Source organism: Streptomyces sp. NPDC043746, from assembly GCF_056436485.1.
Genome location: NZ_JBWKCM010000003.1, coordinates 359,693 through 407,542 on the forward strand (window position 1 = coordinate 359,693; position 47,850 = coordinate 407,542).

The 47,850-nt window shown below is 71.1% G+C and carries 43 protein-coding genes, 2 tRNA genes, 1 pseudogene and 1 riboswitch; of the genes and pseudogenes, 22 read left to right on the forward strand and 24 right to left on the reverse strand.

The genetic code is table 11. The features are described 5' to 3' along the window. Nucleotides 1-133: 133 nt before the first annotated feature. Entirely contained in the window at nt 134-1,432 is a 1,299-nt protein-coding gene (locus AC0682_RS05450) for a sugar ABC transporter substrate-binding protein (RefSeq protein ID WP_478531052.1), read from the reverse strand. 279 nt (nt 1,433-1,711) lie between these two features. Here AC0682_RS05450 and AC0682_RS05455 point away from each other — a divergent pair, with 279 nt between their 5' ends. The 10 genes from AC0682_RS05455 (at nt 1,712) to AC0682_RS05500 (ending at nt 13,141) form a co-directional block, all read left to right on the forward strand. Beyond that, nucleotides 1,712-2,476, forward strand: coding sequence for a GntR family transcriptional regulator (locus AC0682_RS05455; RefSeq protein WP_093691401.1), 765 nt, complete (start codon nt 1,712-1,714; stop codon nt 2,474-2,476). 273 nt (nt 2,477-2,749) lie between these two features. Then, the gene (locus AC0682_RS05460) at nt 2,750-4,975 is read left to right on the forward strand and encodes a carbon starvation CstA family protein (RefSeq protein ID WP_478531054.1); all 2,226 of its coding nucleotides are present in this window, start codon (nt 2,750-2,752) and stop codon (nt 4,973-4,975) included. Continuing rightward, nucleotides 4,972-5,175 carry a YbdD/YjiX family protein gene (locus tag AC0682_RS05465; RefSeq protein ID WP_478531055.1) on the forward strand — a complete coding sequence of 68 codons (204 nt, stop codon included), beginning with the start codon at nt 4,972-4,974 and terminating at the stop codon, nt 5,173-5,175. The genes AC0682_RS05460 and AC0682_RS05465 overlap by 4 nt, the downstream gene beginning before the upstream one ends. 171 nt (nt 5,176-5,346) lie before the next feature. Then, nucleotides 5,347-6,021, forward strand: coding sequence for a hypothetical protein (locus tag AC0682_RS05470; RefSeq protein ID WP_478531057.1), 675 nt, complete (start codon nt 5,347-5,349; stop codon nt 6,019-6,021). Next, nucleotides 6,021-6,530 carry a GNAT family N-acetyltransferase gene (locus AC0682_RS05475; RefSeq protein WP_478531058.1) on the forward strand — a complete coding sequence of 170 codons (510 nt, stop codon included), beginning with the start codon at nt 6,021-6,023 and terminating at the stop codon, nt 6,528-6,530. Before AC0682_RS05470 ends, AC0682_RS05475 begins: the two co-directional genes overlap by 1 nt. A 64-nt stretch (nt 6,531-6,594) precedes the next feature. Continuing rightward, nucleotides 6,595-6,716, forward strand: a riboswitch (cobalamin riboswitch). Between the two features lie 134 nt (nt 6,717-6,850). Then, on the forward strand, nt 6,851-9,265 hold the full coding sequence (locus AC0682_RS05480) for a ribonucleoside-diphosphate reductase subunit alpha (RefSeq protein ID WP_478531059.1): 2,415 nt from the start codon (nt 6,851-6,853) through the stop codon (nt 9,263-9,265). Then, nucleotides 9,265-10,284 carry a ribonucleotide-diphosphate reductase subunit beta gene (locus tag AC0682_RS05485; protein ID WP_478531060.1) on the forward strand — a complete coding sequence of 340 codons (1,020 nt, stop codon included), beginning with the start codon at nt 9,265-9,267 and terminating at the stop codon, nt 10,282-10,284. The genes AC0682_RS05480 and AC0682_RS05485 overlap by 1 nt, the downstream gene beginning before the upstream one ends. Nucleotides 10,285-10,505: 221 nt before the next feature. Next, nucleotides 10,506-11,477: an ABC transporter ATP-binding protein gene (locus AC0682_RS05490; protein WP_478531062.1), complete on the forward strand. Its 972-nt coding sequence runs from the start codon at nt 10,506-10,508 to the stop codon at nt 11,475-11,477. Beyond that, nucleotides 11,474-12,334 carry an ABC transporter permease gene (locus AC0682_RS05495; protein WP_478531064.1) on the forward strand — a complete coding sequence of 287 codons (861 nt, stop codon included), beginning with the start codon at nt 11,474-11,476 and terminating at the stop codon, nt 12,332-12,334. Before AC0682_RS05490 ends, AC0682_RS05495 begins: the two co-directional genes overlap by 4 nt. A gap of 6 nt (nt 12,335-12,340) precedes the next feature. Then, nucleotides 12,341-13,141 (forward strand): ABC transporter permease, encoded by an 801-nt coding sequence (locus tag AC0682_RS05500; protein ID WP_478531066.1) that lies wholly within the window; start codon nt 12,341-12,343, stop codon nt 13,139-13,141. A 74-nt stretch (nt 13,142-13,215) separates the two neighbouring features. On the opposite strand, the pseudogene AC0682_RS05505 reads toward AC0682_RS05500, so the two are convergent. The 9 genes and pseudogenes from AC0682_RS05505 to AC0682_RS05545 all read right to left on the reverse strand — a co-directional run bounded on the left by AC0682_RS05505 (nt 13,216) and on the right by AC0682_RS05545 (nt 20,504). Further along, nucleotides 13,216-13,420: pseudogene (locus tag AC0682_RS05505) on the reverse strand (DUF397 domain-containing protein). 79 nt (nt 13,421-13,499) lie between these two features. After that, nucleotides 13,500-14,261, reverse strand: a complete 762-nt coding sequence (locus AC0682_RS05510) for a GntR family transcriptional regulator (protein ID WP_478531068.1) — start codon at nt 14,259-14,261, stop codon at nt 13,500-13,502. A gap of 445 nt (nt 14,262-14,706) precedes the next feature. Beyond that, on the reverse strand, nt 14,707-15,444 hold the full coding sequence (locus AC0682_RS05515; protein WP_478531069.1) for a D-Ala-D-Ala carboxypeptidase family metallohydrolase: 738 nt from the start codon (nt 15,442-15,444) through the stop codon (nt 14,707-14,709). Nucleotides 15,445-15,609: 165 nt separating this feature from the next. Then, entirely contained in the window at nt 15,610-16,248 is a 639-nt protein-coding gene (gene def, locus AC0682_RS05520; protein ID WP_478531070.1) for a peptide deformylase, read from the reverse strand. A gap of 121 nt (nt 16,249-16,369) precedes the next feature. Beyond that, the gene (locus AC0682_RS05525) at nt 16,370-17,365 is read right to left on the reverse strand and encodes a tetratricopeptide repeat protein (RefSeq protein WP_028416297.1); all 996 of its coding nucleotides are present in this window, start codon (nt 17,363-17,365) and stop codon (nt 16,370-16,372) included. A gap of 345 nt (nt 17,366-17,710) precedes the next feature. Next, nucleotides 17,711-18,031 carry a mycothiol system anti-sigma-R factor gene (rsrA, locus tag AC0682_RS05530; protein WP_254811712.1) on the reverse strand — a complete coding sequence of 107 codons (321 nt, stop codon included), beginning with the start codon at nt 18,029-18,031 and terminating at the stop codon, nt 17,711-17,713. Beyond that, entirely contained in the window at nt 18,028-18,684 is a 657-nt protein-coding gene (locus AC0682_RS05535) for a sigma-70 family RNA polymerase sigma factor (protein WP_018489107.1), read from the reverse strand. Before AC0682_RS05535 ends, rsrA begins: the two co-directional genes overlap by 4 nt. Nucleotides 18,685-19,017: 333 nt before the next feature. Beyond that, nucleotides 19,018-19,665 carry an alpha/beta hydrolase family protein gene (locus AC0682_RS05540; RefSeq protein ID WP_254811713.1) on the reverse strand — a complete coding sequence of 216 codons (648 nt, stop codon included), beginning with the start codon at nt 19,663-19,665 and terminating at the stop codon, nt 19,018-19,020. A 23-nt stretch (nt 19,666-19,688) separates the two neighbouring features. Then, entirely contained in the window at nt 19,689-20,504 is an 816-nt protein-coding gene (locus AC0682_RS05545; protein WP_254811714.1) for an SOS response-associated peptidase, read from the reverse strand. 53 nt (nt 20,505-20,557) lie between these two features. Here AC0682_RS05545 and AC0682_RS05550 point away from each other — a divergent pair, with 53 nt between their 5' ends. From AC0682_RS05550 to AC0682_RS05565, 4 genes are all read left to right on the forward strand, one after another. Further along, nucleotides 20,558-21,271 (forward strand): M50 family metallopeptidase, encoded by a 714-nt coding sequence (locus tag AC0682_RS05550; RefSeq protein ID WP_254811715.1) that lies wholly within the window; start codon nt 20,558-20,560, stop codon nt 21,269-21,271. 148 nt (nt 21,272-21,419) lie between these two features. After that, on the forward strand, nt 21,420-22,772 hold the full coding sequence (gene aroA, locus AC0682_RS05555; protein WP_478531072.1) for a 3-phosphoshikimate 1-carboxyvinyltransferase: 1,353 nt from the start codon (nt 21,420-21,422) through the stop codon (nt 22,770-22,772). A 3-nt stretch (nt 22,773-22,775) separates the two neighbouring features. Next, entirely contained in the window at nt 22,776-23,792 is a 1,017-nt protein-coding gene (gene rsgA, locus AC0682_RS05560) for a ribosome small subunit-dependent GTPase A (RefSeq protein ID WP_478531073.1), read from the forward strand. A gap of 134 nt (nt 23,793-23,926) precedes the next feature. Next, entirely contained in the window at nt 23,927-24,250 is a 324-nt protein-coding gene (locus AC0682_RS05565; protein WP_478531074.1) for a DMT family transporter, read from the forward strand. Here AC0682_RS05565 and AC0682_RS05570 read toward each other — a convergent pair. Continuing rightward, entirely contained in the window at nt 24,142-24,735 is a 594-nt protein-coding gene (locus AC0682_RS05570) for a TetR/AcrR family transcriptional regulator (RefSeq protein WP_478531076.1), read from the reverse strand. The genes AC0682_RS05565 and AC0682_RS05570 overlap by 109 nt on opposite strands. 164 nt (nt 24,736-24,899) lie before the next feature. On the opposite strand from AC0682_RS05570, the gene hisN reads away from it, so the two are divergent. Together hisN and AC0682_RS05580 are read left to right on the forward strand one after the other, a co-directional pair. Next, entirely contained in the window at nt 24,900-25,700 is an 801-nt protein-coding gene (hisN, locus tag AC0682_RS05575; RefSeq protein ID WP_478531077.1) for a histidinol-phosphatase, read from the forward strand. Nucleotides 25,701-25,876: 176 nt separating this feature from the next. Continuing rightward, a complete protein-coding gene (locus AC0682_RS05580; RefSeq protein WP_478531079.1) occupies nt 25,877-26,284 on the forward strand; it encodes a CBS domain-containing protein in 408 nt (135 codons plus the stop codon). Between the two features lie 169 nt (nt 26,285-26,453). Here the strand turns inward: AC0682_RS05580 and AC0682_RS05585 are convergent, their stop codons facing one another. Then, complete coding sequence (locus AC0682_RS05585; RefSeq protein WP_478531080.1) at nt 26,454-27,905, reverse strand: catalase; 1,452 nt, start codon at nt 27,903-27,905, stop codon at nt 26,454-26,456. 165 nt (nt 27,906-28,070) lie between these two features. On the opposite strand from AC0682_RS05585, the gene AC0682_RS05590 reads away from it, so the two are divergent. After that, nucleotides 28,071-28,490 carry a Fur family transcriptional regulator gene (locus AC0682_RS05590; RefSeq protein WP_478531082.1) on the forward strand — a complete coding sequence of 140 codons (420 nt, stop codon included), beginning with the start codon at nt 28,071-28,073 and terminating at the stop codon, nt 28,488-28,490. Nucleotides 28,491-28,605: 115 nt separating this feature from the next. Here AC0682_RS05590 and AC0682_RS05595 read toward each other — a convergent pair. The 4 genes from AC0682_RS05595 to AC0682_RS05610 form a co-directional block, all read right to left on the reverse strand. Then, nucleotides 28,606-28,679: transfer RNA gene (locus AC0682_RS05595), tRNA-Met, on the reverse strand. Nucleotides 28,680-28,782: 103 nt separating this feature from the next. Next, the gene (locus AC0682_RS05600; RefSeq protein ID WP_478531083.1) at nt 28,783-30,978 is read right to left on the reverse strand and encodes a tetratricopeptide repeat protein; all 2,196 of its coding nucleotides are present in this window, start codon (nt 30,976-30,978) and stop codon (nt 28,783-28,785) included. A gap of 210 nt (nt 30,979-31,188) precedes the next feature. Continuing rightward, a tRNA-Met gene (locus AC0682_RS05605) sits at nt 31,189-31,262 on the reverse strand. Nucleotides 31,263-31,304: 42 nt separating this feature from the next. Continuing rightward, nucleotides 31,305-34,307 (reverse strand): UPF0182 family membrane protein, encoded by a 3,003-nt coding sequence (locus tag AC0682_RS05610; protein WP_254813191.1) that lies wholly within the window; start codon nt 34,305-34,307, stop codon nt 31,305-31,307. A gap of 137 nt (nt 34,308-34,444) precedes the next feature. Between AC0682_RS05610 and AC0682_RS05615 the strand changes: the two genes are divergently transcribed. Next, entirely contained in the window at nt 34,445-35,005 is a 561-nt protein-coding gene (locus tag AC0682_RS05615; RefSeq protein ID WP_254811717.1) for a PPA1309 family protein, read from the forward strand. 102 nt (nt 35,006-35,107) lie between these two features. On the opposite strand, the gene AC0682_RS05620 is transcribed toward AC0682_RS05615, so the two are convergent. The 3 genes from AC0682_RS05620 to AC0682_RS05630 all read right to left on the reverse strand — a co-directional run bounded on the left by AC0682_RS05620 (nt 35,108) and on the right by AC0682_RS05630 (nt 38,335). Then, complete coding sequence (locus AC0682_RS05620; RefSeq protein ID WP_478531084.1) at nt 35,108-36,211, reverse strand: YlbL family protein; 1,104 nt, start codon at nt 36,209-36,211, stop codon at nt 35,108-35,110. Between the two features lie 400 nt (nt 36,212-36,611). Further along, nucleotides 36,612-37,073, reverse strand: a complete 462-nt coding sequence (locus tag AC0682_RS05625) for a molybdenum cofactor biosynthesis protein MoaE (RefSeq protein WP_254811719.1) — start codon at nt 37,071-37,073, stop codon at nt 36,612-36,614. A 113-nt stretch (nt 37,074-37,186) separates the two neighbouring features. Then, the gene (locus AC0682_RS05630; protein ID WP_478531086.1) at nt 37,187-38,335 is read right to left on the reverse strand and encodes an SDR family oxidoreductase; all 1,149 of its coding nucleotides are present in this window, start codon (nt 38,333-38,335) and stop codon (nt 37,187-37,189) included. Nucleotides 38,336-38,525: 190 nt separating this feature from the next. Between AC0682_RS05630 and AC0682_RS05635 the strand changes: the two genes are divergently transcribed. Both AC0682_RS05635 and AC0682_RS05640 read left to right on the forward strand, forming a co-directional pair. Next, nucleotides 38,526-39,983, forward strand: coding sequence for a zinc-dependent metalloprotease (locus AC0682_RS05635; protein WP_254811721.1), 1,458 nt, complete (start codon nt 38,526-38,528; stop codon nt 39,981-39,983). After that, nucleotides 39,980-40,534, forward strand: a complete 555-nt coding sequence (locus tag AC0682_RS05640) for an NUDIX hydrolase (protein WP_254811722.1) — start codon at nt 39,980-39,982, stop codon at nt 40,532-40,534. The genes AC0682_RS05635 and AC0682_RS05640 overlap by 4 nt, the downstream gene beginning before the upstream one ends. 64 nt (nt 40,535-40,598) lie before the next feature. On the opposite strand, the gene AC0682_RS05645 is transcribed toward AC0682_RS05640, so the two are convergent. The 4 genes from AC0682_RS05645 to AC0682_RS05660 all read right to left on the reverse strand — a co-directional run bounded on the left by AC0682_RS05645 (nt 40,599) and on the right by AC0682_RS05660 (nt 44,436). Beyond that, entirely contained in the window at nt 40,599-41,354 is a 756-nt protein-coding gene (locus AC0682_RS05645; RefSeq protein ID WP_478531087.1) for an AIM24 family protein, read from the reverse strand. 14 nt (nt 41,355-41,368) lie between these two features. Then, nucleotides 41,369-42,049 (reverse strand): AIM24 family protein, encoded by a 681-nt coding sequence (locus AC0682_RS05650; protein WP_254811724.1) that lies wholly within the window; start codon nt 42,047-42,049, stop codon nt 41,369-41,371. Nucleotides 42,050-42,060: 11 nt separating this feature from the next. Continuing rightward, a complete protein-coding gene (locus tag AC0682_RS05655) occupies nt 42,061-43,692 on the reverse strand; it encodes a TerD family protein (protein WP_478531088.1) in 1,632 nt (543 codons plus the stop codon). 120 nt (nt 43,693-43,812) lie between these two features. Continuing rightward, nucleotides 43,813-44,436, reverse strand: a complete 624-nt coding sequence (locus AC0682_RS05660; RefSeq protein WP_478531089.1) for a M48 metallopeptidase family protein — start codon at nt 44,434-44,436, stop codon at nt 43,813-43,815. A 300-nt stretch (nt 44,437-44,736) separates the two neighbouring features. Between AC0682_RS05660 and AC0682_RS05665 the strand changes: the two genes are divergently transcribed. Further along, nucleotides 44,737-45,885, forward strand: coding sequence for a ThiF family adenylyltransferase (locus AC0682_RS05665; RefSeq protein ID WP_478531106.1), 1,149 nt, complete (start codon nt 44,737-44,739; stop codon nt 45,883-45,885). Between the two features lie 63 nt (nt 45,886-45,948). After that, nucleotides 45,949-47,442 (forward strand): ABC1 kinase family protein, encoded by a 1,494-nt coding sequence (locus AC0682_RS05670; RefSeq protein ID WP_478531091.1) that lies wholly within the window; start codon nt 45,949-45,951, stop codon nt 47,440-47,442. A gap of 3 nt (nt 47,443-47,445) precedes the next feature. On the opposite strand, the gene AC0682_RS05675 is transcribed toward AC0682_RS05670, so the two are convergent. Next, a complete protein-coding gene (locus AC0682_RS05675) occupies nt 47,446-47,649 on the reverse strand; it encodes a hypothetical protein (protein ID WP_478531092.1) in 204 nt (67 codons plus the stop codon). Between the last annotated feature and the right edge of the window lie 201 nt (nt 47,650-47,850).

Genomic DNA, 47,850 nt, shown 5'->3' on the forward strand with positions numbered 1-47,850 from the left:
GGCATAGGAGACAGAAGTGTGGTTGCCCTTATGCCGCTGCCTGAGGGCTACCCCCAGCACTCGCGCCGGACACCCAGGAAAAGAGCCCGCCCCCCCCCCCCCCCCCCCCCCCCCCCGCCTGGCGACCGGAAGGTCAGGCCTTCTTGTTGATCAGGGAGTTGATCTTGTCGTCGGCCTTCTTGGTGGCGTCGGCGACGGAGGAGCCCTTGACGATCTCCAGGAGCATGTTCTGGAGGACCTCCTCCTTCTCCACGGAGGCCCAGCCCGGCGCGATCGGCGTGAACCAGGCGTCCGGCACCGCGTTGGCGATGGCGGCCGTCTCCGGCTTCGACTTCAGCGGCTCAAGCTGCTTCTCGTTGTTCGGGAGGACGTTCTTCGAGGCGAGGACCTCGCCGCCCTTCGTGTTGGTGAAGAGGGCGATCCACTCCTGGCCGAGGTCCTGGATCTTGGACTTGGAGATCGTCGCGAGGTCCGAGCCGCCGATGAAGGACGGGAGGGCCTTGCCCTCGGGGCCGGGGATACCGGCCGTGGCGATCTTGCCCTCGAGCTTCGGGTTGCCGTTGTCGCCGCCCGTGACGCTGCCGGCCTCCCAGGCCTGGCCGTAGATGACCGCGGCCTTCTCGTTGGCCATGACGTTGGCGTGGTCCTGCTCGTCCTTCGTCACGTCGGCCTTGTTGTACTTCTTGACCAGGTTGACGTAGTGCTCGATGCCCTTCTGCGCCTCGGGCGTCGACAGAGCGGACTTCCACTCCTTGGAGCCCTCGTCGTAGTTGGCTATCTGGCCACCGTAGGCGGCGACGTAGGACATCGCGGCGTACCAGTAGCGGCCCGGGAAGTAGAGCGAGGAGGCGCGCTTGTCCGTCTTCTCCAGCTCGGCGGCGACCTTGTCCATCGCGGCGAGGAACTCGTCCTCGGTCTGCGGGAGGACGTCACTGCCGGTGCCGGCCTTCAGCATGTCCTGGTTGTAGACGGCCAGACGAGCACTGGCGTAGTAAGGAACGCAGTACGTCTTGCCTTCGAAGGTGCAGGTGTCCTTCAGACCCTTGATCCAGGTGTCCGAGTTCTCGTACTTGCCGGGGTCGATTTCCCCGAGCGCACCATTCAGGATGTACTGCATGGTCTCGGTGTTGCCGAGTTCGACAACGTCCGGGAATTTGTCGCCACCGAGAGAGGTGTCCAGCTTCTTGACCTTGTCGGCCCATCCCTGGTACTGAATGTTGACCTTGACGCCCGGGTACTTCTTGTTGAACTCGGCGTTGGTGTCCTTGACCAGCTCGGGCCAGGTGGACTGGGCCTCGCCCATGAGCCAGACGGTCAGGGTCTCCTTGCGGTCCTTCGGGTCCTGCGACGACCCCTTGTCGTCGGAACCACACGCCGCGACCGAAACCAACATGCCCGCGACACCGATCGCCGCGATGAGCTTGCGCTTCACGTCAAACCCTCCTCAGGGATGCTGCAACCCCACCCACCGCGAAGACATTCGACGAGTTCTGCTGGGGCTGGACCTGGTCTTTAATGGTTTAGACCAGTACCGGGAGCTTGGCCTAGACCTTTAGGGGTGTCAAGGGTGTATAAGAAGTGCACTCGCGTCCGTTATAGGACCGACACCTAAGGGAGGGCGACGACCCGTGACCGGACCGTGCCACCATGTGAGCCGCGACAGACGGAGGAGCCGGTGACGGCAGCAACGCAAGCGTCGGAAAGGCGGGCCATGGGTGCCGACGGGGGCAGTTCGGGGAGCGAGACCGGCAACGGTGCGCGCACCGCACGCGTACCGAAGTACTACCGGCTCAAGCGGCATCTCCTCGACATGACCGATACCTTGCCGCCCGGTACCCCGGTGCCGCCCGAGCGCACCCTGGCGGCCGAGTTCGACACCTCGCGCACCACCGTGCGCCAGGCCCTCCAGGAGCTGGTCGTCGAGGGCCGCCTGGAGCGCATCCAGGGCAAGGGGACCTTCGTCGCAAAGCCGAAGGTCTCCCAGGCGCTCCAGCTGACCTCGTACACCGAGGACATGCGCGCCCAGGGCCTGGAGCCGACGTCCCAGCTGCTCGACATCGGCTATGTCACGGCGGACGACACGCTCGCCGGGCTGCTGGACATCTCGACGGGCGGCCGGGTGCTGCGCATCGAGCGGCTCCGGCTCGCCAGCGGGGAGCCGATGGCGATCGAGACCACTCACCTTTCGGCCAAACGCTTCCCGGCGCTGCGCCGTTCGCTGGTGAAGTACACCTCGCTCTACACCGCGCTCGCCGAGGTGTACGACGTCCGCCTCGCCGAGGCCGAGGAGACCATCGAGACCTCACTCGCCACCCCGCGCGAGGCCGGTCTGCTGGGGACGGACGTGGGGCTGCCGATGCTGATGCTCTCCCGCCATTCCATCGATGGCCAGGGCGAACCGGTGGAATGGGTGCGCTCGGTCTACCGGGGCGACCGGTACAAGTTCGTGGCCCGTCTGAAGCGGCCGACGGACTGAGCGCACCCGGCGCACGCGCCGCGGGCGCAGCGCGAGACCGGGCGGTGGCCCCGGGGATCCCCTCCCCCGGGGCCACCGCCCGTTTTCGGTCGGACCCGGCTCCCGCGGCACCGGGTGAACCGATCCTCCCTCCCGTCCGTGTCCTTACCGCGGAACATCGGTGAAGACATCGGTGAGGTGCGACCGGTATGCGGACAAGGGTTCCCGCGAGCGGTCGCAGCACCTAGATTTCGCGCACGTTACGCCAGTGATCACGCGAGGGGACGGATCGATATGCCGGAATCGCCCACACCAGCACCACCGGTTCCACAGGCGCCGGGACGGCGGTCGCCGACCCCGAAGTCCATCGTCGTCTGGAGCCTGGTCGCCGTCGTCGGCGCCATCGGCTGGGCCACCCTCGCGCTCTCGCGGGGTGAGGAGGTCTCCGCCGCCTGGATGCTGGCGGCGGCGCTCGGCTCGTACGCCATCGCGTACCGCTTCTACTCCCGGTTCATCGCCAACCGGGTCCTGAAGGCGGACAAGAACCGGGCGACCCCGGCCGAACTGCAGGACAACGGTGTCGACTTCCACCCCACCGACCGACGTGTCCTCTTCGGCCACCACTTCGCCGCCATCGCCGGGGCCGGTCCGCTGGTCGGCCCGGTGCTCGCGGCCCAGATGGGGTATCTGCCGGGCACGATCTGGCTCGTCGTCGGCGTCATCTTCGCCGGTGCCGTCCAGGACATGGTGACGCTGTTCTTCTCCACCCGCCGCAACGGCCGTTCGCTGGGCCAGATGGCGCGCGACGAGATAGGGCCGGTCGGCGGGATCGCCGCCCTGGTCGCCGTCTTCATCATCATGATCATCCTGCTCGCGGTCCTCGCGCTGGTCATCGTGAACGCGCTCGCCCACTCCCCGTGGGGCGTCTTCTCCATCGGCATGACGATCCCGATCGCCCTCTTCATGGGCGTGTACCTGCGCATCCTGCGGCCCGGCAAGGTCAGTGAGGTCTCCCTCATCGGCGTCGCACTGCTGCTCCTCGCGATCGTCGCGGGCGGCTGGGTGGCCGAGTCCTCGTGGGCGGAGTTCTTCACCCTGGAGCCGGGCACGCTGGTCGTCTGGATGGTCGCGTACGGGTTCCTCGCCTCCGTGCTCCCGGTCTGGCTGCTGCTGGCCCCGCGCGACTACCTCTCCACCTTCATGAAGGTCGGCACGATCGCGCTGCTCGCCCTCGGCGTGGTGATCGCGCTGCCGACGCTGAAGATGCCCGCGGTCACCGACTTCGCCACCAACGGACAGGGGCCGGTCTTCGCCGGCTCGATGTTCCCGTTCGTCTTCATCACCATCGCCTGCGGGGCGCTCTCCGGCTTCCACTCCCTGGTCTCCTCCGGCACCACGCCGAAGATGGTCCAGAAGGAGACGCAGATCCGGATGATCGGCTACGGCGCCATGCTGACCGAGTCGTTCGTGGCGATCATGGCCATGATCGCGGCCTGCATCATCGACCCGGGGCTGTACTTCGCCATCAACGCGCCCGTCGGTGTGATCGGTGACAGCGTCCAGTCCGCCTCCGAGGCCGTGGCCAACTTCGGCTTCACCATCACCCCGGACGCCCTGGCGCAGGCCGCCAAGGACGTCGAGGAAGCCAGCCTGCTCTCCCGGACCGGTGGCGCGCCCACGTTCGCGCTCGGCATGGCGGAGATCTTCTCCGCGGTGATCGGCGGAACGGCGATGAAGGCGTTCTGGTACCACTTCGCGATCATGTTCGAGGCGCTCTTCATCCTCACCACCGTGGACGCCGGCACCCGGGTCGGGCGCTTCATGCTCCAGGACATGCTGGGCAACGCCTACAAGCCGTTCCGCGAGGTCAGCTGGAAGCCGGGCGTCTGGTTCGCCAGCGCCGTCGTGGTCGGCGGCTGGGGCTACTTCCTCTGGGTCGGCGTGCACGACCCGCTGGGCGGCATCAACCAGCTGTTCCCGCTCTTCGGCATCGCCAACCAGCTGCTGGCCGCCGTGGCACTGGCGGTCTGCACCACCCTGCTGGTCAAGTCGGGCCGCCTGAAGTGGGCCTGGGTCACCGCCGTCCCGCTCGCCTGGGACGTGGCCGTCACCCTCACCGCGAGCTGGCAGAAGATCTTCTCCTCCGACGTGAAGATCGGCTTCTTCGCCCAGCGCGACAAGTACCAGGCGGGGATCGACGCGGGCGAGGTGCTGGCGCCCGCCAAGTCCATGGACGACATGCGGACCATCGTCACCAACTCCACCGTCGACGGGGTGCTCTGCGCGCTCTTCGCCCTCCTCATCCTCATCGTCCTCGTGGACGCCGGCCGGGTCTGCTACCGGGCCATCCGCGATCCGGAGAGCGTCAGGCTCCACGAGACGCCGTACGTGCGGTCGAAGTTCGTCGCCCCGGCCTCGCTCTTCGCCACCAAGGAGGAGAAGGCCGAACTGGCGGAGGCCGGAGTCGGCCCCGAGGGCGGCCTCCGCAAGGAGCCGGCCGGGACGGGGAGCCGGACATGACGGTCGCGGACGTACGGCGGATGGCGGGACGGATCCGCTTCTACGTCCGGGAGCTGACCGGCGAAGCCGCGTACGACCGCTATGTGGCGCACGCCAGGGCCCACGATCCCGACACACCCGTGATGAGCCGCCGGGCCTTCGAGCGCAGCCGTACGGACGCCCGCGAGGCGGACCCCCGCGAGGGCTTCCGCTGCTGCTGACCGCCACCGGTCGATCAGGCTGCCGGCCACCACCGGCCGGTGCTGCTCGGCCGATCGGGGCCGTCGCACCCCTTCCAGGGGCGCGGCGGCCCCCTTTCGCGCCTTGGGACGAGCCCGGCCGCCCTCGGTTTCCCGGTGCGCGGGGCCCCGGCCGTACGAAAGGATGTGCCCATGACATCGCGCTCCCGGTCCCCCCGGCTCCGGCCCCTCCTCCTGGCCGTGACACTGGCCCTGGCGGCGGTGACGGGGTGCGGCACCGCGTCGGCCCCCGGCTCGGAGTCGTCGGCGGACCGGAGTCCATCGGCCGGACCGGCGCCCGACCGGGCGGAGCTGGAGGCGCGGGCCGGCGCCGCGCAGCTCGTCACGGAGCATGTCTGGGTGACCGAGGCCGCGGGCTACACCGTGGCGCGTCAGTCGGTCGGGGTGCTCGGTGACGACGGGTTCGGCAGCTCCTACACCTCGCCGGACGGCGGGGTGCTCCAGCTGTCGGTGGAACGCCGCCCGCACGCCGTGGCCGACTGCACGGAGGCCTCCGCGCCCGACGGGGGTCAGGAGCCCCTGGTGACGTGCGAGCGGGACGGCGAACACCGTTACCGCGCCACGGAGTCGGGCCACGCGTACGCCCGGGAACAGGGCGACCTGGTGATCACGGTGAGCGGGGCTCGCGAGCAGGTGGACCGGGCGACGCTGCGGTCGGCGGCGCGTGCCGCCCACCGCGCCGACGACCACGAGCTGGACCGGCTGCTGCCGCCCGGGGGCGGCTCCGGACCACAGCCCGTCGAGCGGGGCGACCTGCCGCCGGTGGGCGACGGCGCCCCGAACAACGGGGTGGGGGCGAGCGGCTGATGGATCTGACAGTCAGGGTGGCGGAGCCCGCCGAGTACACCGTGCTCGGCGAGATCATCGCCGAGGCCTATCTCGGCGATGATCTGCTGGACGGCCCTCAGGACCCCTACCTCCTCAGACTGCGGGCGGTGGAGCAGCGGGCGGCCGAGGCCGAGGTGCTCGTGGCGCTCGACGCGGACGGGGTGGTGCTCGGGGGTGTCACGTATGCCGCTCCCGGCACTCCTTGGCGCGATATCGCCGGTCCGGACGAGGCCGAGTTCCGGATGCTGGCCGTGGCCCGCGCGGGGCGGGGACGGGGCGTGGGAGAGGCTCTCGTACGGGCGTGCGTCGAGCGGGCCCGGTCCGCCGAAGGCGTCCGGGGGCTGGTGCTGTCGACGCAGCCGGCCATGCTCCCGGCCCATAGGATCTACCGTCGGCTCGGCTTTCTGCGGACCCCTGAGCGGGACTGGCAGCCGGTGCCGGGCATGCGCCTCATGACCTTCAGGCTGGAGCTGGAGGCGGCCTCCTGAAGGGCACACCGAATCGACGCGACACAACATGTGGGGGCCGCATCATCTGGCGGCCCCCACATGTATGCTCGACCTCGCTGTCGCCGCAGGGGAATCCGGTGTGAATCCGGAACTGTCCCGCAACGGTGTGATCAGTGTGCTTTGCACACCCCAAGTCCGAAGACCTGTCGACAGTGCGTCCGGCTCGACCGAACCGGACGCCAGACGTCCGGGCCTCGCGGATGGGCCGGTGGACGCCGTAGCAGTGCTGCCTCGTCAGGCATCGCGCTGCCCGGTTTCCCCGCTCGCCGCCGGCCCCCAGCCGAGCGAGGGAAAGCCCAGTGACCATCGCGCCCGCCGATCCGGTTTCAGCCACCGAATCCGCTGCCTCCACCGCGTCCGGAGCAGGCACGACCGACGGACCCGGGACCGCCCTGCTGCGGACCCTGACCGACCTCACCGTCGATCTGCCCGACACCGACCCCGGACGGGTCGCCGCCTCCGCGCTCCGCGGGCGCAACGCCCGCTCCGACGAGGCCGAGCTGCGCATGCTGGCCACCGAGGCGGCGGCAGGCCTGATCTCCGAGGACCCGGCGTACTCCAAGCTCGCCGCCCGGCTGCTGACCCGGACGATCGCCGACGAGGCCGCGGGCCAGGGCGCCACGTCCTTCTCCGCCTCGGTCGCCGTCGGCCACCGCGAGGGCCTGATCGCGGACCGCACCGCCGCCTTCGTGGAGCTGCACGCCGAGGCGCTGGACGCGCTGGTGGAGCGGACGCTGGCCGAGGGCGCGGACGACCGCTTCGGCTACTTCGGTCTCCGTACGCTGCACAGCCGCTACCTGCTGCGGCACCCGATCACCCGTCAGGTCATCGAGACGCCCCAGCACTTCATGCTGCGCGTGGCCTCGGGGCTGGCCGAGGACGAGTCGGTCCGGGCGCTGGACGAGGTCGCCGCGCTCTACGGGCTGATGAGCAAGCTGGACTACCTCCCCTCCTCCCCCACGCTCTTCAACTCCGGCACCCGGCACCCGCAGATGTCCTCCTGCTATCTGCTGGACTCCCCCAAGGACGAGCTGGACTCGATCTACGACCGCTACCACCAGGTGGCACGCCTCTCGAAGCACGCCGGCGGTATCGGCCTCTCCTACTCCCGTATCCGCGCCCGTGGTTCGCTGATCCGGGGCACCAACGGGCACTCCAACGGCATCGTGCCGTTCCTCAAGACGCTGGACGCCTCCGTGGCCGCGGTGAACCAGGGCGGTCGGCGCAAGGGCGCGGCGGCGGTCTACCTGGAGACCTGGCACGCGGACATCGAGGAGTTCCTGGAGCTGCGCGACAACACGGGTGAGGACCAGCGGCGTACGCACAACCTCAACCTGGCGCACTGGATCCCGGACGAGTTCATGCGCCGCGTCGACGCGGACACCGAGTGGTCGCTGTTCTCGCCCGCCGACGTGCCCGAGCTGGTCGACCTGTGGGGCGACGAGTTCGACGCGGCCTACCGCGCGGCCGAGGCCAGGGGGCTGGCCCGCAAGACGATGCCGGCGCGCGAGCTGTACGGCCGGATGATGCGGACCCTCGCGCAGACCGGCCAGGGGTGGATGACGTTCAAGGACGCCTCCAACCGGACCGCGAACCAGACCGCCGAGCCGGGCCGGGTCGTGCACTCCTCGAACCTGTGCACGGAGATCCTGGAGGTCACCGACGACGGCGAGACGGCCGTCTGCAATCTGGGCTCGGTCAACCTGGGCGCGTTCGTCGCCGACGGCTCGATCGACTGGGAGCGCCTGGACGCCACCGTCCGTACGGCAGTGACCTTCCTCGACCGGGTGGTGGACATCAACTTCTACCCGACCGAGCAGGCCGGGAACTCCAACTCCCGCTGGCGGCCGGTCGGCCTGGGCGCGATGGGCCTCCAGGACGTGTTCTTCCAGCTGCGCCTGCCGTTCGACTCCCCGCAGGCCCGCGCGCTCTCCACGAAGATCTCCGAGCGCATCATGCTCGCCGCGTACGAGGCCTCCTGCGACCTGGCCGAACGCTCGGGCCCGCTGCCCGCGTGGTCGAAGACGCGTGCCGCGCGCGGTGTGCTGCACCCCGACCACTACGACACCGAGCTGAACTGGCCGGAGCGCTGGGACGCCCTGCGCGCCCGGGTCGCGAAGACCGGTATGCGCAACTCGCTGCTGCTCGCCATCGCGCCGACCGCCACGATCGCCTCGATCGCCGGTGTGTACGAGTGCATCGAGCCGCAGGTCTCCAACCTGTTCAAGCGCGAGACGCTCAGCGGTGAGTTCCTCCAGGTCAACGCCTACCTCGTGGACGAGCTGAAGAAGCTCGGCGTCTGGGACGCCCGCACCCGTGAGGCGCTGCGCGAGGCCAGCGGATCGGTCCAGGGCTTCGCGTGGATCCCCGAGGACGTGCGGGCGCTGTACCGCACGGCGTGGGAGATCCCGCAGCGCGGTCTGATCGACATGGCGGCGGCCCGTACGCCGTTCCTCGACCAGAGCCAGTCGCTCAACCTGTTCCTGGAGACGCCGACGATCGGCAAGCTCTCCTCGATGTACGCGTACGCCTGGAAGCAGGGGCTGAAGACGACGTACTACCTCCGCTCGCGCCCGGCGACCCGGATCGCCCGTGCCGCGTCCGGCCAGGCGGCGGCCGCCGCCCCCATCCCCGTACAGCAGGCGACGGCTCCCGACGCGGACGCCATCGCCTGCTCCCTCGAAAACCCCGAGTCCTGCGAGGCCTGCCAGTAATGAGCACCACGAACAGCGAGAAGAACCTGCTCGACCCGGGCTTCGAGCTGACCCTGCGCCCCATGCGCTACCCGGACTTCTACGAGCGCTACCGGGACGCGATCAAGAACACCTGGACCGTGGAGGAGGTCGACCTCCACTCGGACGTGGCCGACCTCGCCAAGCTGTCGCCGGGTGAGCAGCACATGATCGGCCGCCTGGTCGCCTTCTTCGCGACCGGCGACTCGATCGTGGCGAACAACCTGGTGCTGACGCTCTACAAGCACATCAACTCCCCCGAGGCGCGGCTGTACCTGTCGCGGCAGCTCTTCGAGGAGGCCGTGCACGTCCAGTTCTATCTGACGCTGCTGGACACCTACCTGCCCGACCCGGACGACCGTGCGGCGGCGTTCGCGGCGGTGGAGAACATCCCCTCGATCCGCGAGAAGGCGCAGTTCTGCTTCAAGTGGATGGACTCGGTCGAGAAGATCGACCAGCTGGAGACGAAGGCCGACCGCCGCCGCTTCCTGCTGAACCTGATCTGCTTCGCGGCCTGCATCGAGGGGCTGTTCTTCTACGGCGCCTTCGCGTATGTGTACTGGTTCCGCTCGCGCGGCCTGCTGCACGGCCTCGCCACGGGCACCAACTGGGTCTTCCGTGACGAGACCATGCACATGAACTTCGCCTTCGAGGTCGTGGACACCGTCCGCAAGGAGGAGCCCGAGCTCTTCGACGACGCGCTCCAGCAGCAGGTCACCGACATGCTGAAGGAGGCCGTCGAGGCGGAGCTCCAGTTCGGCCGCGACCTGTGCGGCGAAGGCCTGCCCGGCATGAACACCGAGTCGATGCGCCAGTACCTGGAGTGCGTCGCCGACCAGCGCCTGGCCCGCCTGGGCTTCCCGACGGTCTACGGCTCGGAGAACCCGTTCTCCTTCATGGAGCTCCAGGGCGTCCAGGAGCTGACGAACTTCTTCGAGCGCCGCCCGTCCGCCTACCAGGTGGCGGTGGAGGGCTCGGTCGGGTTCGACGACGACTTCTAGGCCCGCTCCGGACCTCGTTCCGGACCGCCGGACCCGCTTCCGGACTGCGGAGAACAAAGGGGCCCCACCGTGCTGCCGTGCACGGTGGGGCTTCCGCGTTCCCCCACGGCAGGACGGAGACCGGCCGGACGGAAAATGATTGGACTAGACCAAACCTCCGCGTGCACACTCTCAGCTCGACTTCGCCCCCACAGGGCCGGCTCGCTCCAGGAGAGGCGCACATGGCCGTCATCGAAGTGGCAGACCTCGTCAAGGAGTTCAGCCGACCCAAACGGCAGGAGGGCGCCTTCGCGGGCATCCGCACGCTCCTGACCCGTGAGCGGACCGTCAAACGTGCCGTCGACGGCGTCGACTTCACGGTCCAGCAGGGCGAGATGGTCGGCTATCTCGGCCCCAACGGCGCGGGGAAGTCCACCACCATCAAGATGCTCACCGGCATCCTCGTCCCCACGTCCGGCACGGTCACGGTCGCCGGTGCCACGCCCTGGCGGGACCGGTCCCGCAACGCCCGCCGGATAGGCGTGGTCTTCGGCCAGCGCAGCCAGCTCTGGTGGGACCTGCCCCTGCGCGACTCGCTCTGGCTGATCGGCCGTCTCTACGACGTGCCACAGGCCCGGTTCCGCGAGAGGCAGCGGCAGTTCAGCGAGGTGCTCGACCTCGGCCCGTTCCTCGACACCCCCGTCCGTCAGCTCTCCCTGGGCCAGCGGATGCGCGGCGACCTCGCCGCCGCGATGCTCTACGACCCGGACATCCTCTACCTGGACGAGCCGACCGTCGGACTCGACGTCATCGCCAAGGAGCGGATACGCACCTTCGTCGGGGAACTGAACCGGGAATCGGGTACGACGGTCGTCCTCACCACCCACGACCTGGACGACGTCGAGGAACTCTGCGACCGGATCGTCCTCATCGACCACGGCAGGGTCGCCTACGACGGCGCGGTGGACGAGCTGAAGGCCCGCTATGCCCCGCACCGCGAACTCGTGGTGCAGACCGACCGGCTGGAGAGCGTCGAGGGCGCGGAGGTCGTCCGCCGGGAGGACGGCAGGGTGTGGCTGCGCTTCGACCCCGTACGCACCCCGCCCGCCGAACTGGTGGCGGCGGTGCTGGCGCAGCACCGGGTGACCGACCTCTCGATCGTGGAACCCGAGCTGGAGAGCGTCATCCACCGGATCTACGCGGACCGCGGATGACCGCCGCACCCGCCCCCGCCTCGGCGAAGACGGCCCCCGCCTCCGCGAAACGGCCACTCGGAACGTTGCTCCGCGCCCATCTCGCCTGCGCCCGGATGGAGTTCCGCGCCGCCCTCACCTACCGGACGGCCTATCTGTCGTCCTTCGCGATGATGCTCCTCCAGATCTGGCTGCTGACGGTGGTCTGGAAGGCCCTCTACGACGGCCGCGCGGAGGTGGACGGGCTCAGTCTCACCACCATGACCGCGTACGCGACGCTGACGACGCTCCAGTACCAGTTGGTCAGCCCGTGGCGGTCCTCCCCCATCGACCAGCGGGTCCGGGAGGGCAAGGTCGCCGTGGACCTGCTGCGGCCCGTCGGCTTCCCCGGGCAGATGCTCTCCGGCCAGCTCGGGTGGGCATCGGCCGCGGTCCCGGTCCTGCTGGTGGCGCTGCCGTTCGCGCTGCTGATCGGCGCGGGCCGGGCACCCGCCTCCACGGCGGCGGGGTTCGCCTACCCCGTGGCGCTGATCGGTGCGCTGCTCGTGAACCAGCTGCTCGGGCTGCTGCTCGGCCTGGTCTCCTTCTGGACCCTGGAGGTGAGCGGCGCCCTCATGGCCTACCGCTTCGTCGCACAGTTCTTCTCCGGGGCCCTGGTGCCCCTGTGGTTCATGCCCGGCCCGGTCAGAGCAGCGGCGGAGTGGCTGCCCTTCCAGGCCACCGCGTACACCCCGGCGGCCGTCTACCTGGGCCAGGTCGAGGGCCTGGGCATCGTGGCCGCCCTCGGGGTCCAGCTGGCGTGGATCGGCGCGCTCGGCGCACTGGCCGCGTTCGTCTGGTCGCGCGCCCGGCGCCGCGTCATGTCGCAGGGGGGCTGAGGGACGATGCGAGGTCCACGGGTCTATCTGCTGCTGGCCGGCGCGGCGTTCCGGGCCGAGTTCCAGTACCGGGGGAACCTGCTCGTCAACATCGTCGGCGGCCTGTTCTACCAGGGCGTCGGGCTGGCCTTCATCTGGGCGGTGCTGGACCGCTTCGGGCAGGTCGGCGGCTGGGGGCTGGGCGAGATCGCCTTCCTCTACGGGATCAGGCTGACCGCCCACGGCCTGTGGCTGCTCCCCGGTCACCAGCTGATCCACGTCGACGAGGTCGTCATCGAGGGCGAGTACGACCGCTATCTCGTCCGGCCGGTGCCGCCGCTGGTCCAGCTCCTCACCCGCAGGGTGCGGCTCAGCTCGCTCGGCGACCTGGCGGGCGGAGTGGTCCTCCTGTCCATCGCCTCGGCCTCCGCGCCGGTCGACTGGTCGCCGGTGGCCGTCGGCTTCCTCGTGCTCGCGGTGGTGGGCGGCGCGCTGGTGGAGGGTTCCCTGCAACTGGCCGCCTCCGCACTGGTCTTCCGGATGAAGAGGGTCTCCCCCATCAAGTTCGCCATCGACATGATCTTCAGCGACTTCGGCAACTACCCGCTGAAGATCTTCGGCCCGGTGGCGGGCTTCGGACTGACCTTCGTCTTCCCCCTGGCCTTCGTCGCCTATCTGCCGGCGACCGTGCTGATGGACCGGGGCGAGGAACTCGCCGTGCCCGAATGGCTGGCCTGGGGCGCTCCCGCCATCGGCGTCGTGCTCATGTACGCCGCGTACCGCTTCTGGGAACGGCAGTCCCGCCACTACGAGAGCAGCGGGCACTGAGCGGAACCTCCGGGGCCGCGGAACGTCCTGCCCGGCGCACGGCCGGGGTAGTACGCCGCTGAGAACCGCGCCCGTCAGGCGGGGTCGAACGCCCCGGCCCGTACGCCGGAGACGAACGCGGAGAACGCGGCGGTACGGACGTCGACCACCGGGCCGTCCACACCTGCGAGTCGCGGACCGGGACGATGCCGCGTGGGGCGACGAGGTTGGCGGCGACCTCAACGCAGTCACCGCCGTTGTCGCTGGACGAAGAGGTGACCACCGCGGGAGCTGGGTCACCGTGCAAGGCCCTTCCGCAGCAGAAGGCCCCACCACGCACGGCACGACGGCACCGGGGAGCTTCCAGCCGTTGGGGTCCTCACGCGTCGAAGTCGTACTCCAGGACGTAGGCCGCCGCGTCCAGGACCATTTCGTTGACCTCCACAGGGCGTCGGTCCTGCTCAGCGAACGCCGTACGGCAGACGAGCATGACGGGCGTCCCGGCCGGAAGGCTCAGCCTCGACGCCTCCTCTGGCAGAGGCATACGGGAGCGGATCTCCTCCCGGAAGTGGACCGGCCGGTGGCCCAGTTCGGCCAGCCGCGCGTAGGTCCCTCCCGGTCCCGTGTCCTGCTGGGTAATTGCCGAGCCATCGACCAGGGACGCGGGGAGGTACGAGGTCGACAGCAGCACCGGCTTGCCTTCGAGGACAAACCGCCGACTCCTGGCCCAGACGCTCTCCCCCGCTCCGAGGCCGAGCACCTTCGCCACACTCTCCGGGGCGACTCCCTCGCGCACCTCCACCTGGTCCACCACCAGGTCCCGACCGCCGAGGTCCGCTTCGCAGACAGAACGGCCGGACCCCCACTGCTCGCTCGCCAGCCGCTGAATCCCACGACGCCTGAGCGGCTGGAAGGCCCGAACGAAGACGCCCGCGCCCTTCCGCGCTTCAGTCAGCCCTTCGCTCTGGAGCACGCCCAGCGCCTGCCGAACCGTCATGCGCGCTACACCGTACTGCGCCATGAGGTCGTTCTCGCCGGGAAGACGGCTCCCCGCTCCCCATACTCCCGACCGGATCTCCGCCTTCAAGGCGTTCGCGATCCGCTGGTACTTGGGCTCACGGCGGCTGGCGTCGGTGGCCATCAACGGGTTCCCCTCCTTTCCGGACATCTGAGGCCCGCCCATCACTCACACGACATCCGGGCAGGCCACGTGAGCCGGTCGGCTGCCCCCACCTGGGCGGTTTGCAGGTGGGGCGTGCAGGCCGTCGACGCCGAGCGGCGGGCCTTGCTGTACGGGGCCGACCCCGTACAGGTCTGCCGGTACGCGCCTGAAGGACCTGCAAGGCCGTATGGCTGACAGCTACTTCCGCGAAGGCCGTCTACACCTGGGACTACCTGCGGGACGACCGCCGGGAAAGCCACCCTGCGCCACCAGTTCGTACGGACGCCGGAACGGCCCCGAACGCGTACCGCCGGACCTTCCGGGGGCCGGGAGCGGGGCACAGGAGCTGGGCCGGGACGTGCGATGCCCGGCGTCGCCTGAGGAGGCGGACGCCGGGCGCGGCGGAGTGCCGGAGAGCTGGAGGTCAGATGCCGCAGCTGGGGGCCGACCAGAAACGGTTGGGGCCCTGGTTGACGTGCACGTGGTCGTTGTGTCCGCTGTAGCCGGGGCCGAGGATGCCCCGGAAGCCGTGGTAGCGGGCCTGCTTGGCCAGCGTGCACAGTGAGTGCGGGGAGGCCCCGAGGTCGACCGCGTCACCGTACAGGTGGCGGCTGTTGCTCGCTCCGCCGACTGCCGAGTTGCAGGAGTAGGAGCGGAATCCGCTGGTGACCCGGATCGACTGGTCTCCCAGCGCGTGGCGCAGCGCCTCCAGCTTCCACATGCTGCTGAGCGCGTTGGCCTTGGCCGTGCCCGCCGCCACCGCGCCGCCCGCCCAGGTGCTGTTGCACTTGTTCAGCTCGGGGTAGGTGAAGTGGATCGGGGTGCAGTCGTTGTCCTGGAGCGCGTAGATCTTGTTCTGGGTGGCCGGGCCCGCGATCCCGTCGGCAGCCAGTCCGTAGGCCGCCTGGAACCGCTTGACCGCGGCGGTGGTGGCCGGGCCGTAGGAGCCGTCGATGGCCAGCACGGAGTCATAGCCGGGCCAGCCGGCGACCCGGATCTGGAGCTGCGTGACGTCGCTGCCGGTGGCCCCGGGCGAGAGCGTGCGGGTCCAGGTGTAGCAGCCGTCGGCCTGCGCGGGACCGGCGGTCAGCACCGCCCCGCCCAGCGCGAAAGTAATGGTCATGACAAGTCCGAGCAGGACGCGTGCGGCGCGTTTCAGCATGGGGCTCCCTCTCGGTCACGGACGCTGTGGTGCGAGCTTGGCGCAGGGGTCGACGCGCGTCAACTACACACAGGTAAACGGCAGTTAGCTGCCACGCGTGGCGTACGGCCACAGGAAAGGCGGTCCGGCTGGCGCCGGACCGCCTCCCTCCGCAGACGCGCGCCCTCAGGCGTTGGGGACCGTCTCGTAGCGCGGCGTGCCCTCTTCCATCTGCCGCAGCGCGTCCTTGCGGTCGCGCTTGGAGAGCCGGTCGATGTACAGGTAGCCGTAGAGGTGGTCCGTCTCGTGCTGGAGGCAGCGCGCGAAGTAGCCGGTGCCCCGGACCCGGATCGGGTTGCCCTTCGCGTCCTGGCCGCGCACCACCGCGTAGTCGGGGCGGGCGAGCGAGGCGTACGCGGTCGGGACCGAGAGGCAGCCCTCGTTGGAGTCGTCGAGCACCCGGCGCTCGGGCTCCAGCTCCTCCAGGACCGGGTTGCAGACCACTCCGGTGTGCCGCTTGCCGTCGTCGTCCGGGCAGTCGTAGACGAAGACCTTGAGGTCCACGCCGATCTGGTTGGCCGCCAGGCCCACGCCCTCGGCCGTCTTCTGGCTGGCGAACATGTCGTCGATCAGCTGCGCCAGCTCGTCGTCGAACTCCGTGACGTCCTTGCACTCCTTGTGCAGCACCGGGTTGCCCACGACCGTGATCGGACGCGACGTACCGCGCTCCCGGTAGGCCGCCTCGCGCGCCTCGCAGTCCTCGGTGTCGATGACGAACCCCTCGTCGTCCACGCCGATCCGCCCGTCCGTCTCCTGCTGCGACATGTCCGCCGTACGCCTTCCTGCAAAACCCTGAACTCGGTGACCCCGCCGCACGCCCTGGAAACCCGGGGACGGCGAGAGGAACAGCACCGCGATCGGTGCGCGTACAGCCTACGGGCAGCGGTCAGCAGACTTCTTCGAGATCCCGCCACTCGCGGCTGTCCGGACTGTCCGCGACCCAGCCGTCCAGCAGCCCGCGCACCAGCCCGGCCGGGGCCGCGAGACCGCACTCGCGCTCGGGGACCCAGAGGTCACCGCCGCCCGCCGTGCGGTGGCCGAGCGGCCCGGGATGGCCCGGCTCGCTGTGGTCGTGCGGGTCCAGGTGCTCCCCGTCGCCCTCGTCGCTCTCCATCCGGCTCTCCGAACAGGCCCGGCAGAGCAGCCGTACGGAGGAGGACCAGTCCTCGGCGGCGAACCCGGCGTCCGACGCCAGCTTCTCCAGCGCGTCCCGGTCCTCCTCGGTGGCCGCCTCCAGCAGCACCACCCAGGTCGGCACCGGGGACGGTGCCCACAGCTCGATCTCGTCGAAGACCGGATACGTGGGCCCGGCGGCGGTGACCCGCTCGCCGTTGGGCACCCCGTCGTGCAGCACGACCTCGCCCCAGCGCCGCCCGGAGGACGGCAGCGGGATGGAGAGCACCTCGATCCGGGCCGGGTCGAGCCGGCGGCCCCAGACCACCTCGGCCTCGCCCTCCGGCGAGAGCCGCACCGCGGCGCTGCCCAGCTCCATACCGGTGGGCTCGGTGGTGGCCGCGCTGTTCAGACCCGCGCCGGGCACCTTGAGTCCGTACGCCTGCCAGGCCCGGCGCGCCAGCGGCCAGTCCTGGAGCGCGGTGGCGGCGATGCCGACGTTCCACCAGTCCGGGGCGCCGGACTCGCGGTCCAGCAGCGCGACCGCCCGCAGGCCCGCCGCACGGGCCTGCTCCCAGTCGTGCCGGAACTTGTGGAGCAGCGCCAGGTTGAACCAGGACTCCGAGAGCCAGGGCTCCAGATCCGCCGCGCGCGTCAGCAGCGCCCCCGCGTCCTCGTACCGGCCGTCGCCGATCAGCGTGAACGCGCGGTCCGTGGCCTGCCGCCAAGAGGCGGACGGGCGATGCCGTACCTTCCCGAAGATCCTCACGATTCCCGCCTGTCCCGACTGGGCACCCTCGTTTTCGCTCTGCTTTCGCATCCAACCATGCCCGGCCGGACGCCCGCTCATTACCCATGGGTTACCCGCCCGCGGCCCGGGTCAGACCGCACCGGCCGAAGCTCTTGCGAGGGCGGTCGCGGCCGGTGGCCGGTGGCCGGGCCCGGCGGCGGTGCCGAGCCGCTCCAGCGGCCCCGGGGGCCCGTCGACGCTTCCCCGCACCCGCCGTCGTATGCGTCGGCCGGGCCGTGAATCCTCGACATGACGGGGATGCGCGGGCGTGCGCGGGGGCCGTGGCCGGGTGCGTGAGGCCCACCCGGGCGGGGCCGCTGCGGCCTACTGCTCGCGCGCTGTGGCGGCGTCCTGGCCGCCGAGCGTGATGTCCAGCTCGGGCACGGCCTCGCCGGCCCGGATCAGGTCGATCCGGCCCATCACCTTGGAGCGCAGGTCGCTCGGGACCTCGTCCTGACCGCAGCAGCGCTTGACCAGCTTCTTCACGGCCTGCTCCAGGCCGTACTTCTCCAGGCACGGGGAGCACTCCTCGAAGTGCACCTCGAATTTGGTGCAGTCGCCCTCGGGCATCTCCCGGTCGAGAAACTCGTAGAGATGGTCGAGGACCTCCGAGCAGTCGGTCTCGTGCGGCTCTCCGCAGTTCATGAGGCAGAGCCCTTCCGATCGTCCGAACCACCGGTGCCGGCCGCGACGAGCCCGCGCTCACGGGCGTAGTCCTCCAGCATGCCGCGCAGCTGGCGGCGGCCACGGTGCAGCCGGGACATCACCGTACCGATGGGTGTCCCCATGATGTCCGCGATCTCCTTGTAGGCAAAGCCCTCTACGTCGGCGAGATAGACGGCGATGCGGAACTCTTCGGGGATCGCCTGGAGCGCGGCCTTCACATCGGAGTCCGGGAGGTGGTCGAGCGCCTGGGACTCCGCGGAGCGCAGACCGGTCGACATGTGCGACTCGGCGCGTGCCAGCTGCCAGTCCTCGATCTCCTCGGCGGCGCTGCGCTGGGGCTCGCGCTGCTTCTTGCGGTACGAGTTGATGAAGGTGTTGGTGAGGATGCGGTACATCCACGCCTTGAGGTTGGTGCCCTCACGGAACTGGTGGAAGGAGCCGTACGCCTTGGCGTAGGTCTCCTGGACCAGGTCCTCGGCGTCCGCGGGGTTGCGCGTCATGCGCAGCGCGGCCGAGTACATCTGGTCGAGGAAGCCGAGGGCGTCCCGCTCGAAGCGCGCGTTGCGCTCGGCGGGCGTCTCCGGTGCACGGCCGTCGTCGGTCCCTGTGTCGGTCCCAGTGACCGGACCCACCTCCTCCAACGATGTGGCGGAGCCGAAACCGGACCCGCTCGTCTCGGAGAATAGTCGACCTTGCTTCGGGACGGGCTGTCGATCTCCATCGCCCGGCGTCCGCCCGGAGGTGGTCCTCGCCGCGGGCAGCACCGTCCACTCCAGGTCAGCGGTGTTCGAGCGGCTCGGGCAGATGGTCGAACCCATGCGACGGACTCCCTCTCCACGTACGACGTTGTTGTACCGACGTCCCGAACAACAGCGCCTGTGTGCGGGGCATTCCCGCGGCTCCTGTCGCGCCGGGGTACGGGGCGGGCTTCTCGCCGGGGGCGGTGGCGTTGGCCGTGGCCCGGGTCATCCCAGTGACGTGAGCCACCGGGTGACCGCCCCGGTGATGACGGCCATCGTCTGAGCCTCACTCAGCCCGGACTTCTTCGGTACGGCGAAGCCATGGTCCCCGTAGGGGACTTCCGTCAGCTCGTACGGGCCGGGCGGGAACTCCGCGGGTCGCCCGAACGGGTCGTTGCCGCCCTGGACCACCAGGGTGGGCACCCCCGTACCGAGCAGTTCCCCGGCGCGGGACTTCTCCGGCTTGCCCGGCGGGTGGAGCGGGAAGCCGAGGGCGAGGACCGCCGCCGCGCCCAGTTCGGTGGCGGTCCGGCAGGCGACCCGGGCCCCGGCGCTGCGTCCTCCGGCGACGACCGGGAGGCCGGGTCCGGACAGGACGGGCCACAGGCCTCGCCAGCCGGTGTCCAGGGTCTTCGGAGCGGGCGCCACCTTCTTTCCGGCCACCCGCCAGGGCTGCTCCACCAGGGCGACGGTGACCCCGTGTCCGGGCAGGGCGGCGGCCAAGGCCTGGAGGTCACGCGCCTCGATGCCGCCGCCCGCCCCGTGGCTCACGGCCAGCACGAGGCGGGGAGGGGCTGCCGTGGCGCGGAACCAGGTGATCCGGGCCTCTCCGGCGTCGGTGGGGACGGTCTGGACGTTCTGCTGACGACTCACGGGGCCATCCTCTCGCGCGCCCCTCAGAACAGCGTGGCCTCCTCCGGCGCGGCCAGCTCCTCCAGCAGTTCGGGCCCGTTGTTGCGGACGTTGCTCACGGCGGTGGCGACCGGGTAGGCGCGCATCAGCCCGCCCGGCGGCGGCTCCAGGAGCGCGCGCAGCTCGTCCAGGCCGGTGTGCGTGGGGTCCAGCCAGGTGTCCCAGCGGTCCGGGGTGAGCATCAGCGGCATCCGGGGGTGGATGTCCGCGAGCGCGGCCGGGCCCTCGGCGGGGGCGACGGCCAGGGGGGTGGTCTCGGCCTCGGTGGTGATCACCGAGCACGTCGCCCACCAGGCGTTCTCATGGTCGCCGGGGAGGGTCGGGTCGCGCCAGAACTCGTACAGTCCGGCCATGGCGAAGACCGAGCCGTCGGCCGGGGTGACGAAGTAGGGCTGCTTGCGCGCCCGCTTCTTGCCCTTCTTCTCCTCCAGCTGCCGCTCCTCGGCCCCGGTGACCCACTCGTAGTAGCCGTCGGCGGGCAGGATGCAGCGGCGCTGGGCGAAGGCGTTGCGGAAGGAGGGCTTCTCGTGGACGGTCTCCGAGCGGGCGTTGATCATCCGGGCGGCTCCCTCCGGGGTCTTCGACCAGGAGGGGACGAGCCCCCATTTCAGGGTCCGCAGCTGGCGAACCGGACGCCGGTCGTCCGCGTCTTTAACAGGACGCTCCAGTACCGCGTAGACCTCTTTGGTCGGCGCCACGTTCCAGTCCTGCTCCAGGGTCTCGGTGGCCTCCCACTTCTCGACCCCGAAGAGCCGGTTCAGGTCCTCGGGCTTCCGACTGGATGCAAACCGTCCGCACATGAGTGCCAGACTGCCACGACCGCCCGCCCCCACCGCAAGGAGTCGCCCGGCCGATGAACAGCACCGATCTGGGCGACCTGTGGGATCGCCTCACCGGCACCCAGCCCGCCCCCGAGCAGTGGCTGGTGGTGGTGACGGCCGCGCTGGCGCTCGTCGCCGTCGTGCCGAACCCCCTGTGGCGGCTGGCGCGCAACACCATCACCATCGCCCACGAGGGCGGCCACGGCCTGGTGGCCCTGCTCACCGGGCGCCAGCTGTCCGGCATCCGGCTGCACTCGGACACCAGCGGGCTGACGGTGAGCCGGGGGAAGCCGACCGGGATCGGCATGATCCTCACGGCGGCCGCCGGCTACACGGCCCCCTCGCTGTTGGGTCTGGGCGGCGCCTGGCTGCTGGCCGACGGCCGGATCACGCTGCTGCTGTGGATCGCGACGGCGCTGCTCGCCGCGATGCTGGTGATGATCCGGAACGTGTACGGGGCGCTCACCGTCATCCTGACGGGCACCGCGTTCCTGCTGGTGTCCTGGCTGACCTCGTCCCACGTGCAGTCGGCGTTCGCGTACGCGGTGGTCTGGTTCCTGCTGCTGGGCGGGGTGCGACCGCCCTTCGAGCTGCAGTCCAAGCGGCGCTACGGCGGTGCCCCGGACTCCGACGCCGACCAGCTGGCCCGGCTGACCCATGCCCCGGCGGCGCTGTGGCTCTTCCTCTTCCACGCGGTGTCGCTCTGCTCGCTGATCGGCGGCGGGCGCTGGCTGTTGGGCTGGTGACTCCCGAAGGGGTCCGGCTCCGCCCCTGAGGGATCCGTTCCGGCCCGGACCATCGCTTCGCCGGGCGTCACCGTTCTTTCGTTACGCGTCGTTTTCCGGCCTTTTGCTGCTGGCCCGGGTGGTGCGCGGAACCACTAAAGTGTTGGCCATGACCGAGAGTCCCGTGCACCCCGCCCTCTGGCCCGCACCTCACGCGAGTGGAGCCGTCGACGCGACCGTCACCGTACCCGGATCGAAATCGGTCACCAATCGGGCCCTCGTCCTCGCTTCGCTGGCCTCCGAGCCGGGCTGGCTCCGCCGCCCGCTGCGCTCCCGCGACACCCTGCTGATGGCCGAGGCGCTGCGCGCGATGGGCGTGGGCATCGAGGAGACCGTCTCCTCCTCGTCCGCGACCAGCCCGTCCGCCGCCGCCTCCCCGGACAGCACCGGCGAGGCCTGGCGGGTCATCCCGGCGGGGCTGCACGGCCCGGTCACCGTCGACGTCGGCAACGCCGGCACCGTCATGCGCTTCCTGCCGCCCGTCGCCACCCTCGCCGACGGCCCGATCCGGTTCGACGGCGACCCCCGCTCGTACGAGCGCCCGCTGACCGGCGTGATCAAGGGACTGCGGGCGCTGGGCGCGCGGATCGACGACGACGGGCGCGGCGCACTGCCGCTGACCGTGCACGGAGGCGGGGCGCTGGAGGGCGGCCCGGTCTCGATCGACGCCTCGTCGTCCTCCCAGTTCGTCTCGGCGCTGCTGCTGTCGGGGGCCCGGTTCAACCAGGGCGTGGAGGTCCGGCACACCGGCTCCGTCCTGCCCTCGATGCCGCACATCCGGATGACCGTCGACATGCTGCGGGCCGTGGGCGCGCAGGTGGACGAGCCGGAGACGGGCGGCGAGCCGAACGTGTGGCGGGTCTCGCCCTCCGCGCTGCTCGGCCGGGACCTGACGATCGAGCCGGACCTCTCCAACGCCCAGCCGTTCCTGGCCGCGGCACTGGTGACCAGTGGCAAGGTCACCATCCCGGACTGGCCCGAGCGGACCACCCAGCCGGGTGACGCGCTGCGCGAGATCTTCACCGCGATGGGGGGCAGCTGCGAGCTGACCGAGCGCGGTCTGGCCTTCACCGGCACCGGCCGGATCCACGGCATCGACGTGGACCTCGGCGAGGTCGGCGAGCTGACCCCGGGCATCGCGGCCGTCGCGGCGCTGGCCGACTCCCCCTCCACCCTGAGCGGCGTCGCCCATCTGCGGCTCCACGAGACGGACCGGCTGGCCGCGCTCACCAAGGAGATCAACGAGCTGGGCGGTGACGTCACGGAGACGGCCGACGGGCTCCACATCCGTCCGCGCCCGCTGCACGGCGGCGTCTTCCACACGTACGACGACCACCGCATGGCCACCGCCGGGGCGATCATCGGCCTCGCGGTGAAGGGCGTGGAGATCGAGAACGTGGGGACCACCGCCAAGACCCTGCCGGACTTCCCGGAGCTGTGGACCGGGATGCTCGGGATCTAGATCATGCGCCGCTACGGGAAGAACCCCGACGAGGACGACATCCGCGTCCGCCCCAACCGCAAGGGCAACCGGCCGCGGACGCACATCCGGCCCAAGCACGAGGACGCCGAGGACGGCATGGTCCTCACCGTCGACCGGGGACGGCTGACCTGCCTCGTCGACGGGCGGACCGTCGTGGCGATGAAGGCCCGCGAACTGGGGCGCAAGGCCGCGGTGGTGGGCGACACCGTCTCCCTCGTCGGGGACCTGTCCGGCGAGAAGGACACCCTGGCCCGGATCGTGCGGATCGCCTCGCGCCGTACGGTGCTGCGCCGTACGGCCGACGACGACGATCCCTACGAGCGGGTGGTCGTCGCCAACGCCGACCAGCTGGCGATCGTGACCGCGCTGGCCGACCCGGAGCCGCGCCCGCGCATGATCGACCGCTGTCTGGTGGCTGCGTACGACGGTGGCCTGACCCCGCTGCTCGTGCTGACCAAATCCGACCTGGCCTCGCCGGACAAGCTGCTGGAGGCGTACACCCCGCTCGGTGTGCCGTACGTGGTCACCAGCCGCGAGGAGCTGGAGAGCGGCGGCGCGGCGGACCGGGTGCGCGAGCAGCTGGAGGGCAAGATCACCGCCTTCGTCGGCCACTCCGGGGTCGGCAAGACGACGCTGGTCAACGCCCTCGTCCCGGCGGACCGGCGGCGCACCACCGGCAACGTCAACGCGGTCACCGGCCGCGGCCGGCACACCACCACCTCCGCGCTCGCGCTGCCGCTGCCCGACGGCCGCGGCTGGGTCGTCGACACCCCCGGCGTACGGTCGTTCGGACTGCACCACGTCGATCCCTCGCGCGTCATCCACGCGTTCCCCGACCTGGAGCCGGGCACCGAGGAGTGCCCGCGCGGCTGCACCCACGACGAGAACCAGCCTGAGTGCGCGCTGGACGCCTGGGTGGCCGAGGGGCACGCCGATCCGGCGCGGCTCGACTCGCTGCGCCGCCTCCTCGCGACCCGTGAGCGGCACGAGGGCGACTGAGGCCGCGGAGTGACCGTTTTCGGCCGGTGTCCTGCGGGCATGTTTGCGAGTTTCAACGACTGGTAAAGGCATAATCGCACCGAGCAGGACCGAACCAGTCACCTACGCATCACCTACGCAGGAGGCAACGGACGATGGCATGGCTGCTGGTCGTGGTCGCCGGACTGCTGGAGACCGGTTTCGCCGTCTGCCTGAAGCTCTCGCACGGCTTCACCCGGCTCTGGCCGACCCTCGCGTTCGCCGCCTTCGCCCTGGGCAGTTTCGGCCTTCTGACGATGGCCCTGAAGAAGCTCGACGTAGGACCGGCGTACGCCGTGTGGACCGGCATCGGAGCGGCCGGTACGGCGATCTACGGCATGGTCTTCCTCGGTGACCTGGTCTCGACCCTGAAGCTGGTGTCGATCTCCCTGGTGATCATCGGCGTGATCGGGCTCCAGCTCTCCGGCTCGGCGCACTGAGGGGCCGGTCCCGCGGGGACGCCGGGAACGATCACGTACGAGAGCGCGAGCCGGAGCACGTGCTCGCAGCTCGCCGCCGTGAGCGGGTGCGCGGCGGCTGCCACACGGTCCCTGGTCAGCGCGAGCAGACGGGCCGGGCCCGGAGCCCCGGGGCCGGGGCGGGGCAACCCCGCTTCCCAGACTCCGGTGAGCAGCCCTTTGACGAGCGGGTCCCCACCGGCGGCCCGGACCGTCCAGCGCGCCACGGCGGCCGGGCGCTCCGGCGCGGGCGCCGTCAGTGCGCGGTCCACGCCGGTCAGATAGCGCTCGGCGGCCTGGCACAGCAGGGCTGCGGCCAAGCCGCTCTTGGTGCCGAACTCGTTGTAGAGGGTCTGCCGGGAGACCCCGGCCAGCGCGGCCACGTCGACCATCCGCACCGTGCGCCAGGGCCGGTCGCCGAGCACCCTGAGGGCGGCGTCCAGCAGGGCTTCTCGCGCTGTCGGCATCGCCGCCTCCCACGCCGGGGACCGTGCCTGGGGCCCGCGCTTCAGAGTTGAGGCGCTGATGGCCACTGTCAAGGGTCCGCGTCCGGGGTTGCGAGGTGGGGGCGCGGCGGTCCCCGAGGCGGGGCCGGTGGCCCGTCCCCCGTACGGCTGGATACTGTGACGGCATGCCCGACTACCACGATGATCTGCGCCTCGCGCATGTACTGGCGGACGCCGCCGACGCGGCGACCATGGACCGGTTCAAGGCTCTCGACCTGAAGGTGGAGACCAAGCCGGACATGACTCCGGTGAGCGAAGCCGACAAGGCCGCCGAGGAGCTGATCCGCGGCCATCTGCACCGGGCCCGCCCGCGTGACGCGATCCTGGGCGAGGAGTACGGGGTCGAGGGCACGGGGCCCCGGCGCTGGGTGATCGACCCGATCGACGGCACCAAGAACTACGTCCGCGGCGTGCCGGTGTGGGCGACGCTGATCGCGCTGATGGAGGCCGGTGAGCGAGGCTTCCAGCCGGTGGTCGGGGTGGTCTCCGCGCCCGCGCTGAACCGGCGCTGGTGGGCGGCGAAGGGCGCCGGCGCGTACACCGGACGCAGCCTCACCTCCGCGACCCGGCTGGAGGTGTCGAAGGTGGAGACCGTCGCGGACTCCTCGTTCGCGTTCTCCTCCCTGAGCGGCTGGGAGGAGCAGGGCCGCCTGGACGGCTTCCTGGACCTGACCCGGGCCTGCTGGCGGACCCGGGGGTACGGCGACTTCTGGCCGTACATGATGGTCGCGGAGGGATCCGTGGACATCTGCGCGGAGCCGGAGCTGTCGCTCTGGGACATGGCGGCGAACGCGATCATCGTGCAGGAGGCGGGTGGCCGGTTCACCGACCTCGAAGGGACCGACGGGCCGGGCGGAGCCAACGGGGCCGCCTCGAACGGGCTGCTCCACGACGAGTTGCTGGGGTATCTCAACCAGCGCTACTGACACTTCCGCTGGTCACCCGGGGCCCGGGCGACGCCGTGCGTGCTTGCGCACTCCCCCGGCGCGCGCCGGTCCACCCCTTGTCGGCCCGCCCCAAGGATGCCACTCTGAGAGTCCCCCCACTTGTGAACTTGTGAATCGACTCACAGAGTCGGCGCTCCGAGGAGGTGGCTCGTTCCATGCTCGTCCGTGACGCCATGAGCACGGTGGTCCTCACCATCGGCCCCAACCACACGCTCCGCCAGGCCGCCCGGCTGATGTCGGCCCGCCGTATCGGGGCGGCCGTCGTCCACGACCCGGACACCTGCGGGCTCGGGATCATCACCGAGCGCGACATACTCGACGCGGTCGGCTCGGGTCAGGACCCCGATCTGGAGATCGCCTCCGCCCACACCACCACCGACGTGGTCTTCGCCGCCCCGGCCTGGACCCTGGAGGAGGCCGCGGAAGCCATGACGCACGGCGGGTTCCGGCATCTGATCGTGCTGGACGACACCGGGCCGGTGGGCATCGTGTCGGTGCGCGACATCATCCGCTGCTGGGCGCCCACCCGGCGCCGTACGGTGGCGGCGGCCGGGTCGGCGTAGCGACGCCCGTCCGCACATGCACGGCAGCCGGTCCCTGGGTGTGCACGACGGCCGGCCCCGTAGACGCACGGGGTCGGCCGTCGCGTGTCACGACGGCCGACCCCGGTGACGCCCGGTGGGCCGGACCCCCGGGAGGGGAGCCGGCCCACCGACGACGGCCAGCGTCCGGTCAGCCGCGAAGGGCCTGGACCGCGGATTCCAGCCGCTTGCCGAAGTCACCGTCCGCCTGGCGGAAGTTGTTGATCGCGCGCTCGGCGATCTCGTCGCGCGAGACCTTGGCGATGAACCCGGAGAGGTTCTCGATCAGCCGGGCCTTCTCGTCCTCCGACATCAGCCGGTAGAGGTCGCCCGCCTGCACGAAGTCGTTGTCCTCGGCATGGCTGGGGGCCTCGGTGTTGCCGGTGGTGCCGCTGACCGGCAGCGGCTGCCAGAGCGGGCGGTCCGTCTGGAAGGGGCCGCCGAAGCTGTTCGGCTCGTAGTTCTTGGCGCCCTTGTGCCGACCGTCGTAGAGGAAGCCGTCCCGGCTGTGGGTGCGCGCCTCGGTGGCGTGCGGCCGGTTCACCGGCAGGTGGTCGGCGTTGATGCCGACCCGGTAGCGGTGGGCGTCGCCGTACGCGAAGAGACGGCCCTGGAGCATCTTGTCCGGAGACGGACCGATGCCCGGCACGAAGTGCGCGGGGCTGAAGATCGACTGCTCGACCTCCGCGAAGATGTTCTCCGGGTTGCGGTTCAGCTCCAGCTTGCCGATCTCGATCGGCGGGTAGTCCGCGTGCGGCCACACCTTGGTGAGGTCGAACGGGTTGAAGCGGTACGTCGCCGCGTCCGCCGCCGGCATGATCTGGACCTGCACCGTCCAGGACGGGAAGTCACCGCGCTCGATCGCCTCCCGCAGATCGCGCTGGTGGCTGTCGGGGTCCTCACCGGCGAGCTTGTTGGCCTCGGCCTGGGTGAGGTTCTTGATGCCCTGGTCGGTCTTGAAGTGGTACTTGACCCAGAAGACCTCGCCGGCCTCGTTGTTCCACTGGAAGGTGTGCGAGCCGTACCCGTTCATGTGGCGCAGGGTCGCCGGGATGCCGCGGTCGCCGAAGAGCCAGGTCACCTGGTGCGTCGACTCGGGCGAGAGCCCCCAGAAGTCCCAGACGTTGTCAGCCTCCTGCGAGCCGGTGTACGGGTCGCGCTTCTGGGTGTGGATGAAGTCGGGGAACTTGATGGCGTCCTTGATGAAGAAGACCGGGGTGTTGTTGCCGACGAGGTCGTAGTTGCCCTCCTCGGTGTAGAACTTCAGTGCGAAGCCGCGCGGGTCGCGCACGGCGTCGGCGGCGCCGAGGTTGCCCGCGACGGTGGAGAAGCGCAGGAACGTCTCGGTCTCCTTGCCGACCTCGGAGAGGAACTTCGCCCGGGTCCACTGCGTCACGTCGCGGGTCACGGTGAAGGTGCCGTACGCGCCGGCGCCGCGGGCGTGCACGACGCGCTCCGGGATGCGCTCCCGGTTGAAGTGGGCGAGCTTCTCCAGCAGCGCCTGGTCCTGGACGAGAACCGGACCGCCGACGCCCGCGGTCTCGCTGTTCTGGTTGTCGACGACCGGCGCCCCGGCCTCGGTGGTGAGCGGTCCCTGCGTCACGTGTTCCTCCTGCGTCGCGTTCCTGCACAGCGTTCGGTTCTCTGTACAGCCCTGTCCCTTGGCTAATGCCGATCACGATCCTACAATGGACATTGTCTAAGTCAAGCGAACATCCAAAGTCACACCCGATCGGGACTCGGTCCCCCCACTGTTAGGCTGGGCTGCATGAGCGACCTGCTGGAACGACTCCGTGGACGCGGCTGGCGCATGACGGCGCAGCGGCGTGTCGTGGCCGAGGTCCTCGACGGGGACCATGTGCACCTGACCGCCGACGAGGTCCACGCGAGGGCCGTCGACAAGCTGCCCGAGATCTCGCGCGCCACCGTCTACAACACCCTCGGCGAGATGGTGTCCCTCGGCGAGGTGCTGGAGGTCTCCACCGACCGCCGGGCGAAGCGGTACGACCCGAACGCGCACCGCCCGCACCACCACCTGATCTGCGGCCAGTGCGGTGCCATCCGCGATGTGCACCCGGCGGGCAACCCGCTGGCCGACCTGCCCGCCGAGGAGCGGTACGGCTTCACGGTCTCCGGCGTCGAGGTGACGTACCGGGGGCTCTGTCCGGGCTGTGCCGACACCCCGTGACCCCGTGAGGTGCGCCCGGGCCCGCCTGTTCGAACAGGCGGGCCCGGTTTCTCGTGCGCTTCCCCACATGACGAAGGCCCGGATCTCTGATCGAGATCCGGGCCTTCGTCTTCAGTAGCGGGGACAGGATTTGAACCTGCGACCTCTGGGTTATGAGCCCAGCGAGCTACCGAGCTGCTCCACCCCGCGCCGTTGAATGCAACATTACGTCAGCGGGTCGAGCTGTGCAAATTCCTTCACGCTGGCCCTGGGGCGAGGCCTCGGGGCCCGAAGCCTCAGGGCTCACCGGGCGCTACGCGGTCAGCTCCTGGTGCAGGGCGTCGCGCAGCCGGGCCGCGCGCTCGGCGACCTCGGCCGGGCCCAGCTGCACGGCCCGCGCGCACCAGCGCTGCCCCTCGGTCAGCTCGCCCCGGCGGGCGGCGAGCAGCGCCAGGCGCAGCGCGGCCCGCCCGTGGCCGGCGTTGGCGGCGCGGCTCCACCACAGGGCGGCCTCGCGCTCGCTGCCCTCGCGGGCCAGGAGCAGCCCCAGGTTGAAGGCGCCGTTCCGGCTGCCCGCCTCGGCGGCCTCCCGGTACCAGTGGGCGGCGCTCTCCACATCCCCGCGGGCGGCGGCGAGCATGCCGACCCGGACCTGGGCGCGGCGGTGTCCCTGCTGGGCGGCCCGCTCGTACCACTCCTCGCACTCGGTTTTGGCCGGCATCGGCTCGCCCAGCGCGGGCGGGCCCGGCGGCGGCTGGCGGGCGTCGAGCACCCCGGCCAGCCGGAACGCCGCCTCGGCGCTGCCGCCGCCCGCGGCGCAGCGCAGATGGCGCTCGGCCTCCTGCTCCTCGCCGTCGCGCAGCAGGGCCATGCCGACCTGGAGGGCCGCGTCGGTGTGCCCGGCCGCCGCGGCCCGCCGGTACCAGCCCAGGGCCGTACGGTCCTCGTCGCGGCCGGCGTGCAGGATGCCGAGGTTGAAGGCGGCGTCCACGCTGCCCGCCTCCGCCGCCTTGGAGAACCAGGGCTCGGCGCCGGTGTGGTCCCCGGCCTGGAGGAGCAGGACGGCGAGCGCGTTGGCGGCCTCGCGGTGGCCCGCGTAGGCAGCGCGGCGGTACCACTGCTCAGCCTGCGGGATACGGTCCTGGGCGGCGCAGAGCAGCCCGAGGTTGTACGCCCCGTTGACGTCACCGGCGTCCATGGCGGCGCGGTACCAGCGCTCGGCGGTCTGCTGCTCGCCGCGCGCCGCGTGCAGGGCGCCCAGCGCGTTGGCCGCGTTGCCGTCGCCGTCCTGGGCGGCGCGCAGCCACCAGACGGCGGCGCTCTCCTCGTCGCCCGCGTCCCGCAGCAGGAAGCCGAGCGCGCAGGCGGCGCGGGCCTCGCCCTCCTTGGCGGCGGTGAGGTACCAGCGGCCCGCCTCCTTCAGCTCGCCGCGCTGCTCCAGGATCGCGCCGAGATGGAGGGCGGCACGGCGGTGGCCCCGGGCGGCGGCACGGCGGTACCACTGCTCGGCCTCGCCGTTGCGGCCCGCCGCCGGTCCGGCCACCGGGCTGTCGCCGCCCTTGGCGCCCGTCGGCTCGGTGTGCGTCGGCCCGGTGCCCGTCGGCTCGGGGCTCGTGGCGGTCGCCGTCGGAGCCGCGGGGGTGGCCGGGTCTCCGGGCAGGGCGAGGCCCGGGGCGGTCCGGGGGGCGCCGGCCGCCGCCCGGCCCAGGCCGAAGGCGTCGTGCGGGTCCTCGACGGCGTTGCGCTCCAGGGTGCGGGCCAGCCGGTAGGCCGCCTCCCGGTGGCCCTGCTCGGCGGCGGCGCGCAGCCAGCGCTCGGCGCCGATGTCGCCGCGGTGCTCCAGGAGGTCGGCGAGCGCGTAGGCGCCCAGCGCGTGCCCCTGCTCGGCGGACTGGCGCAGCCAGTACTCGGCGCCGGGCTCGTCCCCGCGCTCGCGGAAGTGGCGGCCGAGCGCGTGCGCGGCGGCGGCGGAACCGGCCACGGCGGCGATCCGCCACCAGCCGGCGGCCTCGTCCGGGTAGCCCCTCTGGTGGAGCAGGACGCCCAGGTTGTTGGCGGCGGCCCGGTCACCGTCGGCGGTGGCGGCGCGGAGGTAGGCCTCGGCGCCGTCCAGGTCGCCGCGGCGCAGCAGCAGGGCGCCCAGCACGCTCATGGACGATGTGTCCCCGGCCTCGGCCGCCCGGCGGTGGCGGGCCTCGGCCTCGGCGCTGTCCGCCGCGTCGACGGCGTCCGTGGTGTCCTCGTCCGGAGCGGTCACGCCCGTGGTGTCCCCGTCGGGAGTGGTCACACCCGGGCGGGCCGCACCCGGGGTGGTCACGACCGCGGCGGTGGCGGTGTGCAGGGCGTCCGCGTCCACGTGTCCCACCGTCCCGGTGGTCTCGTCCGCTCCAGCCGCCCCGGCGATGACAGCCGCGAAGGCCGCGTCCGCCGTCTCGTCCGCCCTCTGGCCGCGCCGTTGCACAAACCGCCCTGTCTCCAACAGAGTTGCCCTGTCCCCCATAAATACCATCGTCGCACCACCTGTAACCCGCGTACACCTGGTATACCGCGGCCAGTGAGGTCACTTCAGCGTTTTGTCGACATGCCCACAGAGAGACAAGTCAAACACGTCGGGACCCAACTGGTGCCCAGCGAACCGCACTTCACGCCCACGGAACGAAAAGATCACGACGACACGACGAAGGCCCGGATCTCAAGAGATCCGGGCCTTCGTCTTCAGTAGCGGGGACAGGATTTGAACCTGCGACCTCTGGGTTATGAGCCCAGCGAGCTACCGAGCTGCTCCACCCCGCGCCGTTGTGTTCACACCGTATCACGACGCGGGGTGGGGCCTTCTCAGGTGCCCTGGTCGCCGCCGCTGTCCTCCGGCTTGGCCGCCTCGCCGTCGGGCTTCTTGGCACCCTCGCCCTCATCGGGCTTCTTGGCCGGATCGGCTCCGCCGTCCTTCTCCGGGGCGTCCGCCTTCTCGCCCTCGGACCCGCCCGTGGGCTGGGCCTTGGCCGCCCGCTCCAGGGCCTCCTGGAGGGCGTCCTGCGCCTTGCCGTAGGCCGGCCAGTCCTGCTCCTTCAGCGCCGCCTCACCGTCCTCGTACGCCTTCTGGGCGTCCGCGATGGCCTTCTTCAGCGCTTCGGTGCCGGTGGCCGGGGGCTTGGTGGTGTCGCCCGGCGGCTCGCTCGGGTCGGGGGTCGGATCCGTATCGCCGTCGACCCCGAAGACCGCGTTGAGCGCGTCTCCCAGGTTGTTCTCGAAGACGATCTTCGAGCCGAACGAGGCGGCCACCTTGCGCAGCAGCGGGTAGTTCTGGTTGCCACCGCGCGTGTAGACGGGCTCGATGTAGAGGAAGCCGCCTTCGAGCGGAACCGTCAGCAGGTTGCCGTAGTCGATGTCGGAGTCCGTGCCCTTGAGGTTCCTCACGAACTCGGCGACGTCGTCGTTGCCGTTCAGCTCACTCTGTACCTGGCCCGGGCCCTTCACCGTGGAGGTGACCCGGAGCAGCCTCATCGTGCCGTAGTCCTTGCTGGCCGCGTCCGCGTTCACCGCCATGAAGGCGCCGAGGTTCGGCCGCCCCCTGGGGGTGAAGGTGGTGGTCAGCGAGAACGCCTGCTCGTCCTGGCCCGGCATCTTCATGGACAGGTAGTACGGCGGAACGGAGCCCGAGTCCTTGGTGGTCGGGTCGTTCGGCACCTGCCACGCGTCGGAGCCGCTGTAGAACTGCGCGGGGTCCTGGACGTGGTAACGGGTCAGCAGCTCACGCTGGACCTTGAAGAGGTCCTGCGGGTAGCGCAGGTGGTCCATGAGCGACTGCGGAATCTTCGAGCGGGCCTCCACCGTGCCCGGGAACGCCTTGCGCCACGTCTTGAGGACCGGGTCCTTGGTGTCCCACTCGTAGAGCTTGACCTTGCCGTCGTACGCGTCGACGGTGGCCTTCACCGAGTTGCGGATGTAGTTGACCTGGTTCTGCTGGGCGACGACCGCGCGCTGGTTGGTGGTCAGCGAGTCGGCCGTGGTGTCGCCGAGCGTCGTCCGGGACGCGTACGGATAGCCGTTGGTCGTGGTGTAGGCGTCCACGATCCACTGGATCCGGCCGTCGACGATCGCCGGGTAGGCGTCGCCGTCGATCGTCAGCCAGGGGGCGACGGCTTCGACGCGCTCCTTGGGCGTGCGGTTGTACAGGATCCGCGAGCCCTCACCGATGGCTCCCGAATACAGGATCTGCGGCTCGCTGAAGGAGACCGCGTACGCCGCGCGGTTGAAGGTGTTGGAGAGGCTGACCCCGCTGTCGCCCTTGTAGCTGGTGGTCTTCTCGCCGTCCTCCTCGTAGTCGAGCTCCTTCTGGGGGCCGCCGACGATGGAGTACTGCTCGGTCTTCTCCCCGTAGTAGATCCGCTGCTCGTACTCCCCGAACTCACCGGTGGACGGCAGACCGGACTCGGTGAAGTCCGGGGAGCCCGTCGGGTTCTTGCCGGTGGTCGTGCCTCGGGCCGCGATGGCGCCGTAGCCGTGGGTGTACGTGAAGTGGTCGTTGATCCAGTTCCGCTTGGGCAGGCCCTGGATGTTCAGCTCGCGCAGACCGATGATCGTGTCCTGCTCCTTGCCGTCCTCGCCCTTGTAGCGGTCGACGTCGAGCGTCTTGGGGAACTGGTAGTAGTTCCTCCGCTGCTGGAGCTGCTGGAAGGCCGGGGAGACCACGTTGGGGTCCATCACGCGGTAGCTGGCGGCCGTGTTGGCGGCGGCACGGAGCTTGGTGTCGTCGGTCGTGGTGGCCTGGCCGGAGTAGTCCTCCATCTGCGCCTTGTCGATGTCGTACGCATCGCGGGTGGCGTCGATGTTCTTCTGGATGAAGGGGGCTTCCTTGGCCTGCTCGTTCGGCTGGACCTGGAACTTCTGCACGATCGCCGGGTAGAGCCCGCCGATGAGGATCGCCGAGAGCACCATCAGGCCGAAGCCGATGACCGGCAGCTGCCAGGTGCGGCGCCACAGCGTCGCGAAGAAGAGCACGGCGCAGATGGCCGCGATGCAGAACAGGATGGTCTTCGCCGGGAGGTAGGCGTTGGCGTCGACGTACCGCAGGCCCGTCCAGTTCTCCGCGGCCTTGAAGTCACTGGACTTCACCGCGAGACCGTACCGGTCGAGCCAGTAGGCCACGGCCTTCAGCGAGACGAAGATGCCGAGCAGCACCGAGAGGTGGCCCGTGGCCGCACCGGTGGCGCGGGCGCCGGGGCTGGTGATGCGCAGCCCGCCGTACAGGTAGTGGGTCAGGGCCGCGGCGATCAGCGAGAGCACGGTCGCCGCGAAGCCGAAGCCCAGCAGGAAGCGGTAGAACGGCAGGTCGAAGGCGTAGAAGGCGACGTCCATCTGGAACTGGGGGTCCTTCGTGCCGAACGGCACCCCGTTGACGTACATCAGCCAGGTGCGCCACTGGCCGGAGGCTGAGGCTCCGGCGATCAGTCCGACGAGCGCCGTGACGGCGAGCAGCACCCACTTCTTGAAGGGGGCGACGCTCATCCGGTAGCGGTCCAGGCTCTGCTGCTCCAGCGACATCGCGCTCAACGGCGGCCTGAGCCGGTGCGCGAGCCAGATGTTCACACCGATGGCCAGGGCCATCAGCAGTCCGAAGACGAGGAACAGTCCGACCTTGGTCCACAGGGTGGTGGTGAAGACGGAGGAGTACCTGACCGACCGGTACCAGAGCCAGTCCGTCCAGAACCCGGCGAACATGACGAAGGCCATGGCGAGAACCGCCAGGACCCCCAAGGTCATGAGCAGGGTACGGACGCGCCGGGACGGGCGGCCGACACTGATCCGTGGCCCCGTGGGGCCTCCGCCGCGGTCCGGCATCTGGAAAGCCAACGTGCGCACCTCGAAGTTCGCGGGTCGTGTGGAGCGGGGCCCGGCGGTAGCAGAGCCCACCTATGCAACTTACTGAAGCTTTACCTAGTTCCCGATACCGGGGCCGAAGGAGGCAGGATATTGCCATGCCCAATGTTTCCCCCGCAGGACCCCCGATGGCCGCGAGCCCGCTCACCGTCGCCGTCCTCGAAATCGACGCCTACGCCTCCACCCTCGGCTGGGACCAGCCCGCCCGGCTGTTCGCCCTGGTCGACACCGCCCGGCTGCGGGCCCAGGAGCCGGGTCTGGCCAGCCAGCTCGGGCTGGACGACACCGCGGCCCCCGCCGCCCCCCTCACCCCGATCGAGCAGGACGAGCTGCCCGCCGGAACCGCCCTGGACGAGTTCCTCGGCACCATCGCCTGGCCCGACGCCGTGGCCGGCTGCGCCATGACCGTGGAGCGGCTGATGCTGCCGCCCTCCGCCGAGGCCTCCGTACCGGAAGGGCTCAGCGACAAGCAGCTCACGCAGTGGGTGGCCAGGCACCCGGACCGGCAGGAGGTGCGGATGACCGTGGCCGTGCTGCGGGACGGGGCGCGCGAGTCCGCCGTACGGCTGCGCGAGAAGGACTCCCCCACCGAGGTGCTGACCGGCGCCGGCCTGGTGCCGGGGCTTGCCGAGGCCCTCGCGGCGACGTTCGAGGCCTGACGGCCCGTCGCGCCCGGCCCGGTGGCCGAACCACCGGGCCGGGCGCGGGCTTCGGCCCTGCCGCCGGGGCGGACGCGGCCGGTCGCCCGTCGGCCCGGGCGGTCAGCTCGTCGAGCAGCTCGGCAGTGCGCCGGTCTTCCCCGCGCTGATCCGCTCCAGCGACCTGCGCGCGTCGTCCAGGGACGTGACCCGGACCAGGGTCAGTCCGTCCGGGGTGTCCGCGGCGGCCGCGGCGCAGTTCTCGTCGGGGGTGAGGAAGTAGCGGGCACCCGCGTCCCGGGCCCCGACCAGCTTCATGGTGATCCCGCCGATCGGGCCGACCTTGCCCGCTTCGTCGATGGTCCCGGTGCCGGCGACGAACTTGCCGCCGGTCAGATCGCCCGGGGTGAGCTTGTCGATGATGCCCAGGGAGAACATCAGCCCGGCGCTGGGACCGCCGACGTCCGCGAGCTTGATGTCGATCTCGAACGGGAAGGTGTGGTCCGTCCCGGCCCTGATCCCGACGATGGCCCGGTCCTTGCCGCCCTTCTCCGCGGCGGGCGCCTTCTTTGTGGTGATGGTGACCTTCCGGCCGCCCTCGGGAGCCCGTCCGGCCTTCTCGGCGGCGGCCGCCTCCTTCGCCGGGACGACGGTGAAGGTGACGTCCTCGCCGGGCTGGTGCTTGGTGACCAGCTCGGCGACGTCCCCGGGTTCCTCCACCACGGTGCCGTCCACGGCCTTGATCACGTCACCCGCGTGCAGCCTGCCCTCGGCGGGGCTGCCCTTGACCACGGTGGCGACCACGACCTGGGTGGCGACCGGGATGTTCAGCTCCTTCAGGGCGGCGACCTTGGCGCTCTCCTGGGACTGGCTGAACTCCTCGGCGTTCTCCTGGGTCGACTGCTCCTCGGTCTTGCCGTCCGGGTAGAGGGTGTCGTGCGGGACGACGACGCTGTCGTGGGCCAGCCAGCCCCAGACGGCCTGGCCCAGGTTCATCCGGTAGTCCGCTCCGGTGACCCGGACCGTCGTCATGTTGAGATGCCCGGAGGTCGGGTAGGTCGTGCGTCCGGAGATCCGCAGTACCGGTTCGCCACGCGCCTCGCCCAGCGTGTTCACCGTCGGTCCGGGAGACATCTCCGAGTACGGCACTTTGATCAGCAGGCCTGCGCAGAACAGCGCGATGAGGATGAGGGTGGAGGCGAGCATCGTCGCGGTGCGGCGTGGCATGGAACGACAGTACGGGAAGGGCCCGTAGGTCCACCGTCGGGGCCGGTCCGTCCGGGGAGCGGCCGGAGCGCGGCGGACGGGTGGTCACGCGGCTTCGACGGCCTCAGAGTGCTCCGGAACCGGAGTGCGATTTCTCCATCGCGTCCCGGAATCTGGCGTACCCGGCGAGTTCGGTGATATCGCCGGTCGTGCGGTTGCGAGCAGCCCAGCTCGCCCATATCGCACCACCGACAGCAGCGAAAAGTGGAATCAACAGCCAAGCGAGTGCCGCCATCACGACCTCCCTACCCCATGAGCGACCGAGTGGTCGATCCGCAGATTAACGATCCGGAAGACCAACGCTCACGGCAGGGGTGCGGTTACGCAAATCGGGGCTGATGCGCCCCGGTCCGGTTTGCGCTCAGCAGGCGCCGACCCACTCCTCCGTACCGTCGGAGAAACGCTGGTGTTTCCAGATCGGGACCTCGTGCTTGAGGTCGTCGATGAGCTTGCGGCAGGCGGCGAAGGCCTCCGCGCGGTGCGGGCAGGCGACGGCGACGACCACCGCCAGATCGCCCACCTCCAGTTCACCCACCCGGTGGACGGCGGCGAGGCCGCGGACCGGGAAGTCGGCGACGACCTTCTCCGCCACTCGGCGCAGCTCGTCCTCGGCGGAGGGGTGGCAGGAGTAGCCGAGCGCGCCGACGTCCTGACCGCCGTCATGGTTGCGCACGGTGCCGACGAAGAGCGCGATGCCGCCCGCGGCGTCGTCCCCGACGGCACGGAAGACCTCGTCGACGGAGAGTGCGCCCTCCCGGATCGCCAGCAGCCGGATGGGAGCGGCGGCCGCCTGCTCGCCGGGGTGGTCCTGGGTACGTGCCATGCCCCCATCGTGCCGTACGGCACCGACAACACGGAACTGCCTGTTCGACCTGCGGACACCTGGCCGTGTTGGAGCCTTCTACAGGGCTGTGGACATCGGTGGGCCGGGGGGTGTCAGATGCGGCGGCGGGCCTTGCGGGCGCGGCGGACGAGAGCGGCCGTGCCCAGCAGGGCGACGGTGGCCCCGGCGGCAGTGGCGGAGACGGCGGTGGCGTCCTTGCGGCCGAGCCTGCGTCCGGCGACCGTGTGGCGCCCCTCGACCTCTTCCAGGAGCGCGCCGAGTACCTCCTCGTTGGTCCACTTCGGCCGCCACCCGGCGTCGTGCAGCCGACTCACGCTGACCACCCAGGGGTGCATCGTGTACGCGAGGTCGCCGGCCGGGGACGGGGTGAGCCCGATGCGGTGCAGCCGGGCGGCCGCCCCCAGGGCGACGGCGGAGGGCAGCTCCATCCGGCGTACGCCGCTCAGCTCCTCGACCTCCTCCTGTTCGAGCCAGCCGTCGCAGCCGACCGCGAACTCCCCGTCGATCCTCCCCAGGGCCGCGTACTCCAGGGCCGTCACCAGGTCGTCGACGTGGCAGAACTGCCAGGTGGGGCGGGAACCGGCGACCACCAGGAGACGCGGTGACTCGAAGTAGCGGGTCAGGGCGGTGTCGGTGCCGCCGACCAGGACGGTGGGGCGTACGACGGTGACGTTGAGCCCGGGGTGGGCGCGGGGGGCGCGGCGGCCGAGCCGTTCGATCTCCAGGAGGTCGCCGACGCCGGTGGCCTCGGCGGTGGCGCGCAGCTCGGCGTCCTCGGAGAGCGGCACGTCGTTGTCGGCGAGCGCCCCGTAGACCATCGCGGAGGTGCACAGCACGACCCGGTGGATCCCTGCGGCGGCCGCCGCGGTGAGGACGGTCTGGGTGCCCCGTACGTTGTACGCGGTGCGGGCGGCGGGATCGGTCTCCAGGTCGAGGTCGAGCGCCAGGTGGACGACGACGTCCGCGCCGCGCAGCTTCTCGGCGATGGCCGGGTCGCGGACGTCCAGGATGTGCCAGGTCGCCTCGGAGACCTCACCGCGCCGCTCGTCGATCGCGATGACCTGCTTGATCTCGTCGGACGCGGCGAGGTGGGCGGTCAGCAGCTCACCGACGCCGGTCGCGGCACCGGTGACCGCGACGACGGGGCCCCGGCTCCTGGGACGTTTCCTCCCGGGTGTGCTTTCGGGCGAGGGGTCGGTCAGGTTTCGCGCTGCGCGAACCTGCGGGTCTGGGGAACTCACCGGGCGTCTCCAGCGGTTGTCTTCAGTACGTACCCGAATGACGCGTACGTACCAGGTGGCGTCCATCCTGCCGCAGGCCGCGAGTCGGCGGAGCACTGAGGCCCGAAGCGGGCGTGGTGTCTACGCTGGATGGTGATGTCGGGCAGTCGCCGTCGGCTCGAGCCGACGGCCCTAGGAGCCGAGGAAACCCGTGAGTGACACCCCATTCGGATTCGGCCTTCCGCCGGAGGAGCCGGACGACGGCGACAAGGGCAAGAAGAAGGACCCCACCGAAGGTGGGCAGAGCGCGGGCGGGCCGGGGAACCCGTTCGGTTTCGGGCCGGGAGCGGGCGGCGACAACCCGTTCGCCGCGATGTTCGGGTCGATGAATCCGACCGATCTCGGCGCGGCCTTCCAGCAGCTCGGCCAGATGCTGAGCTACGAGGGCGGTCCGGTGAACTGGGACATGGCCAAGCAGATCGCCCGCCAGACCGTCTCGCAGGGCACGTCGGACGGCACGAAGGACGCGAGCGTGGGCCCCGCCGAGCGGACGGCGGTCGACGAGGCGCTGCGCCTGGCCGACCTCTGGCTGGACGGTGCCACGTCGCTGCCCTCCGGTTCGGTCTCCACCGTGGCGTGGAGCCGCGCGGAGTGGGTCGAGGCGTCGCTGCCCGCCTGGCAGCAGCTGGTCGACCCGGTGGCCGAGCGGGTGGGGGCGGCGATGGGCGACGTGCTGCCCGAGGAGATGCAGGCCATGGCGGGCCCGCTGATCGGCATGATGCGGTCGATGGGCGGCGCCATGTTCGGCCAGCAGATCGGGCAGGCCGTGGGGGTGCTGGCCGGTGAGGTGGTCGGCTCCACGGACATCGGACTTCCCCTGGGTCCGGCGGGCAAGGCCGCGCTCCTCCCGCTGAACGTGGCGCAGTTCGGCAAGGACCTCAGCGTCCCGCAGGACGAGGTGCGGCTCTATCTGGCCCTGCGCGAGGCCGCCCACCAGCGGCTCTTCGCCCATGTGCCGTGGCTGCGCTCGCACCTGTTCGGCGCGGTCGAGTCGTACGCGCGGGGCATCAAGGTCGACACCAGCAAGCTGGAGGACGTGGTCGGCCAGTTCGACCCCTCGCACCCCGAGCAGCTGCAGGACGCGCTGCAACAGGGCATGTTCCAGCCCGAGGACACGCCCGGGCAGAAGGCCTCGCTGGCCCGGCTGGAGACGGCTCTCGCGCTCGTCGAGGGCTGGGTGGACGCCGTGGTCCACGAGGCCGCGAAGTCCCGGCTGACCTCCTCGGACGCGCTGCGCGAGACGATGCGCCGACGCCGCGCCTCCGGTGGTCCCGCCGAGCAGACGTTCGCCACGCTCATCGGCCTCCAGCTGCGCCCGCGCCGACTGCGGGACGCCTCGCGGCTGTGGGCCTCGCTCACCGACGCCCGGGGGTTGGAAGGCCGCGACGCGCTGTGGGCGCACCCGGACATGCTGCCGACCGCCCACGACCTGGACGACCCGGACGGCTTCGTCCACCACGAGCAGGCTGACTTCTCCGAGCTGGACAAGATGCTCGGCGAGGCGGCGAAGGACCCGCGCAAGTCCGCCGGGGGCGACGGGACCACCGAGGGCGTCGAGGACGAGGGCGAGAGCGGCCCGGAGGACGGCAAGGACGGCCGCGACCGGTGACGCTGCACGACGACGCCACCCTCGTACTGAAGGGCTACGCCCCCGAGGGCCCGGCCGACGACGCGATCGGTGACGGCCAGACGGAGCTGCGCCAGGCGTATCTGGACCATCTGGCGCTCCATGCCGACGGCATGTGGAAGGCGTGCGGAGCCGGGCATCTGACCGCCAGCGCTCTGGTGATCGCCCCGGAGCGGGAGAAGGTGCTGCTCACCCTCCACCGCAAGCTGCGGATGTGGCTCCAGATGGGCGGGCACTGCGAGGAGCGGGACGCGACGCTGGAGGCGGCGGCGCTCCGGGAGGCGACGGAGGAGTCCGGAATCACGGGGCTCACCCTGCTGCCGGGCGGCCCGGTCCGGCTGGACCGGCACCCCATTCCGTCGCCGTGCCACTGGCACCTGGACGTGCAGTACGCCGCGCTGGCCCCGGCGGGGGCGGCGGAGCGGATCAGCGAGGAGTCCCTGGAGCTGCGCTGGTTCGGCTACGAGGAGGTGGCCTCGGTGGCCGACGCCTCCGTCGTACGGCTGCTGGAAGCGGCGCGCGCACGGCTGTAGCGGGTAGCTGAGCGTAAGGGGCGGTCTCCGTAGAGGCCGCCCCTTACCCGTGGGTCGATGCCGGTCAGTTCCAGGCGTTGTTCTGGTTCTGGCCGTGGGCACCGTGCTGGCCCATGCCGAACTGGGCGCGCGCGCCCTGGCCGATCTGGGCGTTCTGCGGGGGCATGACCTCGCTCGGCTGGACCAGGGCGAAGCCCTGCCCGAGGAAGCTCAGCTCCCACCCCTCGCCGGTGTTGCCCCGGCGCCGGAAGACGCCGCTGGAGTGCGTCTGGGCCTGCATCTGCACCCGCAGGGCGCTGGACCAGGCCACGATGGCGTCGGCGTCCACGTTGATGTACTTGTCGGGCGTGACCTGCATCATCAGCGGCTGGCCGGAGGTCATGAGAGCGACCTTGCCGGTGCCGGTGATGTTGAGCTGGTACTTGCCGCTGCCGGAGACGCCGTACTGGCTGTCCACCGCGATGACCTCGGTGTGCAGCGAGGAGTCGAGCGCGAGGACATAGGCGCTGTCCACGGTGATCCCCTCGCGGTCGACGTCCACGACGTGGATGTACTGGGCGAGGTTGGCGAGGTAGACGGTGCCCTGGCCGCAGACGCGCATCAGGTCCAGGCCCTCACCGGTGTGGGCGCGGGTGTGGCGCTGGTTCTGCGACTGGTATTCGCCGTCGAAGTCCATCAGGCCCTGGTAGGCGACCATGGCGCCCTTGCGGGCGAGGATGTCGTCCTGTCCGGTGAGCGTCACCCGCAGGAGCTGCGGGTTCTGGATCGTGTACCGGTCCTGGGACTGCTGCTCGGTGTGGTTGAAAAGCGGACTCTGCATGGTGTTCCCTCCCCTCAGTTCCGGATCCGCAGGCGGTCCGTACTGTCCTCGCTCGGCTGGACGACGACGATGCCCTCCCCGGAGAAGGCCATCTGGTACGCCTCGCCGCTGCCGCGGCCGATCAGGGCCCCGGCCTTGAAGCTGCGCTTCCCCTTGACCTTGAGGTTCGTGGACCAGGCGACGAGCGCGTCCGGGTCGACGTAGGTCTCGTCCTCGCCGCGTCCGCAGTCGACGACGATCGGGGTGCCCCGGGAGGTGATGGCGACCCATCCGGTGCCCTGGACGGCGACGTTCCACAGGCCCTGGCCGGCGAACTTGGCCATCCCCTTGACCCGCTCGACGCCCCAGGTGAGGTGGGCGTCGAAGGCGAGGAGGTTGGTGCCGTTGACCGAGATGGACTCGTTGTTCAGGTTGAGGACGACCACGTCGGCGCCGTAGTCGGCGAGGTACAGCAGTCCGTCGCCGGAGCACTTCATGACGGGTGCGCCCTCGCCGGTGATCCACTGGGAGGCGATCTGCCGGGCGGCGGGCGGGTTGGGCTCGTACTGGATGAACCCTTCGTACGCCACCATCGAGCCGGTGCGCGCGTAGAGGTCCTGTCCGGAGGCCATGGCGACCTTGAGCATGGCCGAACCGTGGTTCTCCATGCGGGCCGTGACGGGGGTCGGGGCGAAGCCCGCGAGTTGCTGGTTCATGACGGGCTCCCTCAGACCTCGTAGGGCTGGACGACGATGAAGTTGCCGGGCGCTCCCCGGAACTGGAGGTTCACGGTCTCGCCGCTGTGTCCCGGGTACGCGTTGCGACGCAGCCGGACCTGGCTGGAGACGATCACCTGGGAGGCGGCCGACCAGGCCACCACCGCGTTGCAGTCGGCGAACGTGGTCGGGGTGACCGGCAGGACGACCGGGGTGCCGTGGGTCTTGATGACCACGGTGCCAGTGCCCTGGAACTGCATGGTGAACAGGGCACCGCCGGGGATGCCGTGCCCCTCGACCCGGCGCACCTCGTACTGGAGGGACTCGTCGAAGGCGAGGACGCTCTCGGCGGAGACGCAGATGGCGTCGCCCTGCAGCTCCATCGGGTGCAGATACGAGCCTTCCTCGGCCAGGAATACCTGGCCGCGGCCGGTACACCGCATCAGCTGCATCTCCTGGCCGGTGGCATTGCCGACGACCCGGCCGACGAACCCGGCCCCCTTGTAGCCGAAGTCCACCTTGCCCTGGTACATCACCATGCTGCCCTGGCGGGCCAGCACCCCGGCGCCGCCCATGGTCAGGTCGACCCGCATGAGCTGCTGGTTCTGCGGGGTCCAGCGCTGGCCGGTGGCGGTCTCCTTGTACAGATGGAGGGCCGCCTGCAGCCCGGCGCCGGCCGCCGGAAGAACCTGCGGCACACCCTGGGGCGCGCCGGGGGGCTGCTGCCCGAAGGGGGTGGGCTGACCGTAAGGGGCCGGGGCGGTTTGACCGTAGGGCGCGGGGGCGGGCTGACCGTAGGGCGGGGTGGGCGCGGGCGGGGCGGGCTGGCCGGGGCGCTGGCCCGGGATCTGCCCGAACTGCGGCTGCGGGGGAGGCTGGTGGCCGGGCTGGCCGTACAGGGGCGAGGGCGCCTGCGGGGCGAGCGGGGCAGCGATGGTGGGCGCCGCGTGCATCGGCTGCTGCGGCGCGGGGGCGGGTGCGGGCGGGGCGCCGAAGGACGGTGCGGGCTGCGGGGCCGGGGACGCGGGCGGGGCCGCGAAGGCCGGGGGCGCGGTGGCCTGGGTCGGCGGGGCGAACCCTGGTGCCGCCTGCGGGGCCGCCGGCGCCTCTTCCTCCTCGGCGACCTCGCCGCCGAAGTTCTTCAGGAGCGCTTCGAGGCCGCCGTCGAAACCCTGGCCGACGGCGGCGAAGCGCCAGACGTCCTTCAGGTAGAAGTCACCGAGCATCACCGCGCGCTCGGTGGTGAACTCCGATCCGGTGAAGGCGTACCGGACCACCTCTTCGCCACCGGCGACGATCCGGATGTACCCGGGGCCGATCTGCGACATCTGTCCGGGACCGTCGATCGTCGCGGTGAAGGAGAGCTTCTGGATGGCTGCGGGGATGCGGTCGAGCGTGACACGGAAGGACTCGGTGTCGCCGGACTGCGCGCCGAGGAGCTGAATCGACTCCTCGGGCGATTTCGGCTGGTTGAAGAAGATGAAGTACCGGTCATCCGAGAGCTGTTCGTTGGCGTCCAGGCCGAAGCAGCTGATGTCGAAGGTCAGTCCAGGGGCGGCGATCTGCACACCTACGTACAGATCCGTCCCTGGTGTGAGATCACTGAGCTTGGCCTTGTGGCCTCGTTGGAATTCCCTGGCCATACGTAACGACCGTCCCCCATCCCGAAGGTGAATGCGTCGCGTCAGGCTAACCGCAAACCGCGACATCCGGCCAAGCCGGTACACACCCGGTACAGAACCACCGGACACGGCCCTTCGGGCTCACTCCTCGTCCGCGACCGGTGGTGGGGGCAGCTGATCGGCCGCCACCACTCCTTCGAGGTAGCCGCGGGCCCGCTCGGTGCGCGGGTACGCCTCCAGCAGCCGCCAGAAGTCCGGGCCGTGGCCGGGGACGAGCAGATGGGCCAGCTCATGGAGGAGTACGTAGTCGACGACGTACTCCGGCATGCCCTGGAGCCGGTGCGAGAGCCGGATGCTGCCCTCGGCGGGGGTGCACGAGCCCCAGCGGGTGTTCTGGTTGGTCACCCAGCGCACCGAGGCGGGCCGGGCGCCGCCGCCGAAGAACTGGGCGGACAGCCGCTCGGCCCGCTCCGTCAGCTCGGCGTCCCCGAGGACCCGCTTGCTCTCCTGGGCCGCGAGCCTGTCGAGCATCACGCCCACCCAGCGCCGCTCCTCCGCCTCCGACATCCGGGCGGGGATGAGCACGACGGTGCGGCTGCCCTCCCGGTACGCGGAGACCGACTTCCTGCGCCGGGTACTCCTGCGGACCTCGACCACACCGGCCGCCGAGGCGCGGGGCGCGGGGGCGGCCGCACCGGGCTGCTGGCTCACGGCGCTGCGCGCGGGGGTCTCCCCGGCGACGCCGGGTGACGGGTCTGCGGGCACGCCTAGACGTTACCCGCTGCTCGTGGAGGATGTCCCGCCTCCGGCCCGTTCACCACCGATCCTCTCCCCTCCCTTCCCTTCCCTTCGGGGGCGCGTCCCCTGCCTGGCGCGCCACCTGTCCGCCGTGCGACCCGCGCCATTTGAGCGACCAAACGACTAATGACCTCTCCCTGTGGACAACTCCGCGCACGCTCCGTCGCCGAGGCGCATGCTGGCCATGGCTCGACGCGGCCGGGGACCTCCCGAGCACGCGGTCACGCAACCGATCGGGGGAGAGCCGTGCGTGTCGGGGGAGAAGTCCTGCATCCGATGTTGAAGCCCGCGCTGCGCCGGGCATGGCGTGGACGGAACACCGTGCAGTTCGGGGTGACACCCGCGCACGCGGTGACCCTGGGTCCGGTGGACATCGCGACGGGCAGCTTCCTGGAGCTGCTCGACGGGACGCGCGGGATGCCACGGCTCCGCGAGGAGGCCCGGGCACTGGACCTGTCGGACCGTCATGTGGACGTCCTGGTGAGGCGACTGGCGGAGGCGGGCCTTCTCGACGATCCCCGGGCCGCCGGACCGCAGGCGGAGGCCCTGCGCCACCGGGCCGAGGTGATGGAGCGTCAACGCCCCGATGTGGCCTCGCTCTCCGTCGCCCACCCCGGGCCGGGCGAGGGTCTGCGCCGCATGGCGGCCCGGCGGGCGATGCGGATCCAGGTGCGGGGCGCGGGGCGGGTCGGGGCGTCCATCGCGTCGGTGCTGTCCGGCTCGGGGGTGGGCCACGTGGAGGTGCTGGACGGGGGCCGGGCCGAGCCGGGGGACGTGGCACCGGCCGGGCTTCCGCCCGAGGCCGTGGGGGAACGGCGCGATGCGGCGGCCCGCCGCCTCGTCCGCCGGGCCGCCGCGGGACCGGCGCCCCGGGCGGGCGGGGAGGAGCGGGGCGCGGCGGGCGCACCGCCCGGTCTGTCACTGATCGTCGTCGCACCCCGGGACGGACTTTCGGTGTACGCGCCGGTGCCGGACACCGCCGCCCCCTGGATCGCGTCCGGCATCCCTCATCTCTATGCGGGGGTGATCGAGGCGACGGGGGTGGTCGGGCCGCTCGTGCTCCCGGGCGGCACCGGCTGCGCGGGGTGTCTGGAGCTGCACCGCGCGGACCGGGACTCGCAGTGGCCCAGGATGCTGGCGCAGTGGCGATCGGGGCGGCGGGGTGCGGCGGTGCCCGCCTGTGATCTGGGACTGGCCACGGCGGTCGCCGGTCTCGCGGCGGCCCATGCCCTGGCGTTCCTGGACGGGGAGTTGCCGGCCAGCACCGGAGCGCGCTGGGAGGCGGCGCTGCCCCTGCTGGAGTGGCGGAGCGAGCGGATCGGCCCGCATGCGGACTGCACCTGCGGGGCGGCCGAGCGCCACCGAGGGGCGGGGGGCTCCGGTGGACGCCCGGCGCAGGACACAATGGCCGGGTGACCGCAGCCGACGGGTGATGCCGGAGGACCCGGCGGCACGGCAGTCTGGGAACTGGAGGGGCACATGTCTGATCTTCCCCGGAAGGCGGTTACGCGTACCGCCAAGCTGGCCGCGCTGCCGCTCGGCTTCGCCGGCCGTGCCACCTGGGGTCTGGGCAAGCGGATCGGCGGCAGGTCCGCCGAACTGGTCGCCCGCGAGGTGCAGCAGCGCACGGCCGAGCAGCTGTTCAAGACCCTGGGCGAGCTGAAGGGCGGGGCCATGAAGCTGGGCCAGGCCCTCTCCGTCTTCGAGTCGGCCCTGCCGGAGGAGATCGCGGGCCCCTATCGGGCCGCGCTGACCAAGTTGCAGGAGGCCGCTCCACCTCTGCCCGCCGGGACGGTCCACGCGGTGCTGGCCGAGCGGATCGGCGAGGACTGGCGGGAGTACTTCCTGGAGTTCGAGGACAAGCCTTCGGCCGCCGCCTCGATCGGGCAGGTCCACCGGGGAGTGTGGCACGACGGTCGTGAGGTGGCCGTGAAGGTGCAGTATCCGGGTGCGGGCGAGGCGCTGCTCTCGGACCTCGCCCAGCTCAGCCGGTTCGCCCGGCTGCTCGGCCCGCTGGTGCCGGGGATGGACATCAAGCCGCTCATCAAGGAGATGCGCGACCGGGTCTCGGAGGAGCTGGACTACGCGCTGGAGGCGCAGTCCCAGCGGGAGCACGCGGAGGAGTTCGCGGACGACCCCGATGTGGTGATCCCGGGCGTGGTGCACCAGTCGGACCAGGTGCTGGTGACGGAGTGGATGGACGGGATCCCGCTGGCCGAAGTGATCGCGGACGGTACGGCGGAGCAGCGGGACCGGGCCGGGCAGCTGCTGGCGCGCTTCCTCTTCTCCGGCCCGGCCCGCACCGGCCTCCTCCACGCCGACCCGCACCCGGGCAACTTCCGGCTGCTGCCTCCGGTGGACGCCCCGGCCGACGGGGGCGCGCCGGGCGAGGTGGACCGCCCGGCCGGCTCCGGCGGTACGGACGGCTCAGAAGAGGGCGGGGCCGTCAAGGCTGCCGGGGACTGGCGGCTGGGGGTGCTGGACTTCGGGACGGTCGACCGGCTGCCGGGCGGGTTGCCGGGGACCATCGGGGAGTCCCTGCGGATGACGCTGGAGGGTGACGCGGCCGGGGTCTACGGGCGGCTGCGGGACGAGGGGTTCGTGAAGGAGTCGGTCGACCTGGAGCCGGACGAGGTCCTCGACTATCTGCTCCCGATCATCGAGCCGGCGCAGGTGGAGGAGTTCACCTTCTCCCGAGGCTGGCTGCGGGACCAGGCGGCCCGGATCGCCGACCCGCGCTCCCCCGCCCACCAGCTGGGCAGGCAGCTGAACCTCCCGCCGTCCTACCTCCTGATCCACCGGGTCACGCTCAGCACGATCGGGGTGCTGTGCCAGCTGGGTGCGGCGGTCCGGCTGCGGGACGAACTCGAAGCGTGGCTTCCGGGGTTCGTGGCGGAGGACGCGGCGAGCGGGGAGACCGGATTCGGGTCGGAGGGCGAGGAGTCGGAGCCGGTCGCGGCGGGCGACGCGTAGCGGTCACCACCAGAGGGAGTCGAGGCGGCTCTCGATCGCTCTGATGTGGAGGCGGGCGCAGCTCTCGCAGAAGTGGAGAAGCCGACCGTCCTCCACGGAGGAGAGCCAGGCCAGCGGGGGCGTGCCACCCTCGGCGGCGACGCCGCAGCGGGCGCAGACCACGGGTTGGGGGGCCGGTTCTCCAGTGGGGTTCGTGTCCTCGTCCACGTCGTGACGATATCCCCGCGGCGGATCCTCGGCAGCACAACGCACCGGGGGGGGGGGGGGGGGGGGGGGGGGCCGGGGGGGGGGGGGGGGGCCCCCCCCCCCCCCCCACCGCTACCGCTTCCGTACGGTGGCCAGCACATCGCGGTCCGGCTGGAGCGTCAGACTCGGCACGGGCTCGACGACCCCGGGATCGACGTCCAG

Coding starts and splice junctions, on each gene's coding strand:
- AC0682_RS05600 (WP_478531083.1), bottom strand. CDS start 30,978: ATGGTATTTATGGGGGACAGGGCAACTCTGTTGGAGACAGGGCGGTTT.
- rsgA (WP_478531073.1), top strand. CDS start 22,776: ATGCGCCGCTACGGGAAGAACCCCGACGAGGACGACATCCGCGTCCGC.
- AC0682_RS05490 (WP_478531062.1), top strand. CDS start 10,506: ATGGCCGTCATCGAAGTGGCAGACCTCGTCAAGGAGTTCAGCCGACCC.
- AC0682_RS05515 (WP_478531069.1), bottom strand. CDS start 15,444: ATGCTGAAACGCGCCGCACGCGTCCTGCTCGGACTTGTCATGACCATT.
- AC0682_RS05615 (WP_254811717.1), top strand. CDS start 34,445: ATGCCCAATGTTTCCCCCGCAGGACCCCCGATGGCCGCGAGCCCGCTC.
- def (WP_478531070.1), bottom strand. CDS start 16,248: ATGTCGCAGCAGGAGACGGACGGGCGGATCGGCGTGGACGACGAGGGG.
- AC0682_RS05610 (WP_254813191.1), bottom strand. CDS start 34,307: ATGCCGGACCGCGGCGGAGGCCCCACGGGGCCACGGATCAGTGTCGGC.
- AC0682_RS05650 (WP_254811724.1), bottom strand. CDS start 42,049: ATGAACCAGCAACTCGCGGGCTTCGCCCCGACCCCCGTCACGGCCCGC.
- AC0682_RS05620 (WP_478531084.1), bottom strand. CDS start 36,211: ATGCCACGCCGCACCGCGACGATGCTCGCCTCCACCCTCATCCTCATC.
- AC0682_RS05565 (WP_478531074.1), top strand. CDS start 23,927: ATGGCATGGCTGCTGGTCGTGGTCGCCGGACTGCTGGAGACCGGTTTC.
- rsrA (WP_254811712.1), bottom strand. CDS start 18,031: ATGAACTGCGGAGAGCCGCACGAGACCGACTGCTCGGAGGTCCTCGAC.
- AC0682_RS05485 (WP_478531060.1), top strand. CDS start 9,265: ATGAGCACCACGAACAGCGAGAAGAACCTGCTCGACCCGGGCTTCGAG.
- AC0682_RS05570 (WP_478531076.1), bottom strand. CDS start 24,735: ATGCCGACAGCGCGAGAAGCCCTGCTGGACGCCGCCCTCAGGGTGCTC.
- AC0682_RS05510 (WP_478531068.1), bottom strand. CDS start 14,261: ATGGCCACCGACGCCAGCCGCCGTGAGCCCAAGTACCAGCGGATCGCG.
- AC0682_RS05495 (WP_478531064.1), top strand. CDS start 11,474: ATGACCGCCGCACCCGCCCCCGCCTCGGCGAAGACGGCCCCCGCCTCC.
- AC0682_RS05455 (WP_093691401.1), top strand. CDS start 1,712: ATGGGTGCCGACGGGGGCAGTTCGGGGAGCGAGACCGGCAACGGTGCG.
- aroA (WP_478531072.1), top strand. CDS start 21,420: ATGACCGAGAGTCCCGTGCACCCCGCCCTCTGGCCCGCACCTCACGCG.
- AC0682_RS05475 (WP_478531058.1), top strand. CDS start 6,021: ATGGATCTGACAGTCAGGGTGGCGGAGCCCGCCGAGTACACCGTGCTC.
- AC0682_RS05460 (WP_478531054.1), top strand. CDS start 2,750: ATGCCGGAATCGCCCACACCAGCACCACCGGTTCCACAGGCGCCGGGA.
- hisN (WP_478531077.1), top strand. CDS start 24,900: ATGCCCGACTACCACGATGATCTGCGCCTCGCGCATGTACTGGCGGAC.
- AC0682_RS05470 (WP_478531057.1), top strand. CDS start 5,347: ATGACATCGCGCTCCCGGTCCCCCCGGCTCCGGCCCCTCCTCCTGGCC.
- AC0682_RS05655 (WP_478531088.1), bottom strand. CDS start 43,692: ATGGCCAGGGAATTCCAACGAGGCCACAAGGCCAAGCTCAGTGATCTC.
- AC0682_RS05550 (WP_254811715.1), top strand. CDS start 20,558: ATGAACAGCACCGATCTGGGCGACCTGTGGGATCGCCTCACCGGCACC.
- AC0682_RS05590 (WP_478531082.1), top strand. CDS start 28,071: ATGAGCGACCTGCTGGAACGACTCCGTGGACGCGGCTGGCGCATGACG.
- AC0682_RS05645 (WP_478531087.1), bottom strand. CDS start 41,354: ATGCAGAGTCCGCTTTTCAACCACACCGAGCAGCAGTCCCAGGACCGG.
- AC0682_RS05625 (WP_254811719.1), bottom strand. CDS start 37,073: ATGGCACGTACCCAGGACCACCCCGGCGAGCAGGCGGCCGCCGCTCCC.
- AC0682_RS05580 (WP_478531079.1), top strand. CDS start 25,877: ATGCTCGTCCGTGACGCCATGAGCACGGTGGTCCTCACCATCGGCCCC.
- AC0682_RS05465 (WP_478531055.1), top strand. CDS start 4,972: ATGACGGTCGCGGACGTACGGCGGATGGCGGGACGGATCCGCTTCTAC.
- AC0682_RS05670 (WP_478531091.1), top strand. CDS start 45,949: ATGTCTGATCTTCCCCGGAAGGCGGTTACGCGTACCGCCAAGCTGGCC.
- AC0682_RS05545 (WP_254811714.1), bottom strand. CDS start 20,504: ATGTGCGGACGGTTTGCATCCAGTCGGAAGCCCGAGGACCTGAACCGG.
- AC0682_RS05500 (WP_478531066.1), top strand. CDS start 12,341: ATGCGAGGTCCACGGGTCTATCTGCTGCTGGCCGGCGCGGCGTTCCGG.